The organism is Photobacterium alginatilyticum (assembly GCF_009910675.1).
Lineage (GTDB): Bacteria > Pseudomonadota > Gammaproteobacteria > Enterobacterales > Vibrionaceae > Photobacterium > Photobacterium alginatilyticum.
Window position 1 is genome coordinate 1 of sequence record NZ_RSEJ01000015.1, and the last position, 57,671, is coordinate 57,671.

A 57,671-nucleotide genomic window follows, 5' to 3' on the forward strand; every position below is an offset into this window, starting at 1 on the left:
CTACCTCAAGATGCTCGTTTCAGCGAGAATTACTTGGCTTGTAGGCTAGGCGCCGATTTGAAGATCTAGTGGCTCTAAATCAATAATCGGTAACAACGCATGGAAGCCAAGTAAACTCGCCCTTTGGGAGTGAGCCAGCGAACTCATTTCTGTGTCAAATAACGTTGAAAGGGGCTACCATTCCTACCGTTATTTTCCTTGAACTGAGCCCGCTGGCCTCACTCTGAATCCTGCATCTTGAGGTAGCTTGGGTATATGACATGTTCATGAGCGAGTGTGCCTATTTTAATGATTGCATTGAATTTATTGCAAAACCGTACGTAGTGTGTGCCACCTTATTCCGCAGCCAACAGCATACGAAACTGCTTTTTCACCGCCTCCATGGCGGCTGTTTTAACCGGCCCTGTCTTACCTTGCTCGCAATACAGCAATGCATATCCCCAGCGCCCGACATGATTAAGGAAGTCCACCTCAAGCCGCTTGAGCCTGCCACAATATTCTTCCGACTCTGCAATATGCAGGGGTAACAGCGCCCAGCCAGAGTCTTGCAACAACCCCAGCAACACGTCCATATTACTGATCATGCTGTTGCGAGCTGACATCCGCAGTGTTTCACCCAGGCCGGCATTGGCGTAATTCTCCAGCATGTATTGCTGTTCGCTTTGCAGCTCGTTAAGAGTCACTATCGGCAGGCTCTGCAAGGGAGAGTCACAGGCTGTATAAAAATGAAATGCCATGAATCCCAAATTGGTAAACGCGATCCCTTTAGGCGGTACCATGGCTCTTGCCGAGTTCATGACGATAGACAGATCAACCTTGCCACTGAGCAAAGCCTCGACCCCTTCTTGCTTACCGCGATGCAGCCAATGGATTTGCGTATCAGGAAACTGCTGTCTCAGCGCCGCATCGACGCTTCGGATCACGGCCACAGGCAGCGTAATATCATGGTATATCGTTAGCTCGGGCTCCTGGCGGCTATACAAGCTTTCACTCACGCTTTGCAGTTGCTCGGCCTGACGGATCACCAACAGCGCATGGCGAAATAGCGGTTGGGCCGCCTCTGTCATCACCGGAAACTTACCGCTGCGATTAAACAGTGTCAGCCCCAAGTCGATTTCCAGGTTGCCCACCTGCTGATGGATAGTGGAGCGATCCTTTTTCAGCTCTCTCGCAGCCTTGCTAAACGAGCCCTGCTCGGCGACAGCGATAAATGCCTGCAACTGATCAAATGAGAATCGGAGCATATCAAAAGCATCTTTGTTGGGTTTTTACCAACATAACTGAGATTACATGTGTGGTGAAGTCACTAATATAGGAACCGTGATTTGGCTATGGGATCCATGCATAGCCCCATTAACTCCATAACGTTTAACAGAGGCCGCTCATGAAAAGAAATAAGACTGTTCTCGCAACTGCCGTTGCCCTAGGTGTCGTATTCACAGCCACTGCCGCAGAAGCTTGCTCCCGCCTGATTTGGGAAACCGAAAACCATGGGGTCTTTGTTTCTCGTACTATGGACTGGATGGTCGAAACCCATCCGACTATCGATGTTCGCGCCAAAGGGCAGTCCTACCTAGGTGCCGATTCAGGCACTGACAGCAAGCAATGGACTTCTAAGTATGCCTCCATTATGGCTACCTTCTATGGTAAAGCCGGTGTTGATGGCTTTAACGAAGCAGGGCTGGCAGCCAATGCCCTTTACTTCAACGAAGAATCGCCGGGAGATTACACAGCCGAGCGTCCTCAGTTGGAAAACTCACGAATTGTGCCCTATATCCTGGATAACTACGCAACCGTCGAAGAGGCCGTAGCTGGCCTGAAAAAAATCCAGATCCAGCAGTTTTCCCATAACGGCGAGGCACTCAAAGGCCACTATGCTATCCAGGATGCCAGCGGCGACTCTGCCATCCTGGAGTTCATCGACGGGCAATGGGAGGTTTATCACGGCAAACAATATGATGTGCTAACCAACAGCCCTGAATACCACCAGCATCTCAAGAGCTGGGAGGAACAACAGCCCAAATCCCAGAGCGTAATAAGTGGCTCTTTCACCCTGCCCGGAAACGTGGCATCAGAGCAACGCTTCATCTGGAACAAATATATGCTAGAGCAACTCGAAGAGCCTACCAGCTACCTGAACGGACTGGCCAAGATCAACAGCTCGACCTATCACGTCCCACTGGATGCTGCCAACCGGGAGATTGACGGGGTGATGACAAGTTATGCCACCCAGTATTCACTGGCCTACAACCTCGACCAGAAAATAATGCATGTTCGTTATCAGTTCGGTGATGTCTACACGCAATATGCGGTCGACTTCAACAAGCTCAATAACGGCAAAAATTACACCCTGAAAGCCGATAGCCAGGACAATGTCGGTGAAGTCAGCCATCTGTTCATAGATAAAGAAGGCGTAATGGCACAATACAGAATCTAAATCCGCACCATTAACTGACTGACACCTCGTCAATTCTGCAAGTGGGCCTGAACAACGCGTCAGGCTCACTTTGACTCTCTCCATCATTTATACAATTCAGTATCATGAAATAATGATACTGAGTATTTTTCATTATCACTCTTTTTTTCTTATGGTATTCCTCAATGAGATGAGCGATGACCCTCAGCTATTTTTCTCTCAACGTAATTCATACTGTTATGTTAAGGAAAATGGATATAGCCTCATGAGGTTGACTGCTCTGTTACTCGCAACTATGAAGAAGTTAGGATCGTTATAATGAAAAAAGTCCAACAAGCCGTATTGCTAGGCATGGCAATAATGTCAGCACAACACGCGGCAGCCGCCGAGCTGGCCGATACCATTTTCAAGAATGCCAAGGTGTATTCCGACAAACCTGCCGAGGCTGTTGCAATTGCAGACGGGAAAATCCTCTATGTGGGGAGCAATCAGATGGCCGAACGTTTGCGGCAACCAGATACCAAAGTCATCGATTTAGAAGGAGCTATGTTGCTACCGGGCTTTGTCGATAACCATAACCATATCTTCGAGGCGGCTTCAGAAGCTGGCGGGAACTGCGAGCTGAACACAGACGCGACCCTAAGCGAGCAAATTCCCTACCTCGAGGAGTGCCGCAAGAATGCCAAAAAAGGCGAATGGCTAATGGGGTATGGCTTCAGGCTGGATCTAACCCTGAATGAAGACAACGCAGAGACACCACTGGCCGTACTGGACCGCATCTTCCCGGATCAGCCCGTTGTTATTATGGAGCAGACCTCACACTCAATGTGGGTCAACTCACAAGCGCTAAAACAGGCAGGCATAAACAAAACCTCTCCTGAGCCACAAGGCGGTAAAATCCTCAAAGATCGTGATACCGGTGAGCTAAACGGGATTTTATTTGATAACGCTGGCGACATTGTGATGGAGTTGGCCTGGAACAGCATGAGCAACCCGTTTAAACAAAGTTACACTGGCCTGATGAACGGACTCGAAGAAGCGGCCGCTCACGGGATCACGACCATCGGCGACGGCCGACTTTACTGGAAGCGGGGGTGGTATGAGGTATGGAAAGAAGTACAGGCCAACGGCGATCTGACCGCCAGGGTATCACTTCGCCCATGGATTTATCCTGAAGACGACCAAGCTTCGCAGCTTAAGTACCTTCAGACTATCCAAAGCCGCGATCCAGAGTCATTACTGATCGTCGACCAGGTCAAAATGTACAGTGACGGCATCCTGATCAACGGTACCGCCAAGACACTCGCACCTTACCTGAATACCTATATCGAAGATGAACCGTACGGGATTAACTACATTCCGCCGTCACAAATGAAAAGCTGGCTAACAGAGCTGGATAAAATCGGATACGGTGCCCATATCCATGCTATTGGTGACGGAGCAATTCGGGAGTCACTCAATGCCGTCGAATTTGCACGGCAACAAAGTGTAGACAGGGATTACACCCTGACCCATGTCGAAATGGTCAACAGCAAGGACATCAAGCGCTTCAAGCCATTACAGGTCACTGCTGATTTTCAGGTAGGATCAGATTATGTCGTCGAACATGATCATAGCTGGGCTGAAGCTTTCATCGGAGCAAAACGTGCCCGCTCATTGATGCAGGTTCGCCGCCTGTATGATTCCGGGGCTAATGTCAGCCTGAGCAGCGACTGGAATGTTAATGACATCAACCCGCTAGTCGGTATTGGCAACAGCTTATTAATGGGCAAAACTGGCATGCCGAACATTGATGCTGCCATTGATGCCTATACAATCAACGCAGCTATCAGCTTAGGGCTTGATGACATCACAGGCTCAATCGAAGAAGGCAAGTCTGCTGATCTGGTGGTTCTCGACCACGATATCACTGAAATCAGCCCCGAGAGCATTGCCGACACCAACATCTTAATGACGGTACTTAAGGGTGACATCGTGTTCGACAGCCAGGACTAGCAGCTCATCATGATCTATGTGGCCCCTCTATTTCAAAAGATGTAGAGGGGCCAAATGGTGATAGAGAGGCCACATGGTGTAGAAGGACTCACTGTTAGCGGGTAAAGGTGTGGCAAGCCTTCATACTGTCGATTAGGCGCTTTCCTTGTTCTGTCAGCTCCAAACCTTGCTGCCAGATCAGTTCGACCCGGCGTATCATTTCAGCTTGTTCAAAGTCGGGCAGCAGCCGCTTCAGCTTGCCGCTCTCAAGCTCAATGCTAATCATATCGATTGGCAGGAACGCAAACCCCACCCCGTTTGTTAGCAGGTTCACCACGGTGCCAATTTCCGAAAAGGCTGCATAACTGGGACTATAACCAGCCTCCGTTTCGGAAGAGATACTTTCTCTGGTCCAGATCAGCTCACGGTACTGAGCAAGTTGATCTGCCGATATTGTCGTTTTAGTAGATGTCGTTTCAGCCGCCAGCGGATGGGTACTACCAACAACCAAGACATCACAGTAGCTTCCCAGGCGACAATACTGAAAGTCGCTGTAGTGCAGAACGGAAGATTCCGAGAGCAAGGCGACATCCAACTCTTCGTTATTAAGCTGTTCGAGCAGCACTTCTCTGTCGTCGGAATAGAGCTCAAGATTCAGTGTCTGCTGCTGCAAAACCTCCGAAAGTGCCCTGTTCAGACACGACTGGGGAATATAGTTATCGACGCCCAGGCGTAGGATCATCGGCTCGTCCCTTGCCAGTGCCGACGCACAAACTGCCAGTTTATCTGCCTGACTAACGGTATGGATAACACGGGGCAGCAAGATTTCACCAGCCTCGCTAAGACGGGTACTGTTACCGGTGCGAACAAACAACTCGACACCAAAATCAATTTCGAGATCGGCTATCCACTGGCTAACCTGAGACTGCCGCTTTCCCATTTCACGGGCGGCAGCGGAAATCGACCCTAACTGCGCAGCCAGTACAAATGCTTTCAGGTACTGAACATTCATCGACACTTCCTATCCAACTCTTATACCCAAACGACCTCAAATGGCTGATACTTAACCTTAAGAGACTGACATACAGCCACTATACCAAGCTAAACGGAATTAGAAGGTAACTATTTTTGAAGGGGCTATTTTTGAAAAACACTATGGTAGAACTGAGTATTGCCAACTCCGATGATATGGACGCCATTGCGGCATTGCATGCTACTAGCTGGCAGGCGATTTATCGTGGACTGCTATCGGAAAACTATCTTAATCACGATATTTTCCAGGACCGGCAAAATATCTGGCAGCAACGCTTTGCTGCACCAGAGCCCCACCAGAGAATTTTGGTTGCCCGTGAAGGAGAAAACCTCTGCGGGTTCATCTGTATTTATCTGGACAATCATTCACAATGGGGGACGTTGGTAGAAAACCTGCATATCAACAGGGCCTATCAGGGGGTAGGACTTGGTAAGCAGCTTTTACAATCGGCCGCCAAGCTATCCCACCAGCAAACAGCTGATAAAGGGATGTATCTTGAAGTATTGGCTGGCAATCAAGCCGCCCAAACCTTTTATCAAAAACTCGGGGCATTCAATGCCAGAGCCCAGCAATGGCAGGCTCCGGACGGCAGCATAGTTGAGGAGTTTGTGTATCGCTGGCAATCCGTAGCTCCACTTTTCGTTAAGTGAGCACTAACGACAATCAGCACTGATAATCAATGGTTCTCAGCTGGAATATAGCCATTTCGTTGTCATTCCAGTTTCAGCAACTGGATATCACAGGGCATTTGCCGGACCAGAGGCTCGCTGAGCGATAACATCAGCTGACGAAAAATGTTTGACTGATGATGACCCAGAATTAATAAATCAACCTCGTACTGCTGTATCGCTTTGGCCATCTGATCTTCAATATAGCCGGTGTAAAACAGGTGCTTATACAACGGATAATTAGTCCCCTTAAGCAGCCGCTTCATGGCCGCTACAGACTCGTAATGCTCGCTTTCATCAATATTCACCGCATCAAACTCCCTGACACCTTGCTCTAAATGACCAAGATCAGGATCGATATGGATCACGCTGAACAGGGCATGGTGAACACGGGCTATCTCCGCCGCCTTGCTCACCAAATATTCGGCATTCTCGTCCAGGTTAAGTGCCAACAACACATGCTTATATCCCATGACATTCTCCTCCGAATTTGCCTGACCCCGTTAACCCAATCAGATACCGCGATATCAATCAATTTACGGCACTACACAAACCATAGAAGAGAATACCCAAATGAAATAGGCCAGACGGCCACTTTAAGCAATGTAAACTCTAGATTGACACAGTTACGACTACACTTAGCCACCTGACTTAGCGTTTGCCGCTATACTTTTGACTAACCAAAAGCGTTTAAACGCTACCAATAAAAACAAAGGTTCAGGCTATTTATGTATCAAGAGACCTACATTGACTCGCTGTCTATCTTTCTCATTCTGGCTTTGGTTTTTTGTTCAATTAGCATCATGTTTGAGTTTGGCTTTCGCATTACGCGACGCTTTGCCTCCAGTCAGATCAGCAAGGCCATCAGCCCGATGGCAACCGGGCTTGCCAGCCTGCTCGCCTTTATTCTGGCCATCTCTTTTAGCATGGCGGCATCAAAAAACGACATCAGAAAGCAGCTGGTTTTAAAGGAAGCTAATGCGGTGGGAACCGCAATACTACGAGCCGGACTGCTTGATGAACCTTATCGGAGCCAGAGCCGTGAGCTGCTCACCAAGTATGTCAATATTCGAGTTGTCGAAGAACAAAGTCAGGTAAAAAAGCTGGTAAACAAGGTCATTAGCGAGAGTGAGCAAATTCAGCGAGATTTATGGCGAATCGTCGTCGAGGCCCACCATAACTCACCGCCTGTCCAAAGCATGATGTACATAGATTCATTGAATAATGTCTTTGATATCCATAGCGAGCGAGTTAATTACAGCCTCAGAGGAAGGATCCCTATCAGTATCTGGATCACACTTGCCCTTCTGACCTTCCTGACAATTGCACTCAACGGCGTTCAAGTAGGAGCACAAGGAGAGAGCCGCCTGCTGGTGGCCGCTCTTCCCTTCGCAATGTCCTTCTCACTGGTACTCACTCTGATCATCGAACTCGACAGGCCTGCACGTAGCATTATCGAAGTCAGCCAACAACCCCTGATTGATTTGCGCGACAGCCTGAATAATAAGCCAACAACCAGCGATACTTCTCAATAGAGAGAAAGGATATTCCCCTGTAGCCAGTTCAATCTTCGCCATTGAAACCGATACCACTCATATGAATTGATTCACTGTTACTGAGTAATAATTCCAACCAGATCCATTTCAAACACTTATCAAACATCGCTTTTTGACAGCTCGAAATATGGAATGCACATCACCCTTGCAAGGCAAAATTCGCATGTAATGCCCCCCTAATGCTGCTATTAATAACCATCACAGTTAGGCAAGCGTACAAGGAGTGTATTGAACAATAACCATGAACAAGGACACAACACAGGTTAGACGAAAATTAAAACAACAGTCCCAATCCGTCCTGAGAAAAACACGGAGTTCATTTTTAAAGCGATACGGTCAAGACACCTAGATCTTATCTGCATCAACACAAGTCCCCGCGAACGATTCGCGGGGATTTTTCTTACAAAATGCCAGAGAAAGCCTCTTACTGGCCGACATACACAGCGCCCAAAACGACACCACGAGGTGGCAACTCAATCTTGAGTGGCTCTTGCTCGACATTCAGCTCAGATGAACCAGTATCATTGACATATTGCAGCTGCGGCTCGCTATTCAGGTCATCCCGATTGGCTATATAATCAAAGGCAACCGCCGCCAGTGCCAGACACAATACCGTTACGTTAATCGACATCCGATGTCTCCTCTTGTCCCTGCATCCTAAATCCAAACAACTCTGCATAATTATCTAAGACACAAGCAATTTTAGAGCCATATCACTCAGTAAGCCCTGATCACGAGGGAAGTAATGACACCCTGTTTACGCCAAGTCGCTCCAGAGCTGAACTGGCGACGGATCGATGTACTATCGCCAACATTGAGGTTAAGAACAGGCTCAAGCTTTTTCTTACTCCATAAAAAAACAGCCGTTGCATCTTGCGATGCAAAAGCTGTTTACACAGGGAGTCTTTTTAATTTAGGAATACTTATTCCAGTACCCGTTCAATCTCTTGCAGGCTGGATGGGTCATCGATGGTAGACGGCACGACGTATTGCTCACCATCAGCAATCTGACGGATCACCCGGCGCAAGATCTTACCGGATCGTGTTTTAGGCAGACGATCAACAATCAATGCCCGTTTGAAGCAGGCAACGGCACCAATTTCCTGCCGCACCTTTTGCAACAGTTCGTTTTCTATCACCCCGCCTTCCGAGACATAACCATCTTTGAGTACCACCAGCCCCAGTGGCAACTGACCCTTGAGATCGTCATGAATACCAATCACTGCACACTCGGCAACAGCTTCGTGGCCGCCGACAACCTCTTCCATCTCACCCGTCGATAGGCGATGTCCGGCCACGTTGATCACATCATCAATACGCCCCATCACGAACAGGTAACCGTCTTCATCGATATAGCCACCGTCACCGGAAATGTAATAGCCCGGGAACTGGCTAAGATAGCCTGATTCAAAGCGGTCATGGTTACGCCAGACAGTTGGCAGGCAACCCGGTGGCAACGGACGCCTGATAGCGATATAGCCTTGCTCGCTGGCTTTCTGCGGTTCACCGACCTCGTTAAGCACCTCGACCAGATACCCAGGAATAGGCTTGGTTGCCGAACCCGGCTTGACGGCGAAGTTCTCCAACCCAATCGGGTTACCGGCAATGGCCCACCCGGTTTCAGTCTGCCACCAGTGATCGACCACCGGACGCCCGGTCTTGCTCTGCACCCATTCCAGTGTCGGCGGATCCAGACGCTCACCCGCCATGAAGATCGTTTTCAATGACGGCATCGGATACTGCTTAAGGTGCTCGCCTTCAGGATCTTCTTTCTTAATCGCCCTAAAAGCGGTTGGCGCCGAGAACAGCGCTTTCACACCATATTCCTGGCAAACCCGCCAAAACGCGCCCGGATCAGGAGTTCGAACCGGCTTGCCTTCGTACATGATGGTGGTACAGCCATAAATTAGCGGCGCATAGACAATATAGGAATGACCAACTACCCAACCGACATCCGAAGCCGCCCAGTACACATCGCCAGGTTCAACATCATAGATGGTGCTCATGCTGTAATTCATCGCCACGGCATGCCCACCGTTATCACGTACTACACCTTTGGGTTTCCCCGTGGTACCGGAGGTATAAAGAATATAGAGCGGGTCGGTTGCCAACACAGGTACACAATCGTGAGGTGTGGCCGTACGCAACAATGCTGACCAGTCTTTGTCGCGCTCCTGATTCAGATCGGCCAGACATTGCTTACGCTGGTGTACCACCACATGATCGGGCTTCCAGCGGCTGTCCATAATGGCTTGATCAACCAGAGGCTTGTAGGGAAGCACCTTGTTGATTTCGACTCCGCAGCTGGCCGTCATGATCACCTTCGGCTCAGCATCTTCAATACGCACTGCCAGCTCGTTCGGAGCAAAGCCACCAAAGACGACAGAGTGAATCGCACCAAGGCGAGCACAGGCCAGCATTGCCATCGCCGCTTCCGGGATCATCGGCATATAAATCACTACACGATCCCCTTTGCTCACACCGAGATCTGCCAGCATACCGGCAGTCTTGGCCACTTGATCGCGCAGAACTCGATAGGTATAACGGGCTTTCTGGCCAGTCACCGGGGAGTCATAGATCAGTGCGGTTTGATCGCCCCTTCCCTGCTCGACATGATGATCCAGCGCTAGATAGGCCGTGTTGAGCTCACCATCGGCAAACCAGCGGTCGATCCCCTGCTCATCCTGGCTGAGGATAGTTTGAGGAAACTTAAACCAGGCAATCTTGTCGGCTTGCTGTTTCCAAAATACTTCCGGCGCGGTTTGAGCCAACTGATATTCTTTCTGATATGCAGACATATTGCTTCCTCCAGTATGTCCTGACATTGCTTATTCAAAGACGCTTGCGATAATCTTTACGCACAGACTTTATTCAAAGACTGTTAATCGAAAACAGTGGATGGAACACGGACAAAACCCTCCATCAAAATGCGCGCGCTGCGGCTCATAATGGCTTTCTCGACTACCCAGCCCTGTTCTGCCTGTTTTGCCTTGGCGCCCACTTTTAACGTCCCGGACGGATGCCCGAACGTCACCGATTCTTTCTCACCGCCACCCGCCGCCAGATTAACCAGCGTTCCCGGCACACAGGCCGCAGATGCAATCGCAACGGCCGCAGTCCCCATCATGGCATGATGCAACTTGCCCATCGACAGGGCGCGGACCAACACATCGACCTCACTATCTGTAACGACTTTGCCACTCGAAGACTGGTAGGTTTTCGGTTTGGAGACAAAGGCAACTTTCGGTGTGTGCTGACGAGTCTCGGCTTCTTCCAGGCGGCTGATCAGTCCCATCTTCAATGCGCCATAGGCCCGAATGCGCTCGAACATTGCCAGCGCCTTTTCATCATTGTTGATGTCATCTTGCAGCTCGGTACCGGTATAACCAATCGCCTCGGCATCGACAAAAATGGTCGGGATACCCGCATTGATCAAGGTGGCGTTGAAGGTGCCGATATCCGGCACTTCCAGATCATCAACCAAGTTGCCAGTCGGAAACATCGAACCGTCGCCATCCGCCGGATCCATAAAGTCCACCTGAATTTCCGCAGCCGGGAAGGTCACCCCATCAAGCTCAAACTCACCAGTTTCCTGGACAAATCCGTTCACGACAGGCACATGTATTACGATGGTTTTCTCGATATTGACCTGCCAGACACGAACCGTGACGATACCGTTGGCAGGAATACGCTCCTTGGGGAGCAAACCGGCATGAATCGCAAAAGGGCCAACTGCCGCGGACAGGTTCCCGCAGTTTCCGCTCCAGTCGACAAAGGGTTTATCAATTGAGACCTGACCAAACAGATAATCGACATCGTGATCAGGCTTACTGCTCTTGGATACAATCACTGTTTTGCTGGTACTCGACGTCGCACCCCCCATGCCATCGATTTGCTTGGCATAGGGATCCGGGCTGCCAATCACCCGCAACAGAAGCTTATCTCGGGCTTCGCCTGCAACCTGAGCCTCGGGGGGTAAATCGGCCAGATTAAAGAACACCCCTTTGCTGGTACCACCCCGCATATAGGTGGCGGGCACCCTAATTTGTGACTGAAGTTGCGACTGGGGCTGTGCTTTAGGTTCCGAGCAGGAAGTTGAATTTGTCATTGTCATCTCCCCCTACTGAGCCAAGAAGTCTTGGGCAAAGCGCTGCAGAACACCACCGGCCTCATAGACGGCGACTTCATCAGCAGTATCAAGGCGACAGGTAACCGGCACATCAACCTTTTCACCGTTAGCACGAGTGATCACCAAGGCCAAATCTGCACCGGGCTCAATCACACCAACAACGTCGTATAACTCGGTACCATCCAGCTCCAGGGTATTGCGGTTAACGCCCTGCTTAAACTGCAGCGGTAATACTCCCATCCCCACTAGGTTTGTGCGGTGAATACGCTCAAAACCCTCGGCAACAATGGCTTCTACACCGGCCAGGCGCACCCCTTTTGCCGCCCAGTCTCGGGATGAGCCCTGACCGTAATCCGCACCGGCCACGACAATCAGAGGCTGCTTGCGGTTCATATAGGTTTCAATCGCCTCCCACATGCGAGTCACCTTGCCTTCCGGCTCGATGCGCGCCAAGGAGCCCTGCACAACCTCGTCATCCTCTTTGACCATTTCGTTGAACAGTTTCGGGTTGGCAAACGTGGCACGCTGCGCCGTCAGGTGATCACCGCGGTGGGTGGCGTATGAATTAAAGTCTTCTTCCGGCACGCCCATCTTGGCCAAGTATTCCCCAGCAGCACTGGAGGCCATAATCGCATTGGACGGTGACAGGTGGTCGGTCGTAATATTGTCGCCCAGCACTGCCAGCGGCCGCATGCCCGACAGCGTTCGCTCACCGGCTAATGCGCCTTCCCAATAAGGCGGACGGCGAATATAGGTACTCATCGGACGCCAGTCGTAAAGCGGGTTGCTGTTACGTACATCGTCATCAAGCTTGAACATCTGAATGTAGACCTGATTGAACTGCTCCGGCTTAACGTACTTGCCAACAACCGCATCGATCTCTTCATCAGTAGGCCACAAATCATTAAGGTAAATAGGGTTACCCTGCTTATCCGTGCCCAGTGCATCGCGCTCGATATCAAAGCGAATAGAACCCGCCAACGCATAAGCAACAACCAGTGGCGGTGAAGCCAGGAACGCCTGCTTGGCATAAGGATGGATACGGCCGTCAAAGTTCCGGTTACCGGACAATACTGCCGTAGCGTATAGATCACGGTCGATGATCTCTTGCTGAATTTTAGGATCCAGCGCACCGCTCATGCCATTACAGGTGGTACAAGCGTAGGCCACAATACCGAAGCCCAGCTTTTCCATCTCCGGCAACAGTCCGGCTTCTTCCAGATACAACTTGGCCACTTTGGAACCCGGCGCAAACGAGGATTTCACCCAGGGTTTACGGACCAAGCCCAGCTCATTGGCTTTCTTGGCCAACAGACCGGCAGCTACCACGTTGCGCGGATTACTGGTATTGGTACAAGAGGTAATGGCCGCGATAATGACTGCACCATCTGGCAGCTCGCCCTCTTTCTCCTCCCACTCACCGGAGATCCCGCGGGAAGCAAGCTCTGAAGTCGGCAGGCGACGGTGAGGGTTCGACGGTCCCGCCATATTGCGAGACACTGTCGACAAATCAAACTCCAGCACTCGCTCGTATTTGGCGCTCTCCAAGTCGTCAGCCCACAGCCCGGTTTGCTTGGCATACTGTTCCACCAGCTCAACCTGCTGATCGTCTCGACCTGTTAGCTTGAGGTAATTAATGGTCTGCTCATCGATATAGAACATACCTGCCGTGGCACCATATTCCGGTGTCATATTGGAGATGGTGGCACGGTCACCAATAGTAAGATCTTTGGCCCCTTCGCCAAAAAACTCCAGATAGGATGAAACCACACGCTCGTTACGAAGGAACTCAGTAATCGCGAGGACAATATCGGTGGCAGTAATGCCCGGCTGGCGTTTACCTGTCAGGTTGACCCCGACAATATCCGGCAGACGCATCATCGAAGGGCGGCCCAGCATGACGGTTTCTGCTTCAAGGCCACCGACCCCAATTGCGATCACACCCAATGCATCGACATGCGGAGTATGGCTGTCGGTACCGACACAGGTATCCGGGTAGGCAATGCCGTTCTTGGCCTGAACTACTGGCGACATCTTCTCCAGATTAATCTGGTGCATGATACCGTTACCCGCCGGGATCACGTTGACGTTTTCAAAGGCCGTTTTACACCATTCGATAAAGTGGAAACGATCCTCGTTGCGGCGCTCTTCAATTGCACGGTTTTTATCAAATGCCTCGGGATCAAAACCGGCATGCTCAACCGCCAGTGAATGGTCGACGATTAACTGGGTTTCCACCACCGGATTGACTTTCGCCGGATCGCCTCCCTGATCGGCAATGGCATCTCGCAGACCTGCCAAATCAACTAAGGCCGTTTGGCCCAGAATGTCGTGACACACGACTCGCGCCGGATACCATGGAAAATCGAGGTCACGCTTACGGTCGATGATCTGCTTCAGGCAGTCTGTCAGTGAGTCGGGGTCACAGCGTCTGACCAGCTGTTCGGCCAATACGCGCGAGGTGTAGGGAAGGGTCTCGTACGCGCCGGGGGATATCTCGTTGACGGCTTCTCGGGTATCAAAGAAATCCAATCCGCTGCCTGCAAGAGGCTTACGGTATTTTGTATTAATATTCATAGCTTACATCCGTGAATTTACTGCTCGCAGACCTATCTGGCGATGGGACCTCCCCTGTAACGTCAGGGGAGGGAGTTTGAAGGGCTACGCCTTCACTCAAAGTCTGTCTTTGAGAGTTAGCTGCGCTCTTCAATTGGCAGCCAATCCTGATGCTCCGGTCCTTCGTAGTCGGCACTCGGACGGATAATCCGGTTATTGGCTCGCTGCTCATACACGTGGGCAGCCCAGCCAGTGACACGGCTCATCACGAAAATAGGGGTAAACAGCTTGGTCGGTATCCCCATGAAGTGATAGGCCGAGGCATGGAAGAAGTCAGCATTACAAAATAGCCCTTTCTCCCGTTTCATCACCTGCTCGACACGCTCGGAGACTGCATACAAATGGGTATCGCCAACATCGGCAGAGAGTTTTTCCGACCATGCTTTAATTAAAGCATTACGGGGGTCGGATTCACGGTAAATTGCATGGCCAAAGCCCATTATTTTGTCTTTGTTGGCCAGCATCTCCATGATGCCAGCTTCGGCTTCATCGGCCGTCTGCCACTGCTCAATCATCGCCATCGCCGCCTCGTTGGCACCGCCGTGCAACGGACCACGCAAGCTACCGATAGCCGCCGTGATACAGGAATGAAGATCTGACAATGTCGAGGCACAAACACGGGCTGTAAACGTCGAGGCATTAAACTCGTGCTCGGCGTACAACACCAGCGAACAATGCATCACCTGCTTGTGAAGCTCTGACGGCGCTTTGCCTGTCAGCATCTCAAGGAAATAACCACCAATGCTGTCCTCACTGCTATTGGCTGTGTCGATACGAACACCGTCATGACTGTAGCGATACCAGTAACAAATAATCGCCGGTAACATGGCAAGCAAGGTGTCGGTTTTCTCATCCTGTTCGGCAAAATCCAACTCCTGATCGAGATTGCCCAGCATAGAACAACCGGTGCGCATCACATCCATCGGGTGAGCGTCGGCAGGGATCGCTTCCAGCACCTGGCACAATGCAGGAGGCAAACCGCGGGCAGTTTTCAATACCTGCTTATAGCTCTCCAGTTCGGCCTGAGTCGGTAACTTACCTTTGAGTAGCAAATAAGCGACTTCCTCAAACTCGGCATGATTGGCCAGATCCGTAATGTCATAGCCTCGGTAGGTCAACCCGGTACCGGTTTTGCCGACAGTACATAGTGATGTTGTTCCGGCACTCTGGCCTCGCAGGCCCGCACCACTCAATGCTTTTTTGTCTTCGCTCTTGTTGTCCTTATTCGTATCAGCTACGGCTATCGCAGTCATAGCAGACTCCTTATTTGCTTCACGTTAATCCATTGCCATTTGATGAAATACAGGTGATAAAACACCTTGTGCCCATCAAAATGGCAGCGACTGAATCAGTACTAAATAAATAGTTAATTATTGGTAATATTAAAAATATAATTTTCTTGGGCTTCCCGCTTATTAGCGTTCTGGCTTCCTTGCCTAGTTCTTATTATTTATGTTGTTATCTATATTTTTTATTATTTAGGGTTATCTTGTTGCTTATGTATTTATTATTAAAATAAGCGACATCTACTACACACTTTGCTTTACATTCAGTAATTTAATTGCGGCTTACTTTTCTTTGAACAGTTTATCGAGCTTCTGCTCATAATCGTGGTAACCCAGATAATGGTAAAGCTGTTCACGGGTTTGCATCTGATCCACCACATTACGCTGATGGCCGTCTTTTCTAATATGCTGATAGACATTCAGCGCCGCCTGGTTCATTGCCCTGAATGCTGACAATGGGTACAGCACCATGTCGACACCGCACTCTGCCAGCTCTTCACCACTGAACAACGGCGTTTGACCGAACTCGGTAATATTGGCAAGGATCGGCACCTTCACGGCATCAGCAAATTGCTGGTACTGCTCAAGCGTATTGATCGCCTCGGGGAAAATCATGTCTGCACCGGCCTCGACACAGGCTATCGCCCGCTCAATCGCCACATCCATCCCTTCCACCGCCAGTGCATCGGTACGTGCCATGATGACAAAGTCTTCATCCACACGGGCATCGACTGCGGCCTTAATTCTGTCGACCATTTCCTCCTGGCTCACAATGGCCTTGTTCGGGCGGTGACCGCAGCGTTTCTGCGCCACCTGATCTTCCATGTGCACCGCTGCCGCACCTGCTCGCTCCATCTCCTTGACGGTACGGGCAATATTGAATGCACCACCAAAACCGGTATCAATGTCGACCAACAACGGCAACGTTGTTGCTGCGGTAATACGGCGAACATCTTCCAGTACATCGTTCAGGGTTGTGATCCCCAGATCCGGCAGACCATATGAGGCATTGGCAATCCCCCCGCCCGACAGATATATGGCCTGATGTCCTACCTGCTCTGCCATCATGGCGCAGTAAGGGTTAACGGTGCCGACAATCTGCAGCGGATGGTTGGCAGCAACAGCATGCCGGAAGCTTTTCCCTGGACTCATGAGGCTATCTCCTTGTCATCTTTCAGTTGTTGTTCAATCAGCAGGCGGCTGCGCATGATATGGCGTCGCATCAACATTTCCGCCAGCTCTCCATCTCTTTCCCGCAAGGCGGCAAGCAAATGGAAGTGTTCTTTCAAAGCTTGTTGTGGGCGTGAATGCGAACGCTGAGACTGGTAGCGGTACATTCGGAGCAAGTGATAAAGCTCATCACACAACAAGCTGATTAATTTACTATTTCGACTGGCCTTGATGATCCGGTAGTGAAAATCAAAATCGCCCTGTTGATGGAAATAGGAGGCGCCATCAACCTGTTCGATATGCTGCTGATGAGTTTCCAGCAACTGCTGCAGGGCATTAATTTCTTTATCGGTAATATGGATACACGCCAGACGGGCGGCCATGCCTTCCAAAGCTTCTCGTACCGAGTAAATTTCAATCAGTTTCTCTTGCGTCAGGGCGACGACTCTCGCCCCGACATGGGGAACACGCTCTACCAGCCCCAGAGACTCAACACGCATCATGGCTTCACGAAGCGGCCCTCGGCTAACACCGAAGCGGCGGGCTAATTCAGGCTCAGAAATCTTGCTGCCTGCCGGATAGTCACCGTTCACGATTAAGTCAATCAGCTGCTCAGTCAGGTTCTCTGATTTGGTCAGCTCTTTTGCGTCAGCTCCCTTTAGTGCTGAATCCTTACTAACTGGATTATTAGCAATCCCGTTCTCATCAGGATTGTCGACAGTTTCAAATGCTACTTCTTGTTTGCTCATCGTTATTGTCAACAATTGGTTAACTTACGAACAAATTTAGCCCTAAAAATGGCTTCGATCAAGCCAATTGTTAACAATATGTATTAGACCTTAGTCTAGATTGTTGACAGTCAGGCCAATTAGAGGCCTAAGTCAAGCCTGTTTTTCAACTAGCTACGCAGCTCGTAGAACGGATACCGGACACAGTCTAAATATTGACCAAAGAGATCCGACCAGATAGAGTTGATTAACAGCATGTTAACAAGGACACGTTATGCATATTGATACCCTGCTTCAGACGGCCAAAGAGCTGACAAACAGTCAGGCAACGATGACACTCCCGGAGGACTGGGCTCAGGGCAGAACCGCTTTTGGGGGGATATCCGCGGCACTGCTCTATACGGTTATGAAGGAAAAAGTCGCCGACGATCGGCCTTTGCGTTCGCTAACAACCAACTTTGTTGGCCCTCTGTTTGCCGATATTCCGTTTTCATTCGACGTCGAAGTGCTACGGGAAGGGAAAAACGCCTCTCAACTAACGGCAAGAATTATTCAGGATGGCCAAATTGCGGTGATCCAGCAAGCCTGTTTTGGCACCGACCGCTTTTCTGAGATCGAGGTTGGCAACTCTGACACGCACCAGCTAAAAGACCCGCAGAACCTAACGCGTATCCCCATGATCCCCGGCCAGACACCTAATTTCATCCAGCATCTTGATCTTGCAGTTTCAGAAGGAGCGATGCCTTTTAGCGGCTCGCCGCTATCGACTCTCAATGGTTGGATGCGCTTTAAACAAGCTCCGGAACAAATAACAGATGCCCATCTCATCAGCCTGATTGACGCCTGGCCACCAGCAGTACTTCAAATGATGAAACAACCGGCCCCTGCCAGTACCATGATGTGGAACCTGGAGTTTATTCACCCTCATCAGCCAGTTCAGCCTGACGAATGGTTTGCGTACAAAGCCCATACCCGACAGGCTGCCGGTGGCTATGCTCACCTTGAAGCCAATATCTGGGACAGCGCCGGAGAGTTAATCGCGATCAGCCGACAGAGCGTTGCGGTATTTAGCTAACAGTCTGATATTTTAAGGTTGCTGGATCAGCATGATATTACCGATCCAGCACTTCGGTGTGATAAGAATTAAGAGTCTAAGACTTTAAAAAGTTCACCGCTTGCAAAGTTTCGGATAGAAACAGGTGAGTCATTGTTGCTGTAATCCACTTTAAGCTCATCATACAAGTCAAGGAAAATAATAGTTACGTAAGCTATATCATCATTTCCAAGCCCTTCTAAGCCATCAACATATATAGGGTTTCCAAAATAATCACCGATGTAGAAATCCATCGTTATTGTCGCTTCCGTTGAGAATCGTTCTGAGGATGTTTTTCTAAAATTACCCCATACATGACTCATTCCGATTGACTTACTTTGGGTTCTCATACGTAAGCTTTTCAGACCAACCTTATCAAATTCAAGGTCATTAAAAGCACCAAGGATAAACCCTCTGATACCTTTAGGGATGATAGTATTGTTTACTTGACTTAGTTCAGAAGCATTAAATGTTATTTTTTTGATAGTAGATATTTTATTTTCAAACAAGACATCGTTTATATCATCGCGAGTGATAGTCGACGCTTGAGACTTCAATAGCTTTAACTCATTTTTCAGATTTTCATGTTCGTCTCTATCTACGGTGTTCATTTTCTCAGCAATAGCAGCATCAACCTTAGCCGCATTCAACGTTTTGTTAATAGATAAATCTTCGACAAAGTTCATAACAGCATCAAATATTGGTAGCTCACGGCCCAAGTCACGGCCGACCTGCTTCGAGATATAGTTGGATGCTAACTCTAGAGATACTTCATTTCTTGGCGTTTCAGGAGCATACTGCATAATAGTATCAACTATATGTATGTCATCATTATCCAAGGTGTTTATTTTTTCAAACGCAAGCAGAGTCGGAGTAAGTTCATTGCTATCTGATAGCTGGGGAGTATCGTCAATGCCTTTGAATAACTTTGCGAGCAAATCGCTGTCTTGCTGATAACTTTGGTAGACTTCTTTCAATGTTACCTTTTCGTCAGGGTTATGCCCTACCTGAACCAAAACAGATTTAAGGAATGCTAAATCTCTCGGGCTCCACTGTTGCTGTGAGTAATGATAGAAATCGTTGGCGATACAGATGATTTTTTCAGGACGACTTAGTTCAGCATATGTTCTGCCTTTGTATACAGCCTCAAACATCATTGTTTCTTTCCAGAAGAGCAATTCATCATTGCGTTCTAAAACTGAAAACTTCTGTTCTAATTTTTGTCTCATACCAGAGAAGAAAGTGGCTAATGTTTGGTTGATTTGCGCCAACTCTAATCGAGTATGATTAACATCATCAACAACACGGCTTACTTTGTCACCTAATGCAACTACCATTTGGTAAGTCATCAGATTATTTTCCGCAAGCTTATTGAGTATCTGTTGACCAATATATTGACTCTTAGCCAGATCAAGATCATTTCTAGCCGCAATCTTCTGATTCTTACTGGTTGCTTCACTCCATGCACGAACTAACCAACTCTGGCTTTCTAAATGCCGACTGCGAGATTCTACCGATGTAATTAGTGATGTTGCCTCTAATACCATCAAGTTTGTCATTTCTGAGTTATTGCTATGTTTTTCAATTAAGTTGTCAACAAACGCATCAGCAGATTGAAAATCATCGCATTCCATATTTTCATATATAGGAAGACTAATTTTGTTACTTACCACTTGTTTAGTTCCTCTAGGAGATCCAGTTTTGATTTTTCTAAGGCTAAATCAACACGTTTGCTTTCTTCATTTTTCTGCTCAAGTACCTGCTGCTGTTTTTTGTACTTAAGCTGTTCAATACTGTATTGGTAGTTCGTTTCAACCAAATCGAATACAGGCACTAATACCCGCATTGCATCGTCATATCCCTTCTGCATCTTATCTGCGCTATTGTTAAAATTAAGAGCAGCTCCAGGGTCTTCCTGTGGATAGATAGGAATGATTTTACAGTTAGGGTATTGCTCAACGGGTAGCAAATCCGAGCGACTCAACATCACGGCAATGATGATGTTACACCCTTCCTCGACAACTGGCTTTATAGGCGTATTATCTTTTATAAAGCCATCCCAGTAGTCACTACCTTCAACTTCCTGGATAGGAAAGACTCCAGGAATAGCTGATGATGCCAGCAAAATATCTTCAATGTTTTTTTGCTGATACTCCTGCATCGAGAAGTATTCTGCTTTAAAGAAAGGTAACTGGGTCGCACAAGCATAATATGGCATGCCCCGTTGTTTTACCTTGTCGACATCAAGATAGTCCCGAATAATTCGCAATAACCCTTTCCGAGAGAAAACACCATGCATTGCAATTGCGGTGATCGTTGCAATTGCCATCGGTGAAGGTTTGAAACCGCGCTTTGCCAGCAAGATAAGTATGTGTTTAAGGTCGATACTCAACACATCACTTGGTGACATATTCAACCATGCTTCTTCAGCCTTAGCGAGATCACCTTGGGCGAACAGTGCGGCGTTCAGTGCACCAACAGACGTGCCCGAAACTGCCACAATATCTTTTGCCAGACCTAGCTGCTCCATTGCACGCCAGACACCAATCTCATAGGGGCCCTTGCCTCCCCCGCCCGAAAGAACTAAGCCAATTTTTTGCATTTCAGATCTACTTATTGTTATGAATTCTTCCCCCCTGATAGGGGGATTATTCATTCTAAATCAATAAATAAGGCTTATGAAATACTATGTTACACAAAGCACTATTACTTTGATCAAAACCTCGGAATGTTTTCTTTGCTAAGGCCGAGCTCCTCCCGTACTTTCCGCCTCAGAAATAATCGGAAGCCTTTAATGCTTTAAATGATCTAGATGCTCAGGCCTGCCCATATCACCAAGCGAGTAATCACAAACCCCACCCGGGAAGGTTTGTTTTAGCTCGTCGACCTTTGCCGACAAATCTAAATCGCCATACATACCCTTCTTGATAGCAGCTTCTATAGAGATGGTATGGCACTTAAAGATGCTGCCCTGCCAGGGCGCGCCTGCTTGTATACGACTATTGGTATAGATGGGCATAAGCCTGGTACAGGCCCCGTCAGGGTAGTGGTTCCAGTTTCCGTTAAAGACCCCCTTGCCTGAAGCAATGACACTGCCGTCTTCGGCAAAACAGGTATCCTTAGCCAGAGCAGGCTTGGCCATTCGTACTCGTTGCTGGAAAGTAAATTGATCAGGCAATTGTTTTAAGGCCATCAGCCATTTATCCATCACCTCGTAGGCCTGTTCTGCGGGGTTGTGCTCCTTATCAGAAATCCATATTACATGGTTATGCGTCTGTTTTTGCGCATTGAGGATCCGCAACCGACTGACAAACGAAGCCGAGGTATGGTGCATATTCAGATCGTCTTCAAGATAATGGCGACTATCAATTGTGGGTAAATCAATACGGCCAATAAAAACCTGACCGTACTCATAAGCCTTGTTGATGGCAGCTATCGAGGCCGAATGGCGTTTCGCCGGCCTCATGTCGGCATTGGTAATATTGTGCTCGCCCCATAGCGATAGCCAAACAGCAGGCAGTATTCCGCTGGCCCCCATAATACGTTCTGCCTTCATTTCATGAAATGGCTTCCATGAACCCACCTTGCGGTTCAAATCAATAAACTCATCAAAAGTGATCTGTCCATTTCTCAACGCCTGCAAGCCATATTGGACCCCGACATTATCCCAAGTCGACAAACCGAAACCATATTCATCATGACCATAGATATGCACCATATCTTGCCAGTAGCTCCAGTTCACCTGCTCAGCAACCGACTCATGGAAATAGGGTTTGATAAAGCCTTGCTTCGGATTGTTAAGGTAACTGCTCAGTCCGAAATACCCATTGATGCACTCGCTGTTTCCCTGCGGAAATTCTGGTTTTTGCCAACGCAGCAACTGATTTAACGGCTGCAGCCAGGCGGCCTTTTGTTTGGCACCATTGATGGCCCGCAGGCCTTCCACATACTGCCTTTTTTGCCAGTCTTGCCAGTCTTCTCTATCGCGGGCCTGAAAACTGAAATAATTATTAAGCAGATCGCAGTCTAAAGCGTAGGTGGCAACGCTTACCATATCCGGATACGAGTACAACGGCAGAATACCATCGAGTATCCCCTGACTATTCTGGCCGATGAGATATTGCGCGAGGCCGCCACCGGAGCCCCCGATGCCAACGGTATACAAGGGATCACCAAACAAGCTGACAAACTGCCTCTTCACCCTTCTGGCCGTATCTTCCGCCAACAACATGTTGTAGCCATAACTGGTTTTATTGCCGCTAGAAGCGATGACTGCATAGCCCTTTTCTAATTGGGAGAGATGCTTATCAAGTAATTTCGACACCTTCACCCGGCCTTGCCGGTAGCCGATGCCAGAGCCACCATCAAAACGATAAATTAACTTCTGGTTCCAGATATTGGCACTGGTTTGGCTACCGATTTCATCAACATGAATAGGCATTAGAATGGTGTATATGTAGCGGTTGATAGTGCCCTGCTCCACCCGAATGAGAAGCTCATTGTCCTCTGGCGGTGACTGTTCTAACTCAAGTGCCGTTTTGCTGTGAAACTCATTCTTGTTGTCGACCTCGTTAGCGACAATGACATATGAAAGCCGCGTTCTTATCGCACAGTCTTTAGAGTAGCCAATAATATCTGAGTCATTTTCCTCATCGTAAACGGGAACACCTAACCCGATTTGATTGTCGATAAGAGGCTGGCCCAAACCAGAATCGACTGTCATGCAATAAAAAGGATATTGATTGGGACCAGAATAAAGAGACTGAACAGGGCCAACGCCTCCCACCTTGATGGGAAAAGGAAAAACCTCTTCAGGTCGCTGGGTATCACGGATGTGATGCTCAACCTGAAGCAGGTAGTTCGCTTCCGGAATAGCGATCGCCTTGACTTGTCTGACAGACACACTGTCCTTACTCGCCAGATAATCAATGATGATAAAGATAAGTAAGACGCCAACCAACACAAACAGTTTCTTTGTCATAACAGCGTTTCATTCTCTGTATCCTACCTACGAGTTTAGCTGTACCACATCTTTCTGTTGATTCATCTACAAATGAAAGGGGCTGGTATAGGTATATACCCAAGCTCTAAAAGGTGTACTGCTTACTCTTTTTTCGACCGGGTTATTCATAACCACCGGAACGATTAGGCATATATATCGTTGTTATAATGGTTAAGCGCAAAGTTACTCTCAGTAAGGAATTGCTTAGGGGTTAAGCCAGTAAAGTGCTTACAGTCCTTAATAAAATGAGGCTGATCGTAATAGCCATGGTCTAAAACAATAGCAGTGTACTGCTGATGGCATCCGCTTAACAACGTCCTTAGGGTTGATTGAAAACGCGATGTTCTTTCAAAGTATTTGGCATCGACCCCGGTATAGGCCTTAAACTTGCGCTGGAATGTTCGCTCACTGATATTCAAGCTTCGCTTAATGTCAGCAATAACATCAGGGCTGTTTTGGTAATAAATTTTATCTACTGCCCATCCCAATTCAGATGTACTGGCACTTACAGGCCGAACAAGCTGCATTAACCAGCCTTCCAATAACGCTATCGCCGCAAGAGTCGAGTCTGACTCGATAATCCTCAGCAATAATCCCTTTGGCATTAATTGGCTGATCTCTACAACTTGATCAGCAATAGTGGTCAAAGGGATACCAAACAACGGAAAGAAAGCCGCAGAACGAAAACGGATAGACAATAGTTTGGTCGCCCCCATCGACGTCATCTTATAAGCAGACTTACGCGGACATATCACTAGCCCATCTCCAAATTTAAGCTGCGCCGATTTCGGAGAATCAATGACCAGTGGCGCACCGAGATTAAGCATTATCTCAACCCCAGTACCCGGCAATATGTCTGGTATCATCAAGGGAGTGTTTTGCTCCCACATCCAATACTGCGTTATATATCTGCCAAGCGGTAAACTTGGTCTAATTAGTTGTGTTTGCATAGAACGACTTTAACACACCGCTCCTAGTGCTAATAGAAGCGGTTATTCGCAATCAGGACGAAAACAACTCATCACCACTGACAAAATCCAGGCAAGGATGTTTATCAAAGCGAACAACACCAACGTGCAAGCGGTCACCGGCAGCCTTCACGACTTCAGCGACACCCTGATGGCCAAACCCACCACAGAGCTCTACAGCCTTAACCCCTTCTTCAACCAAAGAATCTATCAGTTCACATGCTTCTCTATAACCGGAGACTGCAATATTCTTTACATGTACTTCCTTGGTGCGGACCCACGAGTAGTCGGTTGACGGGTTTGCTTCTGGTGCGACAAAAATGAACGCGGCTTTGAATACGTTTGACATGTTTTGGCTTCCTCTTTGTGTTGATGGCAGCCATCGTACCTAGCGTTTGAAAGTAGGTATTGTAGAAATACGCCAACCTAATAATTTAAGGCATTAGACAGTTCTCAACATCAAGCCTAGATTGATCTTCAGAAACACTCAGGCATCCGTTCATGGCCGAACAGCTGAAAACTCTGATGAGCTAAGCGCCACGGGCATCGGCTGTTATTTCGATGATCCCGTCCATGAGGTCTTTGGGTTAAAGACAGGAGCTATCAGAGCCTCTATCACTTCCTGACAGAGAATAAAGAATAGGCATACTATTGATAGGAAAGCATCTGAACCTCCCCGTCAGCAGTTTTTACACCGTTTATTTTTTGCCTGAAAGTCCACGATATTGCCGTGCTTATCAAGCGAAAGCTCACAGCATTCTCTAAACAGCATGTTCATCTTGTCGCGGCTTTTTTGTACCCTCGACTTGAGCGTCGTGTACTTTATGCCGTTTTTCTCGGCATACTCTTTCTGCGACTGACCATGAATATCAATGGCTGTCAGCATTTCTGCCTCATCCTCCGGCAGGGCCTGGATAAATGGCAGTACACATTGGGACAGTTGTTGATGAACCGTCACATCCCCTTCGGTGTACCACAATTCATCTTGGGTAAGTTCTTTCCCCTTCGCCCTATTGCGGTAAAAATCGATTATCGTGTTATTGGCTACCTGAAAAAGCCAGGGCTTAACCTTATTGGTCTCTTTCACATCACCAAGATTGTGATAGGTCTTGATCAGGATTTCCTGAAGAAGGTCATCGACATCATCAGGGTTGGCTACATTGGAGTGCAAAAATGCCTTCAAACTCGCTCGATATTCGTTCCAAATCGCATCCAGGTTCATTGTTCTCTCTTGGTGTCCGGGGTGAGGGGCTAAAAACTAAGGTTTAGACACTTATCAATATTAAGCAAACATCTGATCGTTGTTCTATACCACAATCAGTAAAACTCAATAACTGCAAAAAGGCCATGAACTGATAGTCCATAGCCTTGTTCTATTCATGTGAGCGTTTGTGCGTAATCGTATTATCGCCGCAGATTAACCACAGCAGTTGCTTGACGCGCAGGCGCTGCTTTGCTGAACATCGTTACCGGTCCCCAGGTAAGTATTGGACAGGTAGAAATCAGTAAATAATTCTTCAAAATCTGCCGATACCGTTTTGTCCGCAAGACCCGTATCCAATAGGGCCGACTGCCAAGCCTGAGTTTTTGGCAAACCGCACAGGAAGTCAAAGTCAGTATGCTTCTTGATAATGGCCGCGCGGTACAACAATGGCAGCCAGGCCAAGTCAACATTACTCAGCGCATCTGATTTAAAGAACTTTGTCTCACCTGACAGATGCGCTTCAACTTTGGCCAACGCCTTTGTGAACCTCCCGACGCGCTCTTCGAATGTCGCCTTGTCTTTGCTGCTCATCGTTCCGCACTGAACCAGGTAGTTTTTCGAGCCAAGGTAGCTCCAGGCACGATCAAGCGCCCGCTGCTCATTGGTCACACTATCTTCGATTGGACCAAACTCGTCTTCGATATACTCGATGATGGCATCTGATTCAAAAAGCGCGGTGCCCGATTCAGTGACCAACACTGGCACCTGACCGTTCGGTGCCAGATCCAAGAACCACTGAGGCTTGTCTTTCAGGCTGATGTATTCAATCTCGTATGGAATGTGTTTGGCTTCCAGTGCTGCAGTAACACGCTGAACAAACGGACAGATTTTAAAACTAATGACTTTGGTCATCTTGAACTCTAACTCTCATCTTGTGCTAAGTACCTATAAGACGAGCAGCCGACAAAAAAGACGAAAAAAAATTAAAATTTTCCTGCCAGGATTCAGTAGTCGCCGGCCATACCGTAAAACGGCTAGAGTTTGCTTCTGATATTGGCACTGATACTTTCTGAATCACTGGCGTAAAGACTGCATTTCTTCAGCGCTTTGAGTACATCAATATTCTTTCCTAAATACTCGAAGACAACCTTGGTCGACATCGGCGTTCTCGCCCCCGATGCAGCCACACCAATTTTCATTCCTTCCAGAAGTGAAACCCGGTGCTGAAAGCTAGGAAAGAGGATCGTTTCCACAATTTCGTTCTGTGTTAATGACTCATAATCAACCAGGAAGATCCTGTCATTGAGGAAAAAAGACATACCCTGGTATTTACAATAACTGGTTTGACCAAATTCACCCTCAGCCGTGAGTCGCTCTGTGCGCTGGTGGTAGATCCCACCTTGCTTGCGCTCAATACAAACCAAACCTTTCAGAATGTTGCCCGGTGAGGACATCGAATAATAATACTCATAGTAATACCCCATATAGGGTTCGAACATTTCGATATTTTGTTCACTCAACTTACTAATATGTGATGAGAAAGGGTGATGCAGTGCTTGGGTATGCCCGTCTGCCCTGCTATTTACCAATGAAACAAATTGATCATGAGGCAGTAAAAATTCTGCTTTGCTCAAGCCAAAATAATCACAAATCTGGCGCATATTGTAACTTCGAGGACAATTGTCACCATTTAAATATCGGTTAAATTGCTGCCGGTTAATGCCGATCCCGCGACATATTTCAGCGATAGACGGATAGAAACTACAGAGATATTTCAAATTGTGATGTAGGCTCATTTTAAAAACCTTGTTTTTTTAGATATTAATCAACAACTTAAAAGCAGATATTCGTAAAGTGAAGCATACCTAACGTCACTATACGTCAGTTAAGTCAACATTACGGAATTATCTTGATTCATTTTTATTGTTGTAATCATTCCCGCAGTAACTCAACACCCAGTAAAACCGAACTTTCAAATTATTAAGCGGAAGCAAATATATATCACTGAGGGAAAAATTATGAAAGATCAGCAATTACGTTTTTATGGTGGGCCGTGGGTTTCTTTTACCCCGATACTCATCTTTGTTGTTATTGCTATTTACGTAGCAACCACAGTTGCAGGCGGTTCCATTCAAGGCATGTGGGTCGGTGCCATCATTGGTTTGCTTGTTTCTTTCCTGCTCGCAAAAGATAAAGCCATTTTTGGAAAAACTGTGTTAAAAGGTATGAGATCCGAAACAGCAATCGCACCCGTTGCCTGCTGGATATTTGCCGGTATTTTTGCAACCGTGTTACGTGATTCCGGCTTGGTAAACGGTATTTTATGGGCGGCCTACCATACTGGCACCAGTGGCACGATGTTTATTGTTATTACCTTCTTTGCCAGTGCCCTTTTTGCCACTGCCGCCGGTACCGGATTTGGCACCATCACCGCAGGCATGGGGATGCTCTATCCGGCGGGCGTACTGCTAGGTGCCGACCCGGCAATCTTAGCCGGGGCCATTATTGGCGGCGGTGCCTTTGGTGACAACCTAGCGCCGATCTCCGACACGACAATCTCTGCTGCCACTTCACAAAATACCGATATAGGCGGCGTGGTAAAGCACCGTATTCGCTATGTCATTCCTGCAGCAGCAATGACGATTATTGCCATGGTTGCATTGAGCGCATTCCAGTCGACATCTGCAGGTGCCGTTCCTCTCGAGAAGATTCAGGATGTAATGGATCCGAGAGGTTTATGGATGCTACTACCTGCCGCTGCAACCATTTACACCGCGATTAAAAAGGGCGACATTGTCTTTGCCACTATCATAGGTATTTTACTCGGCTCGGTCGTTTCAATCCTTACTGGCCTCAACACCCTTGGCAATATTATTGCGGTCGACGGCGGCTTACTGCTACGCGGGGTCTCTGGCTGGATGGCTGATCTGTGTATCTTGGTTATTCTGTTATCTGCCGGTATTCAGATGATGCTAGACGGTGGCGGAAGCCAACGCCTGCTTGAGGCATTTGGCAATGTCAAAAATGCGCGGGCCTATGAGATCATTTCGGGCTTCCTGGCACTAGTGATGTCCTCGCTAATGAGTATTAACGCTCCTGCAATTCTGGCTGTCGGGCTATCATTTGCAAAGCCGATGGGAGAAAAGTTTGGCGTCTCTCCTTACCGTCGTGCCAATGTGATCGGTAACCTTGCCTGCACCCTGGTGTATTCCCTGCCCTGGTCTGCGGCACTGCTTCTGGCGGCGAGCTTATCGCAACAAGCAAGCGAAAGCTTCGTAGGTGTTCCTGCCCTATCGCCTTTAGAGCTGACCCCTATGGTTTTATATGCCTGGTTTATGCTGGCTACGATGATTTTCGCTATTTTCACTGGTTGGGGGCGTGGCAAACTTGAAACCCCTGAACTAAAAGTGAATGAAGCGGTTTGACCTTATTAGCACCTTCTATCGTTGGAGAAACACATGAGCAACCTTAATAATGCGCACAAAATACAGCTTGTCGTTACCGGAGGCACGATTGATTCATTTTACGATACCGACAAATGCACCACGGTATGTCATGATGAAACGGCCATCCCTGACTTCCTTGCTAAGTTTGCAGGGGTTACCGAACAAGAGTGCGAACTGTTCGAGGTTTGCATGAAAGATAGCCGGGAGATCACCGACAAAGACATACAAGCCGTAAGTAATGCCATTATTAGTAGCAACTGCACTCGCCATATCGTCACCCATGGCACCTTTACGCTGTTCGACAGCGCTCGAAAACTCATGGCAATGTTGCCGGAAGATCATGGGCAAACTATCGTTTTCACAGGTGCTATGTGGCCTTTGGTTGGTTTCTCCCCCAACGATGCCGGATTTAACTTAGGTTCGGCCTTTGTTGCTGCTCGCTTGGCAGCGCCGGGGATCTACATCGCCTTTAACGGCAAACTCTATCTGCCAACGGATCAGGAAGGTCTGCACTAAGTATCCATCCGCATACATCAAAGCCCATTGACGACATCGCAATGGGCTCTATTTCATAAAATACTCCCGTGGCGAACAGGCGAAATACTGTTGGAAGGCATGAGCAAAAGCCGACGGTGAGCTATAGCCGACATCCAAAGCAACCTGAGTCACGGGCCTACCTTGTTCAAGCAATGTCAGCGAGTGCAGCAACCTTAGCCTTTGTCGCCATTCTCTGAACCCTAGCCCGGTTTCTGATAGAAAAATCCGGGTCAAAGTGCGGCTCGACATACCCAGCCTGTTGGCCCATTGCTGCATACTCAGATCGTTGTCCGGGCTGAGTTGCAGCGTTTCTACCATTTCCCCGAGACGGGCATCTTTCGGCATCAATAGCGATAGCGCCGTCTGGGGCTGGGCACTCAGCTGCTCCAGCAGCACCGTCAATAAGTTGTAGTCAGGCTGTTGCCACTCAGAGTCAACGTCACAGCGGGCAACAATGGCCAATATCAGCTCTCGGATCAGGTTGGTGATATTGACGACCTTGCACACATGTCCAACACCTTCGACTTGATCCGGGCGAAAGTAAAGGCTTCGAAATTTAGCGCCGCTTGGTGCAAACGTCCGATGAACACAACCGGGCGGGAGCCAAACCGCCCGTTGCGGTGGCACCACCATCGCCTGGTCGCTCACATCGACATTTAGCACCCCTTCAGAGGCATACATCAGCTGATACCAGGTATGGCTATGAAAGGAGCCCTTGTGTCCCAAAAGCATATCGACTTGCCGTGCCAGCACCCGTTTATCGCCGGCCTCAGCGATTTGCTCGTTGGAGCCTCGGAAAGACAGCCCGATTTTTTCTTCGTTTTGTCCGTTTAGCGACATAAGTTGGCCCATCGTCGAAAGTCAGCCACCAACATACTTGATAACCTATTCAGCATCAAATCCCATGCGATCAGGACCGCCAATGAAAACCACATCGCACAACAAACCATGGCAAACGCCACAAACCTTTTTAATTCTCATCTCTATCGTTGTGCCTATCGCCTTTGCCAGCTGGCAGGCGCTGCTCAACAACTTTGTTATTGAGAAAGCTGCTTTTACCGGTGCTGACATCGGTATATTGCAAAGCGTACGCGAAATCCCGGGCTTTCTGGCCTTTACCGCCGTCTTTATGCTGCTGTTTATCAAAGAGCAAAAGTTCATTGTTCTCTCTTTGGCCATGCTAGCCACAGGTGTCGCAATTACCGGGTTCTTTCCATCCTTTGCCGGGCTACTGTGTACAACACTGCTGATGTCCGTCGGCTTTCATTATTTTGAAACCCTGAAACAGTCGCTGTCCCTGCAGTGGTTGTCCAAAGACCAGGCACCCGAGGTACTGGGGAAGCTCATCTCGATCGGTGCGCTGGCATCGCTTATCACCTATGCCTGCCTGTGGGTATTGCTTGAGCAACTGGCCCTGGACTTTAAATGGGTATACCTCATTGCCGGTGCCGTATCCCTTAGCCTTGTCATCTTTATCTGGTTAGGATTCCCCACCTTTGAGTCCAAAACCGCTCAGCATAAGAAACTCATCTTGCGTAAACGATACTGGCTCTATTACGCCCTCACCTTTATGAGCGGTGCCAGAAGGCAGATTTTTACCGTTTTCGCCGGCTTCCTAATGGTCGAGAAATTCGGCTACTCTGCCGCCGACATCGCACTGCTGTTTTTGATTAATCACTTATTCAATTGGCTTTTTGCTAAAAAGATCGGTCAAATCATAGGTAAAGTTGGCGAAAGAAAAGCGCTGATATTCGAATACATCGGCCTGATACTGGTCTTTGTCAGCTATGCCTTTGTCGAGTCTGCCCAATGGGCTGCAGGGCTGTATGTCATCGACCACCTGTTCTTTGCACTAGCGCTCGCTATCAAGACTTATTTCCAGAAAATTGCCGATCCGGCTGATATTGCCTCAACCGCAGGTGTCGCCTTTACCATCAACCACATTGCGGCTGTTGTCATACCGGTAGGCTTCGGTTTGCTGTGGTTAGTCTCGCCGGCTAGCGTCTTCATTGCCGGCGCCTTGATGGCAGGTCTGTCGCTGATACTGGCATTCAACATTCCGTCTCAGCCGGAGCAAGGCAACGAGGTGGTAAGACTAAAAACTATCTGACATTATCCGCCGCCTTAACCCGGTTAAGGTGGCACTAACCTCGCCTCGCACACCCATTACTCCTCTGATTTTTAAAAGCTTTGGTATTGATTCCATCAATCTACTTTGCGCGCTGAGGTTCTTATGTATAATGCACCTGAGAATAATTTTCATTAACATTGATAGATACAAGGATACTCATGTCACAAGTAGGTGCGCCTTCCCCCCGTCGACCTATTCGCCCCTTTCTGGTCTCAGTCAAAGACATAACCAATGTGTCACCGCAATTTATTCCGTGCCATATTAGCGTTCGGCAAAAATGAGGAGGCCTACCATCAAAACCGCCATGCGGTAATGGATAGCAAATAACCTGAAAGGTATTAAACAGGATTGAAACACAAAAGAGTCGCAAAACAATAAAAACAGCGATTAGGAAGTACGGTACATAGCGAGAGAGTGATGTCATTTCATAATGACAAAGAAGGAATTTAACATGGCTATTCACCCGTCAGTGATGAGAACGACGTCTTGGCGTCAGCTTCCTTCACCGGCAGAACTGCTCAGTGATTACCCGTGCACGGTCGACACTGCACACCACATCATGGAATCGCGCAAGCATGTAAGAGAGATTTTACGGGGCAATGATGATCGCTTGCTGGTGATCATTGGGCCTTGTTCGATCCATGATCCCAAGGCTGCATATGCATACGCCGAGAAATTGAAGCCACTTATCGATCAATTCAGTGGGCACCTGCATATCGTGATGCGGACTTATTTCGAAAAACCGCGTACCACCACGGGCTGGAAAGGACTCATTTTCGATCCGCACCTAGACGGCAGCAATGATCTTCTGGCCGGTATCACCCAGGCTCGAAAGCTGGTTCTAGATATCAATGAGTTAGGCATTCCAACGTCTACAGAGTTTCTCGACAACACCAGTTTCTTATATCTGGCCGATCTCATGAGCTGGGGAGCCATTGGCGCACGAACGACCGAATCCCAGGTACACCGGCAATTTACCTCGGGCCTGCCCTGTCCCGTTGGCTTCAAAAATGGCACTGACGGCAATGTTCGTATTGCAACCGATGCCATTCTATCAAGCCGCTCCCCTCACCTATTCACAGTAGCAGGTCATGATGGTCAGCTATATGCGGTAGAGAGTACAGGCAATGCTGATTGTCACATCATTATGCGCGGCGGAAGGCAGCCCAATTACAGCCCAAGTGATATACAGGCTGCCAGCGAGGCTCTGGAGAAGGCCGGGCTGCCCGCCAGCCTGATGGTTGACTGCAGCCATGGCAACAGTCAAAAACAACATAAGAATCAGCTGGTCGTCGCTCAGTCACTGTGCGAACAAATCTCACAAGGCAAGCAAGCTATCACCGCCATCATGGCTGAGAGCTTCCTTGAAGAAGGACGCCAGGACATCAGCGACAACATGACCTATGGTCAGTCCGTCACCGATGCCTGTCTTAACTGGCATGATACCGAACATTTGTTGGTGCAATTTGCCGAGGCTGTCGCAGCCCGCCGAGACAACTTTCAATCATCAGTGCCATTGGCAATAAACGCTTAGGCCACTGCTTAACACAAAATATTAAGACAAGCGCTTAAAACCAACAGGGGAGCATTATCGCCCCCCTGTTTCATCTGTTTATTTAAGCCACACTTGTTACTGCACTGTGCGGGTATCCCCTACCGCTCGGCATGAGCCTGCCTGCGAGGCACGATAACCGGCGCCTGATCATACGGGGCATACAAGATATCGACATTGGTATCGTACAGCTCATCAATCAGGCTTTTTGTCACTACCTCGCCCACATCACCTGCTGCCACCACAGTGTTATTGCCAATAGCAATCAGCTCAACATCGGCTGTTGCAATATCGCGCCCAGCCGCTTCAACTCAATGGCCTGATTAACCTGCTCAGCACCTTTGTCATCCCGCTGGCTAAGGGGGTGCTGCGGAAGACTGCATGGGGATCACGATATTCTTCACTGATGGTTAACACGGCACACCCGCCAACTCCTACATCTCAAAAAAGCTAATAACAAGCATTATCAACAATTAACTTTGAGTAAAGGCTTGCACCATCTCCTCTTGTTGCTGCAGGTGCACCGTAAAGGCACTGCCAGCCGATAAATTTGCTGTTAAGCGCTTTCTTAGCACTAGCGTCAGGTTTTCCCGCCCCATCGCAACAACTTCGGCATCCAGGAAATCAAAATAGGCCTTTACCTGCGGGTACAAAGCCTTAAACAAGCTCTCTTTTGCCGAGAACACAGCGGTTAGCCCTTCGGCGAAACTCACATAATGGTTCATGATGAGATTATATTCGGCATCATTAATAATCGTACTCTTAACTGAGTTAGCCGTGCTGTCTGTCATGCGCTGCTCAATATCAATACCGATACCTTGCTCTGCTATCTCAAGCGGTTGAACAATACAAACCGCACGATTGTTACTATGGCTGATCGATCCCGTCATTCCCACAGGCCACAACGGAGCCCGATGCTGGCTGATCCTGACCTGGGTTTCGCTACAGCCTAAAGCAACCAAACAACGCTTTGCCAAATACCGTCCTGCTATAAACTCGGCCTGGCGCTTCGTCACCGCTCTATGCAAACTCTCCGGAAATTCGATGCCCAGTTGTTCCGCCGATTGTGCTGTAAACAACTCAGGGTCAAAACGACACTGATAACCAACACCGACAAAATCAGGAATGACGACAGGCGATATATGGGAAATAAAAGGCGTTTGCATAATAAAAAGTGCTTCCTTGACTTAGAAGCGGACATCATAACAAGGGGATTGCAGAAACCGCTATAGTGTTGAATTGATGCTGGGCTTTAAATGCGACGGAGTGCTTTGAATTTATTTCACCCTATCTCGAATCACAAAATTTAGACGAAAAAAAACCGCTGATAGTTCAGCGGTTTTTTTGAATGTGGCGGGCTACATGGGACGATTATGGGCACTGGGAAATCGACTTGCAAGTGTAACGTCAATCTAATGATATATAATAATTTATTGATCGCAAAGTTTTAATGCGTCCATCAATCAAACTTCACTGGTAACCAGATAGATTTCATAACGGCAAGACAGAACACATCCTATATTACCACATACTATTACATGTAAAAGCATGTGGTAATATCCCAGTCCTTATAGTGTTTGTGTTAATAGCTTCTAATTTTTTGAAAGCCTCTTGTTATATTACTATCCCCCCCTAAATTCAGATAAACGTAAGCGTTCACTTAAAGTCAGAAATGTAATTAAAGTTCTACTCTACGGCTGCATGATCAGCAACAATAACCCCGCCGAATTCGGTATATTGAGAAAATCGTTTAGCATATAGTTCTTCATTCAGAAGTGTCACATCATCGCATTCATCTGCATTAGTTTCTTGGAGGCCATAAGGCAAAGAAACTGCTCCTAATTCAGTTATTAAATATCTGTTATGAATAGCCTCGTTACCATTTTCCCGAATGTCGTAAAAATCTATCTTTAAGTATTGTTCAGCTAATTCTGGCTTTTCATCTAATAACGCTTTTTTTAAATGCTCACACGACCTGCCATTTTTATGCTCACTATTGAACATAATTGAGAAAGACTTTTCTGATACGGGGGTATCTGTCACAGCATGCTCTATAAATGCAATTAGTGTTTTCCAGACACCGGGAAGCATACAAATATACGGGTCTACAACTGTAATGTGTTTAGATAACCTCAATAATTCTCCTAAAGTCTCACACATAATCTCGGTGACTTTAGGCATGGCAATTTGATTTGGCAAAGGCTCAATACCTTGCTCAAATTGATCTACACATAAAACATTAGCCTGAAACTCACACTCTTTTACATTGTTATGAAGTAAGTGAAATCCACTAAAGAAGTCTTGCTCAACCTTTTTTAAGTTTTCTATAAAAGTTATCGCACCATCAAATTTTGAGTTTCTCTCTACACGTTGTTTTTCACTCAAAAATCTAAGTAGCTCTTCTAACCGAGCTTTTTCTATTTCTGAAGCATCAACCGATTGAGACTGAAGAGCGAGCCGTCTAAATTTTTTAAGCTTTGGGTACTCTCCAATAACTCGCGGAGATGGCTTTGAAAACTCTCGTTCAAATTCTCGGCAATTCCTTGCGGATTTAGCTAGCTCTACTAGAGCAGAAGGCTCAATGATATGCTCAACTAACATTAGAAAAGTTCCTCTCTGCGCTCTGAAAAGAAACCTTGCGGCCAACGAGACTTAAATTCACCATCTTCGTCTATTTCAATCTTCTTGACAGCAACACCTTCACTCGATGGCTCTATGTACATAATAGAAACATCTGATGAACGAACTGGCTTAATGCCTTCAGGTAATTCGCCATCCGTTGTCTCGCGAATACGGCGGAGAAGCCTTAAAATTAGATGTTCACTATGTGTTTCAATGAGATAAGATACTTTATCATTAGCTTGAGTAAGTAAATCCCCTATCGCAACCTGAATTCGAGGATGCACATGTAGCTCAGGCTGTTCACAAGCTATTATTCCCTTTTTCTGTGTAAATGTAGCCACTACCAAAGGCATCAATTGCGAAACACCTACTCCCACCTCTGCTGGTGTAACCTCTATTTTATTATTCAAATCCCAGAGAATATTTTTATTAATTACATTTACTTCATCTACTTCCTTTATTTGCTCTGTATTATTTGTATTCCTCGGGATCAAGTGTTCTACTTGGTCTTTAAGAACGTCATATGAGAATTCTTTTGAGATCACTTTAACTTCAGCGTATTTTTTTTCAGTTTTTAATGCTATTCCATAACCTAAATCCAATTTATCCTTTCTTGCTATCCATTCATTAATAATAATGAGGTTTTTTGTATTTGAAAAAGAAAGAGAATCCCATGCAGCTCGCCCATTATACCAGTCGCCAGCTTCAGGATGAGGATTTGGTTGAAATAAAACATCTGGAATATCCCTTAATGGACCGATACAAAGACTATCATTAAGTAGATTCAATAAATCATCTAGCGGTCTTACAAAACACTCACTTAGCAACTCGTTAACATATCGCTCATCATCTATTTCTAGATGTAAAAAGTCCTTTTTATCTTCATCTATTGACCAATCTGTTTTCATTTTCGCTTGGAGTTTAGGTAATGCACCAGTAGAACCATGAAATCCAATAGGCACATGAGCAAGCCTATAACCATCACAAAAAATGCTATATTTCTCAATATTAGAAAAACCAACACGTAAATGATTCATGAGTTGATGAAGAGAACTCACAGAGTTATTATCATCTGTTTTGAAGTTAAGGTGTTCTTTTTCAAAGTTAGAACTCATCATTTCCTTTTCATATACTGCACTGTGCATACAGTCTGCAATAGAGGAGCATCCTTCTAACCATTCAGAATTTGATAGTGGTATAAGAGCTGGATGAAGGTAATTCAGCATTGAAATGGATGCATTTCGAAGTGATGAGCTACAATCCAACTCACCCAGAAATGTATCACTTATCCAATAGCGGCACTTCCTAACATAAGCAGTGTGCTCAAAATCAGACCAAGCAATTTCAAGTTCAATAGTACGCTTACCATATTCAACAATCTCTGTATCAAGCGCAAAACGAACATCTAAATCAAGGTCTTCCACATAATCAAAATAGCCAGAACCAAATGTTTCGCCCACTTCATACTCAATCTTTATTACTATTGGCTTTGATAAATTTCTACCATGAACAAGATTCTTAAAACCACCAACAAACTTATTACCCAAGGCTTCCAAACGCAACGGGTTACATTGACCTTTTTCGAGGACCTGTTGCAAATAAAACAGCGCCATCAGCACTGTGCTTTTGCCAACACTGTTTGGTCCAAAAAGTAGAGTCACTGGCGCAAACTCAATCGTTTGCGTTTCTTTAAACGAACGGAAATTGGTAAGAGATAACTTGGTGATTCTCATAATTTATTATTCTACTTTTTCGAGTTTATTTGATTCTGCAAGGGCTGAAGTGCTCAGGTATGGTACTTTCCCTGATGGAACAAGGTTAGCTGCTGAATTCAAGTGTACATCTTGGTCATCAAAGAAAATGTGTGGTCTAAACGCTTTTAATACTTTGGTTTTCTCTACGCCACCTAAAAAAAAGGCTTCATCAACGTAAACACCCCAATGGCGTAATGTCTTTATTACACGCATTTCTGATGGGCTATTACGCGCAGTGACTAGAGCAATACGAACTGGTGAATACTCAACACGAATTGGAAGCCGATCTTGCAACTTAGATAGTTTCTTCAGAAAGCTGGCATATGGCCCTTCTTCCATAGGAATGTCTTGCTTTGCATCCTCTTGAGCATGAAACTCTGCCATTCCTTGTGTTTTGTATACAAGCTCACTCTCATCTGAAAAAAGAACAGCATCTCCATCAAAGGCGATTCTAACTTGTCCTTCTGGAATTTCAGGCGCGTCGGCAGGCGGCTCTTTGAGTATTGCCGCTGCACAGAGTTTGGAGTCGATAACCTGTTGTGCATCTTCAACGTTAGTAGTGAGAAACAGATCTACTTCAAAGGCATCTAAATAGTCGGCTACAGACTCTCCAGCAGTAAATGCTGAACGAGTCATATTGAGCTTATCGTAACGAATGGTATTGAGTATGCGCAATCCAGTATCTGGACTATTGCGTGACATGACTACCACTTCAACCAATGGACCGTCATCTCGTTGATACTGGTTGAGATCTAGTAAAGCCTTTACTAGATGCCAACCTGTACCGGGGTCAAGCGGCGTGTTCTCATGCTCAAGCATAAAATCACGATAGGCTTCAATGGCTGTATCAGGATCTGATTTACGTGTTTCACGGAAGATCTTGTCAGACTCAGCCATGTCATAGAGGGCGGTTGCGCTAATTCCAATCACTAATGTATTTATTAAATCCAATGGCATAAACTAGCGCTCCTTGTTGGTTAATTTTTATAGCTCACCTGCGAAAGCTTTTTGGGATAAAGACCCAAATAATACATTGAGTTCCTGTGAATTCATCTTTTGTTTGGTCGATGCAAATTTTTCTGATGCTGCAACAAATCGGTTAACCACACCATCACTTGGAATGGGAACTTCTATATTCCCGACGATAGTTTTGTTCAAATTCGGCATTGTCGCACCTTGTGACTCAGAAATAAGGTGATCCTTTACCGCCTGACTTGTTAACACGCTATATAAGTAATCAGAAAAAAATCCATTCTTTTTCGGACGAATATATAAACTTCCTGTTCCACAAAACAGGTCACCATGATGTGCTCTAATAACAGCGCATCGCCCCATTTCACCACGTCTTCCCATCACAATATCCCCATCCTGTAAATGATATTGTGACAAAGATAAAAATTTATCTTTCGATAGCGTCAAATCATCATTGGGTCTAAGTTTTCCATCCACAATGTGAGTTGGGTTAATTAGAGGAATACCTCCAGTTATATAATCCTCTTTGTGCAGTTGAGAGCCAAAAGGGCCAATTTGAATTTTGGCTAAATCTTTTAAAGCTCTAACTTCCCAGCCCTTCGGATTCGTCACCGGATCACCAAACATATCCAAAAACACGCTACGCAAAAATTCATCTGCTAGATCAATAGCTTGCTTGCGTTTTTGGCGAATCGCATCAGCTTTGTCCAAAATCGCTACAACACGTTTTTGTTCTTCTAATGGAGGAAGTGGGATTTCATGCTCCCAAAATACCTTCATCGATACACGGGGCATTTTCGCCCCAGCAACTTGATCACTAATCCAACTAACAAAGCGATTTGAACGTAAATAATAAGTCAGATATTTACGATCTAACCTCTTTTGATCAGGAAGCATAGGAACGAGTTCAGTTGTAGCGACTCCTTGTTCGTCAGGTAATACGACCTTATTTAGGTATGGACGAAGTTTTGAATACAATACATGACGTTCATCAAACCAATGCGTAGAAGAACCAGCTTCTTCTACAGGAGCATATAGCTTGTCTATAACTTTACCCGACTGCGATTCCACTTTGTCTAGATTCAATTGCCAAACTGTTGAGCTATCTTTAATTATGGGCGACTTGATTGGCTTAGACGGTGCTACATCCCCTAGTTTCACTAAAGGCCAACTCATAGCATCTCCTCCAGCTCTTTAAGCTCAGATTGCATGGCATTTTCTAAATCCATCAACTGCTTGAGGAGTACTTTAGGGTCTTCGTATTGTTCTGCTTCATACACGACTTCTTTATAGCGATTGATAGATAAGTCGTATTTATTGGCTTTAATGTCCGATGCATCAACCAAGAAAGCTTTTCTGGTTTTGTCTGCCCATTCTTCAGTTGAAGCGTTGTTGAGCACTGCATCTTGGTACGCTTTGTACTGCTGTACTAAATCTGGTAAGTCATTATCTTTAATTGGGGTACGTTTATCGTCTAGCGAATAGCCATCAGCCTGCACATTGTAAAACCATACTTTGTCGGTGCTGCCGCCTTTTGTGAAAATCAAAATAGCAGTAGATACCCCAGCATAAGGCTTAAACACTCCACTCGGAAGTGAAATCACCGCTTCTAATTGATTATTCTCGACAAGGTATTTACGCAGGGTTTGGTGCGCTTTGGATGAACCAAATAACACACCATCAGGCACAATTGTCGCACTGCGGCCACCGACTTTGAGCATGCGCTGAATCAGTGCTACAAACAACAATTCAGTCTTTTTGGTTTTCACTACTTTTAGAATCGCAGGGTCAACATCTTCTTCGTCTAAACTGCCTTTAAATGGCGGGTTGGCTAGGATAATGTCAAAGCCTTCTTTCGCCTCGCTTGGGAACTTATCAACAAAGCTTTGGCTTAGGGTGTCTTGGTAGTGAATGTCTGGCTCTTTTACACCGTGCATCACTAAATTCATAGCGGCAACACGTAGCATCGTGGAGTCGAAATCAAAGCCGTGGAACATATCGTGGTCGATGTGGGCACGGTTCTCGATTAAGTCACCCGAATAGAGGGTATTGAACATTGACTTGCCTTCACTATCTAGCATTGGCTTACCTTCTGTATCAAATAGCTGCTCTTGCTCAATCCCTTCAGGGGAAGAGTATTTCTCTAGCAGATATTCGTAAGTGGTAGAAAGGAAGCCACCTGTTCCACACGCAGGATCACAGATGCGGTGGGTTTCTTCAACATCCAACATTTCTACCATGGCACGGATAATATGGCGTGGTGTACGGAATTGGCCGTTAATACCAGCAGTGGTCAATTTGGAAAGCAGGTATTCGTACAGGTCACCTTTTACATCTTTGTTTTCTAGAGGTAAACCACTGACCAGCTCAACCGCTTTCACCAGTAACGACTGTTTTTGGATCATAAGCTGAGCGTCTTTCATGAACTCAGCAAACAGCGTGCCTTCACCCGCTAGTGTGGTAAAGTGTGGGAATAGATCATCTTTTACTAATGGGTAAAGCTGCTCTGCCCCTAGGTGGCGGAAGTTCTCCCAACGAATGTGTTGCTCATCATCTTTAAAGCGGCGATTAAAAGGTTTACCTGTCCGGGCGCTACGCTTTTCATCGCTTCGCTCGTTCATATCCAGCATTCGGGCATACATTAGGAAGGTGATCTGTTCAACGACGGTAAGCGGGTTAGTGATGCCGCCTGTCCAAAATTCTTCCCAAAGTTTGTCGATTTTGCTTTTCAATGCACCTGTGATCATGTTGTTCTCTTTAGTCGTTGGTACTGCATATACAGTGATATTAAATCTTTTCTTCCCCCGCCTTATACGTATAAGGCGAAGTTAAGTGTAATGTTTCTAGAGTGTATGGAGTAGCATTAGTTTACTGCTTTCTCAACACTTGCTTGTTTCTCACCCAGCCCAACACTAAAGCGTTTGACAAACTCCGCCACCACATCGGCTTGGGCTTCGTTGAATACGCCATCTAAACCATCATCATGAATTTGGGTAAATGGTGCTTCATAGAGCTGCTCAATGTCGACTGAGCCGTAACGGCACAGGTGGTTTTTCAGTAAGCCAATAAAACGCTGCTGCTTAGCGTTAATGTGAGTATGAATTTGCTGTATGAACACGGTAAATTCTTGCTCTATTGCTTTAGCATCCATTCCTACGATTGTACGTAAAATAAGATCCAATCCTGCGGTCGATTCCGGGAAAAACTCTTTCAATGTAGCCAAGTCCACATTTGGATTTTGAGTATGAACAAGCGCATTTAAGGTTTCTAAATCGGTTTCAGACACACTTTTTCCGCTGCGGATCTTTTGCAGTACATTGTTGCTTTCAAATAGCGGCACTAGGGTTTTTTCTACCTCTTGGCGATAGATTTGGTAATCCACCGTCACAATATCGGTTTTCACCTCAGTAGATTGGTATTCCGCTTCATCCTCTTTGATATCAAAGATTGGCGTTTGTGGCGGCAGTGGTGCAACCCCTTTATCACGTAAATGGATCACACTACGAAGTTGGCTTCTGCAATATTCCAAAGTTTGATGGTCCGCATCCTGCCAAAAGTTTTGCTGCTGAACCTGATTAATGGTTTTCGCTTTACTTCGTACTTCATTTAAGTGCATGGAAAGATGAGTCACTTTTTCCATAATTGGCGCAGCCACCATCTCGACTTTGCTTGGCTGTAATAGCTTGGTGAGCTGCACTTCAGTAAATTGAAGATCCAGCCTTAACGCTTCGCTTTCACCAGTAATATTACGCCACTGCATCAACGGAGCCATTTCAGTATAAAGTAACTGTTTAGTATCTGGTGCCATTTGATGTAGGCGCTTTTCATCACTCAGCTGAGCTTTGACCTGCCACTTATCGCGCACCGCTATGGTTTGGTCATTCAAAGTGTCAATATCAGCTTTGATCTCTGGAATAACAGCATCAAAAATATCTATTTCCGCTTTTTTCAACGCTTCTTCAGCTAGCTTCACTTTTGCTTCAAACACCTTTTGTGCCAGCGATTTACCTTGAGTAACATCTTCTTCATCAGGGTTTAGTTTGAAGAATTCAAAGTTATCCCAATGGTCGAAAATCAAGAAATGAGTTTTGTGTTGGCCATGTCCGTAAAGGTTTTCACAAAGACGAGTGCCACGCCCAACCATCTGCCAGAACTTCACTTTTGATTTAATTGGCTTTGCGAACACGAGATTAACGCACTCTGGTACATCGATACCTGTATCCAGCATATCAACCGATACCGCAATGGTGACCTCATCTTTGTTATTTTCAGCACTCTTGAAGTTGTCAATTAACTCTTCAGCTCGTTCATACTTAGAGTGTATCACTCGGCAAAAATCCCCCCCCAAGTCTGGATACATCTCTTGAAATAGTTCTGCAATCAATTCCGCATGAGCGATATTTCGAGCAAATATAATCGATTTACCCGGCAATTGTTCATCTACATCACGCAGCCCTTTTTCCATCAGATTGCGGATAATGGCACGGTTAGTATCTTTGTTAAATACGGCTTTATCCACCAACTTAGGATCAAAATCTAAAGTATTTGGATCAATACCTTGTTCCTCTAGCTGACTGATTTGCTCATCGGTTAAGTCGTTACCTTTGATACCATCACGTAGGAACTTTGTGGTGTGTGACACAACTCTGAATGGAACAAGATTGCCTTCTTCAATCGCTTGCTCTAACGGATAGTTTGCCGTAGGCATTTTGTAGTCACAGCCAAACAATTGGCTGGTTGAGCGAGAAATCATCTCAACAGGCGTTGCCGTTAAGCCCACTTGCAGTGCATCGAAGTACTTAAACAAATCACCGTATTTGTTATAGATAGAACGGTGTGATTCATCGGCAATGATAAGGTCAAAGTAACCAACATCATACTCTTCGTAATGTTTAATCATACCCGGATAGGTTGCAATCACTATGCGTGCGTTTTTCGCTACTTCTTTCTTACTTTTTCCTTTGATATACAAAGGCTCTTTGGTGAATTCGTTAAAAGCATTTCCCGCTTGTTTTCGCAGCTCTTTACGGTCACATAGGAATAGCACGCGCTTCGCCCAACCAGCTTCAAGTAAGCGTTTGGATAATGCAATAGACACACGGGTTTTACCCGTACCTGTTGCCTGAACAATCAATGCCTTGCGATGCTTATCACTGAAACGCTCACAAACGCGGGAGATGGTTTCGATTTGATACATACGACCAGCAACGTCGATATCAATTGGCGTTTGGTTTAGATCTTTTCGCAAGGTGCGCTGTTGAATCAGATATTGCAGGCTGTCTTTAGAGTAGTAACCATATAGCTTACGCGGTACATACCCTTGAGCATCGTCCCACATCCAAATATCATAGCCATTGGTGTAGAAAATCACCGGGCGCTGGTCTGTCACTTTTTCTAGCGCGTCAGCGTAAAGTTTGGCTTGCTGTTGGCCTTCCCTTGCATCGCGGCGGGTTCGCTTAGCTTCAATTACAGCAAGCGGTTTGCCATTATCGTCCCAAAGTACATAGTCGCAGTAGCCCTTACCTGTTAAAGTCGGCTGACCGTCTACTTCATATTCTTTTGCAACTTGCTCGGTGCTTTCTTCATCGAGAGCAACATCCCAGCCTTCACTGCGAAGCTCTGAATCAATCAAGCGCTTGCGTGTTTCCGCTTCATTGAGATCAAAAGTATTTTTCAGCTTCGCGGTATTGGTTTTTAGCCTATCTGCACGTACTTGGTCTACTTCTTGTTTCAGCTTAGCTGCTGTTTGTTGTGCTTCGAGCTGTGCCTGTTGAGCAACTTCCAACTCTTCAAGTGCTTTTTGTAGTTGCTCACTATTCTCGACCAGTTTTTGCTGTAGCTGTTTATTCTTACGCTTAAATTCAACTTTACTTTCATCTTCACGCGGCGCATTTTCTGGTGCTTGATAGGCAGGGCAATCTTCAAGCTTACCGTCACCGTAAGCCATAAATAACCAACAGCCAATATAGTAAGATTCTTTAAGCAACCACAGAGCATCATGCTGATTCACATACCCTTCATGAGCGGCTTTGTTACCGCCACGACGCACTGCATGAAACTTATCCAAAATGGCTTTATCCACCACTGAGGTAAATGCACCACTAGTGAGCTTGTCGTAAATATTTGCATTAGGTAGTACAGGTAAGCGAAGCTCGTGGTAGAGATAACCAACAACTTTCTCAACGTAACAGCGTAGCTTCACCATAGAGCTTTGCGGATCACTTACTGCATATGCTTCAGCGTAAGCACCAAGTTCAGCAAGGTTAGGCCATTGACTGCGTAAATGTTCAAAGTTCATCGATCTTTTCACTCTTTCTGCTTCCTTACTTGGTTTTAACGCAACAGATATGCCAACTTGAGAAAAACAATCTACCTTAAGGTTCTAGATTTACCGATTTTATCCAATTGTTGAGCGTCTGATGGTTGTTCAGCCCCAACAATCTGGCCGCCATCGATTTATTGCCAGCGCTCTTTTCCAGCGCACTCTCAATTGCAGATTTTTTAATACTATCAATAAATTGAGATAAATCACCCGGAATTTCAAAACTATTCTTTTCAGCATTAGCTTCATTCGAGCCAGAACGACTAAGAATGGCTGATTTTATATCATTTCCATCCAGAACTTCTTGCTCAGACCAAAGAACAGCACGATGTAAAGTGTTCCAAAGTTCTCGAATATTTCCCGGCCAGTCGTATGAGGCTGTAAATTTAATTGCAGAGCTGGAAATTTTTTTACAGCCAAATTGTGGGTGAGTCGTAGCCTGCTGGTTTATGTCATTCAACAGAGACTCAACAAGATCAGGAATATCATCTATTCGCTCCCTTAAAGGTGGTATGTGTATTACCCCTACAGCTAAGCGATAAAAAAGGTCTTCCCGGAAATCACCACTTGAAATCATAGTGAATAAGTCTCGGTGAGTTGCGGCAATAATTCGCACATCAATATCTCTAATGGCTGTGTCTCCAACCCGAGTGATTTCTTTCTGTTGCAAAGCCCTGAGTAGCTTAACTTGAATATTTAAAGGGAGTTCACCTACTTCATCAAGAAATAAGGTGCCGCCATTCGCTTGCTCAAATAGCCCAGCATGATCTCGCTGCGCACCTGTGAAAGCGCCTTTAACATGTCCGAACAAAATAGAATCAACAAGGCTTTCGGGCAAAGCTCCACAGTTTACTGCTCTAAACGGTTTACCTGAACGAGGACTTGCTTTATGTATGGCGTTAGCCATCACCTCTTTGCCTGTTCCTGTTTCACCTAGTATCAAAGCAGGAAGATCTGAAGATGCTAAACGCTGAGCTTTCTTGATTACATCCCTCATGATTTGCGAAGTTGCGTTGATTTTCTCGAATGCAGATTCACTCTTAGGTAAGTTTGCAATTGATGCATAAATACCAGAACCTGAAGCTCGCCCATACTCAGCTGCAAAATCGACAGGGATCTCGACTTCATCAATGTCACCATGTGGAGATGACTGGAGAAACATGCAATTACCCACCCCCTTGCCGAGAAGAACAGAGATAGTTGTCATCGCAGGTGTGCCAGAAGTAAGGTTGATATATATCATGTCACTTACTTCACCTACTTCATTCAGTTTTTTTTGCATCACTTTAGTGATACTTGAGTAGTCAATAGGGCTAACAATTCTGGCTCTGATTACGGAGATATCGCTGTGTGGCCGTCCTGAGACAGCAAGTTTCTTTTTTAGCCAGTCTTTGTAATCGAACCAGTCGTCTTCCCAGCTGCTCGCTAGGATCACTATTTTGTCAAAAACAGGGCCACGAAGAGCAATGGCAGATATTGAAGCATTTTTATCTTGCTTCATGTTGTCTACGTCTGTTTTACCGAGCCAAGTAAGGAGTGTTGCCATGACAGCCCTCAGATTATGCACTTGATTTCAACTATTATTACATAATGGTAAAGCTAATTACATGATATGCATATAAAAGAGTGTCGATTCAGAAAACGTACACAGTCACTCTGGATAATGGTGTGAAATATGCTCACACATAAAGGTGTAACCACAGCGACAAAAGTTGATACCTATTTTGCTAAACCCTATGCAATCAGGGCGAACGCACGAAGAATTTGATTTCATTTTAAATCAATACGTTACGACATCAGACTGATTTTCAGTGAAAGCGTAACTATTTGAACCTAATATGTTTTATGATGTTCATGCGTTTGCCCTGCCTATGCAATGAATCTAAATACCAATGATATTATTCATCGAAGTTGACCGAATAAGTGACGCAGGAAGCATTAAAAGCTCAAGATATCAGAGACATGGAGTTGTTGATAAATCCAATGTCACACAAGATACTTGGCAGAGTAACTCCGCTAATAACATATACAGGGAGCGAGTTGCACTTATTATCTGAATTCAAGACGCAACAATAACCTTTATATACCATTTTGTCATAACAATATGATTATTATTATCAGGAGCTATATAAAGAGTATCTTAAACTTATAATATCGAAGGGAATATTGCTATATTACCACAGTTAATATATTGATAGTAAACATATAAAAATCATCAAACCTACAAAAGTGAGCTAGAGTGAATGTTATCAGGTTCTAACATCAATCCTATAAGGTATTCAAATGAAATATGAACCAGAAACATGTCACATCATTGAGTTTAAAACAAATAATAACTTTGCTGAAGCACTTAAAAAATTGCTCAACAACATAGGGAAAGACAACATTATAAAAATCCTCTCTAAGGAAAAAGACAAACTGTCAGAAAGTTAATACTTCTGAATCTATAGTTATATTCAAAAAAATATTTAGCCTATAACTTCATGGCCAAATGAAATATCCAGTTTCATTTTAACATTACAGTCAATATAGTGGTTATAATATGCGATTATATGGTTATATAAGGACATGCACTACCAATCGTAGTGGAAGTTATAACTCCATAGAAAATCAAAGGGATCGTATCTGCGAATGGGTTAATAAAAATGGGCATGAATTAGTTTGTTTTTTTACTGATGAAGCTGTAAGCAATTACAAAAATTTGAATGGTACGGAGTTTGTAAATATGCTGAATATGATTGAGCAATGTATTATTAGCCCCAAAATAGATGGGGTAATAGTATCCTCTATTTCTCGTATATCTAGAAATATAGACTTATGTTACAGCTTTTCAGATAATCTCGATACATACGGGGTGAAACTAATCTCGGCAACTGAAGATTTATCCTATTTTTACAATTCACGCGACTTCCTTTTAACACAAAAAATATTATCTAACCATCTAAAGACAAATAAACACCAGCGATGACTCATTGTTACATAATGAAAATACATTTAATCAAAGTGGTAACTCAATTTTCATGAGTATCTTTTAATAATTTATAATAGGTAAGCAATAATGAAATGTTACGCATATCTAAGAATATCTTCATATGGTCAAGCAGAAAAAGGGGACTCAATTGATGGGCAAAAAAGATTTATCAATAAATGGGCAACTGATAACGGCCACGAAATAGTTAGGTGGTTTATAGATGAATCTGCAAGCGCTTTTAAGATAAAGCCACGCAAAGAATTTGATCTCATGATCAACAAGATTGAGACACGAGACTTTGAAGGTGATGCGGTCAATGCAGTTGTCGTCTATAACCTCTCTCGAATTTTCAGAAATTTAACAGTCCAATGCGCTGTGATGGATAAGTTAGAGGCTTCAGGTATACGATTAATCTCAGCAACTGAAGGACTGCCTGAAAATTATCCTGATTCAAGGTTATTTGCTTCAATGCTAGGAATGGTTAATGAACATCAAAGTGCCAAAAATGCAGAAACAGTTCGGGACCGCCTCTACGATACTGCTGAAAAAGGCTATTTTACAGGCGGAACTCTTCCATTTGGATATAAATCTGTTGAGGTTGAAGGTGAAACATCCAAGCGTCGAAAATCATTAGTTATTGATAAAGAGGAATTAATAACAGTACAAATGATTTTTGACCTCGCGCATAGAGGTACGAATGGAAAGCCAATGGGTGTTAAGTCAATAGCCAAACATTTAAACGACAACAATCTACTAAAAAGAGGAAGAAAGTGGACAAAAAACGCAATAAGTAACATGTTGCAAAATACAATTTATATTGGGGAAAGAGTTTTTGGAAAGAATAGTAAAGAATATAATAAAAGGGCTCCTATTACAACCAAATGCCCAGCAATCATTTCTAAAGAACTGTTTAACAATGTAAGAACAGGGGTTAAATCACGTAATTTAAAAAACAGAAATAACTCTTCAATTAGGTCAAAGCATAAATTAACTGGAATTTTAAAGTGCGGACTTTGTGGTTCTAACATGGTAATAATGAAAGGGAAAAGCGGTAAGTACTCATATTATGATTGTGGCAAAAAGATACGCTATGGTAAGGGGACTTGTAAATGTACTCCAGTGAGAAAGGAAGTTGTTGAAAAACATGTAACAGATTATATTTTAAACAATGTAATTACCGTCCAGTCTATTATTAAAAATTACCATGAAATAAAATTAGTACTAAATAGTATAAATCTTGTTTCAACACAAAAGATGACAGCAATATCAAAAAGTATTGAAACAAACAAAGAGAAGGTTCATCGAATTCTGGGAAAAGTTGCAGATGGCACGCTAGACCCAACAGAAATAACAAACAAATTTATTAATACAACTACAGCAACAATTAATAAATTAGAAATCGAGCTTGAGACGTTAAAAAGATCCCCAACACTACCGATTAAGCGATTTGGTGAGACACAAGCAAAATTGTTGCAAATTGGACTGACTAAGTTATTTCGTGAAGGTACTGATGAGGAAGTCAAAGTTGCGTTGCTGGAGTTGTTAAAGGAAGTACGTGTTTACCCCAAAAAAAAACTTTTCCTAAAAGGCCACAAGATCGCACCTGTATTCATGGCCTCAAAAACAAAAATGGGAACTGATTTCTCAGTTCCCATTCCCGTATCAAATTGGCGGAGAGATAGGGATTTGAACCCTAGATACGCTACAAACGTATGCCGGTTTTCAAGACCGGTGCTTTCAACCACTCAGCCATCTCTCCGTAAGTGCGGCGAATGATACGGTAGCTTTCTGGTTATGTAAACCCTTCAACCAACCAACCGCGCAGCTTTTGATCAACCATTCCTTTGCGTGCGCAAAACTCACTCTGCCACAGTAAAAAAGACAGAAAAAAGCCCTCAGTAAATAACTCACTGAGGGCATAGCTATAGTGAGATCTTTACTACAAGCTCATGATCTTTTTGAATTCTTCTTCAGAGTATTTCTTCTCGGTACTCTTGGTCAGATCTGTCATCATCTTGTAGCGAATTTCTGTCGCCATCGTCAAGGTACGCTGCAACTGGCCGTAAGAATAGTCAGACGCCATGTTCAGTGCTGCTTGCTTATCTGATTGGTACAAAGATTTCAGCGTCATATCCAAACTGCTCACCTGCTGGTACAGTTTAGTTTCTTCCTTGTCCCAGGTAGCTTTGAGCATCGGCAGGTACTTATCCGGTGCCGCAGAGGCTAGCGCTGTCAGGCTGCGGAACTGCCAGTAAGCCGACTGATCCGAGTAGGTATCGCTTCCTGTCTGATACGGTGTCGGATAGTCCTTCAGGCTGGAGTACAGCGGAACAAGTACCGACTCAGGTAAGACCCCAAAACTCTGCCAAATCAAGCCTTGTAGCTCCTTCGGCATATCCTGGCGTAACTGGATAATATGCGATTCCAGCTGGCGCTCGACGCGCATCGGACGCTCGCCATTCGCCTCTAGTTGGGTGCCTTTATAGGTAGCACCCAGTACATTTGCTACATCCTGAACCGAAATTTTCTGATCCGGCGTCATAAACAGCGGATACTGATCCTGGCGGGTTGGCTGCTCGTTGGATGCCGACAGCATATTTTGTCCCAGCCACTCACGGTCGATGTTATACACATCCCCGATTACCCCGAAGGCTTTGGCGAAGTTAAATGATGCTGTATCAGGCTGCTCCAGCAATTGATGCTCTTTGACGAACTCAACAAGACCGGCAGAATGGAGCACATCCTCGCTCCCAAGATCAACGCCATGGACGCGCAGCCCGTTGGCAATCATAGCGTAGCTGTCATCAGGTACTTTGACCGCAATCCAATGGTGTCCAGAACCAATTTCAACCAACCACGCCTCGTCGACATCAGCGATATACAGGCTGTTGCCTTCACCGGCACCATACTGCTCGATGTATTTACCTAGCAGCTCGACTCCCTCCTTCGCGGTTTTCACCTGAGGCAGAATGAGCGTCGGTATAATGGCCTCAATCACGCCGTCTTCAACCAGAGGATCGGCCGCTTGCGCCTTGTCGTTCACCTCGGCACTGGTCGTTGCGGAAATAGCAACGTTATATTCGTTTATCCCGCGCTCTTCATAAAACTTTCCGTCACCATCGACCGTGTTGGCGTCCCAGTCAGGAATGGCAGAGTAGCCATAGAATTTCGCTGGCATTGGCACAACCAGACCATTTCCTAACGTCCAGTCACCGGCTTCATTCTCTTGTGCCGGGCGATAAGCTAAATATTTATTCCAGTTGTTGATACCAAAATCTTCGTTACGGGCAATCATGATGCTGCCATCAACAGATGCCCCCTTGCCCACGATAAGGCCAGTACACGCGTTGGCACTCAAGCTGAGCGCAGATAAAACGGCAGCGGATAACAGAGTCACAGACATTTTTTTCATCGTACATCTCCATGTAGGAACGAATCTCAAGATGAATATATATTCACGATTGGGATGATATTTATCTCTTTTATGCTAATTATGTCAATAAATACCACCAGCGCAGTGTATATCTCTGGCCTTTTGTTTATTGTTTAGCCGATCACGCTATTAAAAATATAAAGGTTGGAATAATAAAAGTGAGAGCAGACGAAACCTCGATACGTAATTCGCCAGCATCAAGGTTGATATAAACAAGAAGACATAACGCCCAACCGGAAAAACAGAAGGCACTATAGAAAAAGAATGGAATTGTTACGTAAGTTTAGCTGACGGCTTAAGAGAGTACTAAACCGCCAGTTTACAGTGTAAAGCTTACCTGATTGCTCAGGCAGCGAGAGGAAGATACATGATATGCTGAGGCCCTGCTGGTCCTCCCAGATACAGTGATTCAGAATCCAGAAAACCGCAAGAAAGATAGAGTGCCCGAGCTGGCGTATTCCGTTGATTCACAGTCAGAACTAGATTTGAAACCGAAGGATAGTGAGTCGCCACATAGTCGCCCATTAGTTGGCACGACTGACGCCCAAAGCCTTTACCCTGATAACGGGCATCAATAAAGTAAGCCCGCAAGCCCAACTCACCAAATTGGCTAAACTCAGGGTGGTTTGCAAAAGAGTTATCAAGAATAAAGAAGCCGAGGATAGTGCTATCAGCCTCGTTATCCCCAAGACAAATAACATGGAAATCTTCATTTGACGTCTTGTTTTCCAGCGTATCCGCAACCGGCAGAACAAAATCAGACTGATGCTCGGAAACCGCCAGCTCACACAGAAGACGGCGATCATTCTCTTCCATCTTTCTGAGTGTTAGCCCACTGGCAAGGCTCACACGCTGAGTCCCTTTGTGCTTGGCATACCCGCCGACTTTAACGGCCTGAATAGTTCCGGCTTTCTGCTGGATCGATGCCGAGATTAACGAGGTGCGCTTCATCTTGCGACCTTGCTCGAACTCATACTGATACCCCAGGAACGGACGGTGCTGGGCAAGATAACAAGCCAATGCGCCACTGGCACTGCCTGTCGCAGACTCTTCGGGGATCCCGAACAGCGGAGCAAAGTTCCGACACCGGGCAGTAAATTCAGACCATGAACTTAACTCGAATAAATGAACACCCACCAGTTGCCTTTCACGGCAAAAATCAGCCAGCGCTTCGTTATCAGGAACAATGTCATCCAACGTGCCCGGCATTACCGGAATAATCGCATCAGCAAGCCCAGTGGAAATCACTTCAACCGGCAGCCCGGTATTGGTGATCACTTCCGCCGGAATACCCAATGTTTCAGCAACCTCGAGCACATCCAGTTCACCACCAAATACGGGTAATTGCTGTTCCATCTCGACATGACTGTCAGCAGAGACCACAACAGTCAGTATGCCAGCTTTAGTCCGCTGGCTATACTGCCCAGCCTCAATCTTGCCTTGACCAAACAGTTCCGAAAACGTAGCCAGCGTTGCATGACCGCAATAGTCAACTTCCGAGGTCGGAGTAAAAAAGCGCACGTGAAAGTCACACTCAGGATCTGGCAAGACAAACGCTGTTTCCGAATAGCCAACCTGCGCCGCTATTTGTTGCATCTGTAATTCGGTCAACTCTTCCGTGTCGAATACTACACCCGCCGGATTTCCGCCCTTTCCGTTGAAAGTAAACGAGTCAACAAGATATACATCTCTTTCCAAATCTTCACCCTCTACCTTACATGGCTGTAGTTTTTTTAGTTATACCCAAGTTACCTCTAAACCCTGCCTCGTAAGGTAACTTGGGTATATCCACTTATCCTGCCTCAGCCGCAGCAAAAATAAAACCACTTTGGCATGCTACTTCATCAGGGACTCATCAGAAATTAATAACTTTCTCGACCAATATCAAAATGCGTTGATGTTCAAACAACGCAACACTATCTGACTCACGGATATTCATCAGGGATTTCGTGACGACAAAGCCAGAAAGCAACGTTAAATTTGTCCGCAAAAAAAGCCCGCCCAGGATAGCCAAGGCGGGCTTTTCAATATGTGGTTCTAGCTCTGATTCTTAGCGTTAGGCGCGGATCTGGCGCACCCGGAACGAACGGCCTTTCATTTTGCCGTTTTCCAATTTTTTCAATGCGGCGCGAGCCACTTCGCGATTGACGGCAACATAGGCACACATATCAAACACGTTGATCTTGCCAACCTGGTTGCCGGCAATACCATTGTCACCGGTCAACGCACCCAGAATATCGCCCGGGCGGACTTTCTGCTTCTTGCCGCCGCCAATTTGCAGGGTAACCATGGCCGGACGGTGAGTCGGCTGATCAAGCAGGTGCAGCGGAGGCAACTCCTCGCCTTCAATCGTCTTGTCCAGATAGTCTTCCAGCAAGGCAATCTTGTAATGCTCTTTGTCGCTGAAGAACGAGCAGGCAATCCCCTTGCTGCCGGCACGCCCCGTACGACCAATGCGGTGCACGTGCACTTCGGTATCACGGGCGACATGGTAGTTGATCACGGCATCCAGCGCATCGATATCCAGGCCACGGGCCGCCACGTCAGTGGCCACCAGCACAGAGGCACTCTTGTTGGCAAAACGAACCAGAGTCTGGTCACGTTCACGCTGCTCGAGATCACCGTGCAGGGCAATAGCACTGAAACCATAATGCTCCAGATCGTCTGCTACTTCCTGCGCTTCACGTTTGGTATTACAGAACACCACTGCTGATTCAGGTCGATGCTGCGACAGTAGCAGACGAAGGCCTGTCATTCTGTCCTCGTTGCTGTCTACCTTGTAAAAATGCTGCTGGATACTGCTGCTATCGTGGGTAGATTCCACCTTCGCCATTACCGGCTTATACATAATGCGCTTGGCAATCGACTCGATCTGCTTCGGATACGTTGCGCTGAACAGCAAAGTCTGGCGACGCTCCGGGGCAGCATCGATAATCGCATCCAGGGCATCCTGGAAACCCATTTCCAGCATGCGATCGGCTTCATCGAGGATCAGCATATTCAGGTCGTCAAGGTTCAGAAAACCTTTGCGTACATGCTCTTCTACCCGGCCAGGTGTACCAACAATAATATGCGCGCCATGCTCCAGCGAACCAATTTGCGGGCCAAACGGCATACCGCCGCACAGGGTCAGCACCTTAATATTATGGATAGCACGGGCCAGTTTACGGATCTCTTTGGCTACCTGATCTGCCAGCTCACGTGTCGGACACAGTACCAGTGACTGAACACGAAAACGCTTCACATTCAAATGGTCAAGCAGCCCCAAGCCAAACGCTGCCGTTTTACCCGAGCCAGTTTTTCCCTGCGCGATCACATCCTTGCCCGCAAGAATATGCGGCAGACTCTGCGCCTGAATTGGCGTCATCGCTTCATAGCCAAGCGAAGACAGGTTTGAAAGTAAATCTGGTTTCAGATTCAGGGTAGAAAAGGCAGTCTGGCTCAAGGGAAATATCCTATGTGGTGCTGGAACGTCTGGCAGCAGTAAACAGTTAGCGTACAAGACGCCGTTTTAAGGGCTGCGACACTACCAGCCTTTGGCGGTAAAAGAAACAATTTACTGGGATAAAAAACACCAAGGCATAAAGACTTTGTAATATCTTATCTGAACCTTGGTGTTTGTTCATGCAGCTAATACGCAGCGTATAGTGGTTGTTAGTCGTTGAGAGTCTGATACATCACTTCAGTCATTTCACCATCAACATCACCTGACAATTCCCAGGTAAATACGCCAGCCAGCCCTTTTTCCTTCGCCCATTGTGTTTTGGCTTTCACCGAGCGCTTATCCTCAAACGAAATATAGACCTGCTTCTGAGGGTTCCATAGGAAAGGCGCTTCGGAAGCTTCATCATAGCCGTACTGATAGCCTTGCTCGGCGGTGTAATTACGCTTCAGATCCCAGTACATAAAGTAGCCCGGCTCCTCGATATCGGTCCCAAAGGATGCCCCTTTCTCAGACACCAGGTTGCTGGTCGGCAGCTTGCCGTCAAAGTCTTGCGTTCCTTCCCAGCCCCGCCCATAAAATGCGGCGCCCAGCACCAGCTTCTCGGCCGGTACGCCAAGATCAATCATCTGCTCGATAAAAACATCGGCACCCTGTCCCCACCAGCTACGCTTGGTTGCATGCAGGTTGGTCAGGTGACCGGTTTGCGTCCCCCAGCCACCAAGGAAATCATAGGTCATCGCAAACATGTTATCCATATAGGGAGCGGCTGATTTCCAGTCGATCTGGGCCGCCTTGTTGCCGACACCGATGGCGGACGACAACTCATAATAGCGATCAGTTTTGGCCGCCAGTTTGTTCAGCTCAATACGCAGTGTTTTAACCAAATAAGAGAAAGCCTCGCGCTCAGCCGCCTGCTCCTCGACACTCAGCTTGGTATCAGGATTCCATGGCGACGTTGTCAAGCCTCCACCGCCCGGATACTCCCAGTCAAGATCAATGCCATCAAAGAAATCATACTTGGCAATCAGCTCCACTGCTGTTTTGGCGAAGTGATCAATGTGAGCGGTATCTTTCGCCATCGCATGAAAGGCTTCTGACATTGTCCAGCCACCGAACGACGGGAGAATTTTCAAACCCGGGTGCTGTTTTTTCAATTCAGTGAGCTGGGCAAAATGTCCTTTGTAGGGTACACCTGTGCTCACCTCGCCAAAATCAATCTCCAAAGCCGCCTTCTGATCAACCACGACTGCAGTAAAAGGGGCCTGCCCCTGACAAGCCCCGGCAACCTGTTTCTGTACTTTTTCGCTCGCCCCTTCATGCGGACCGCACATACTCAGAAAAGCATAAATCACATGGGTTAGCTTATCAGCAGGAATATCATCCACCGTGTAGGGATTGGCTTCGTTATCATACTGCCAGTCAGCAAAGTAACCCGCTACCACAGGTTGTTCGGCAGCAGCAGGGACAGCCCAGAGACTACAGGCCAGCAGCCCGCATAGTGTCCTTTTCATAAACACTCCTTATTCACGTCAATAAAGGGAACAAACGTAAAAAATAAATAACATTACAAGGTGCGGGCATTTGCAAAGGTCACCCGACCTCTTGGTTTTTATCAAATTCACCCTCTATCATTTGCGAAAACTATTAACTAATCAGAAAGTTATTAAAACTGATTGGCTGATTTTCGAGTCACTTCATGAATACCTTGTTGTTCGCTGTATCGCGCTGCGAAAAAGTCTTACAGCCTCCACGTACTCTAATCAGGCGGTGGTATTCTTAAAATGGAAAAAGCCTCCATTCTTGTTAGCCGTAGCTAATCAAAAATGGAGGCTTTTCGATCCCAACAGGTTTAGGAAATACAGTTACTCGTTCAAGAATCTGGCTATCTGCTGATACACCTGCTCACACTCTTCTTTGACCAGATCTTCCATATTCAAAAACGTATGAATCATGTCGTCGAAGTGAACATGCTCTACCTTTACCCCTTCTGCGCTGACTTTCTCGCAGTAACTTATTCCTTCATCACGTAGCGGACAAAACTCAGCCGTAAACAGTAAGGTCTCTGGCAGCTTCAACGTAAAGCGTCCGTATAGCGGGGAGATCTCCAGCCGGTCTTCACCATGCTGAAAATAGCTGTCGAAGTACCAGGCGATTTTGCCTTTTTGCAGTAAATACCCCGTTGCATTTTGCTCCATCGAGCCTGAATCCATGGTGTAGTCCAGGCTGGGATAAATCATCACCTGTTTGCGGATCACGACATCATCGTCATACTGTGCCTGCCCGCTAACCGTCGCGACCAGGGCACCACCTGCCGAGTCACCGGCAATCGACAAGTCACGCCGGTAGTTAAGTGCACGTTCATCCAGCGTTGCCCAGAGGTTGTTAACGACACCATAGGCATCGTTGACACCAGCCGGATAAGGGCACTCGGGAGCCAAACGATAATCAACCGAAACAACAATATGCCCGGTAGCATTGGCTAACTTACGACAAATCGGATCATATACCGTGACACTCCCCCCCATATGGCCGCCGCCATGATAATAAACCAGTACCGGCAACGCCTGTTCGGGAGCAGGATGATAGATTCGTACAGGAACTGAATAGTGCTCACTCAATACCAAATCATCTTGTATCCAGGCA

The 57,671-nt window shown here is 46.2% G+C and carries 43 protein-coding genes, 1 tRNA gene and 1 pseudogene (1 of these 45 running past the window's edge); 12 read left to right on the forward strand and 33 right to left on the reverse strand.

From position 1 onward, the window contains the following. Nucleotides 1-335 precede the first annotated feature (335 nt). Nucleotides 336-1,244 carry a LysR family transcriptional regulator gene (locus tag EIZ48_RS14590; RefSeq protein WP_160652762.1) on the reverse strand — a complete coding sequence of 303 codons (909 nt, stop codon included), beginning with the start codon at nt 1,242-1,244 and terminating at the stop codon, nt 336-338. A 140-nt stretch (nt 1,245-1,384) separates the two neighbouring features. Between EIZ48_RS14590 and EIZ48_RS14595 the strand changes: the two genes are divergently transcribed. After that, nucleotides 1,385-2,437, forward strand: coding sequence for a linear amide C-N hydrolase (locus tag EIZ48_RS14595; RefSeq protein ID WP_160652765.1), 1,053 nt, complete (start codon nt 1,385-1,387; stop codon nt 2,435-2,437). A gap of 297 nt (nt 2,438-2,734) precedes the next feature. Then, the gene (locus EIZ48_RS14600; RefSeq protein ID WP_160652768.1) at nt 2,735-4,411 is read left to right on the forward strand and encodes an amidohydrolase; all 1,677 of its coding nucleotides are present in this window, start codon (nt 2,735-2,737) and stop codon (nt 4,409-4,411) included. A 94-nt stretch (nt 4,412-4,505) separates the two neighbouring features. On the opposite strand, the gene EIZ48_RS14605 is transcribed toward EIZ48_RS14600, so the two are convergent. Next, a complete protein-coding gene (locus EIZ48_RS14605) occupies nt 4,506-5,402 on the reverse strand; it encodes a LysR family transcriptional regulator (RefSeq protein WP_160652771.1) in 897 nt (298 codons plus the stop codon). 131 nt (nt 5,403-5,533) lie between these two features. On the opposite strand from EIZ48_RS14605, the gene EIZ48_RS14610 reads away from it, so the two are divergent. Further along, the gene (locus EIZ48_RS14610) at nt 5,534-6,073 is read left to right on the forward strand and encodes a GNAT family N-acetyltransferase (RefSeq protein WP_160652774.1); all 540 of its coding nucleotides are present in this window, start codon (nt 5,534-5,536) and stop codon (nt 6,071-6,073) included. 62 nt (nt 6,074-6,135) lie between these two features. Here the strand turns inward: EIZ48_RS14610 and EIZ48_RS14615 are convergent, their stop codons facing one another. Then, nucleotides 6,136-6,564, reverse strand: a complete 429-nt coding sequence (locus tag EIZ48_RS14615) for a universal stress protein (RefSeq protein WP_160652776.1) — start codon at nt 6,562-6,564, stop codon at nt 6,136-6,138. A 255-nt stretch (nt 6,565-6,819) separates the two neighbouring features. On the opposite strand from EIZ48_RS14615, the gene EIZ48_RS14620 reads away from it, so the two are divergent. Beyond that, nucleotides 6,820-7,626, forward strand: coding sequence for a bestrophin-like domain (locus EIZ48_RS14620; RefSeq protein WP_160652779.1), 807 nt, complete (start codon nt 6,820-6,822; stop codon nt 7,624-7,626). Between the two features lie 445 nt (nt 7,627-8,071). On the opposite strand, the gene EIZ48_RS14625 is transcribed toward EIZ48_RS14620, so the two are convergent. The 7 genes from EIZ48_RS14625 to EIZ48_RS14655 all read right to left on the reverse strand — a co-directional run bounded on the left by EIZ48_RS14625 (nt 8,072) and on the right by EIZ48_RS14655 (nt 17,597). Then, complete coding sequence (locus EIZ48_RS14625) at nt 8,072-8,278, reverse strand: hypothetical protein (protein ID WP_160652782.1); 207 nt, start codon at nt 8,276-8,278, stop codon at nt 8,072-8,074. 292 nt (nt 8,279-8,570) lie between these two features. Next, nucleotides 8,571-10,445: a propionyl-CoA synthetase gene (locus EIZ48_RS14630; RefSeq protein WP_192928582.1), complete on the reverse strand. Its 1,875-nt coding sequence runs from the start codon at nt 10,443-10,445 to the stop codon at nt 8,571-8,573. A gap of 83 nt (nt 10,446-10,528) precedes the next feature. Next, the gene (prpF, locus tag EIZ48_RS14635) at nt 10,529-11,755 is read right to left on the reverse strand and encodes a 2-methylaconitate cis-trans isomerase PrpF (protein ID WP_240152977.1); all 1,227 of its coding nucleotides are present in this window, start codon (nt 11,753-11,755) and stop codon (nt 10,529-10,531) included. A gap of 12 nt (nt 11,756-11,767) precedes the next feature. Next, entirely contained in the window at nt 11,768-14,353 is a 2,586-nt protein-coding gene (gene acnD / locus EIZ48_RS14640; protein WP_160652791.1) for a Fe/S-dependent 2-methylisocitrate dehydratase AcnD, read from the reverse strand. Between the two features lie 116 nt (nt 14,354-14,469). Beyond that, nucleotides 14,470-15,645 carry a bifunctional 2-methylcitrate synthase/citrate synthase gene (gene prpC, locus EIZ48_RS14645; protein WP_192928583.1) on the reverse strand — a complete coding sequence of 392 codons (1,176 nt, stop codon included), beginning with the start codon at nt 15,643-15,645 and terminating at the stop codon, nt 14,470-14,472. 315 nt (nt 15,646-15,960) lie between these two features. Continuing rightward, a complete protein-coding gene (gene prpB, locus EIZ48_RS14650; protein ID WP_160652794.1) occupies nt 15,961-16,830 on the reverse strand; it encodes a methylisocitrate lyase in 870 nt (289 codons plus the stop codon). Further along, nucleotides 16,827-17,597 carry a GntR family transcriptional regulator gene (locus EIZ48_RS14655; protein ID WP_160652796.1) on the reverse strand — a complete coding sequence of 257 codons (771 nt, stop codon included), beginning with the start codon at nt 17,595-17,597 and terminating at the stop codon, nt 16,827-16,829. Before EIZ48_RS14655 ends, prpB begins: the two co-directional genes overlap by 4 nt. 253 nt (nt 17,598-17,850) lie before the next feature. Here EIZ48_RS14655 and EIZ48_RS14660 point away from each other — a divergent pair, with 253 nt between their 5' ends. Further along, the gene (locus EIZ48_RS14660; protein ID WP_160652797.1) at nt 17,851-18,651 is read left to right on the forward strand and encodes an acyl-CoA thioesterase; all 801 of its coding nucleotides are present in this window, start codon (nt 17,851-17,853) and stop codon (nt 18,649-18,651) included. Between the two features lie 68 nt (nt 18,652-18,719). Here EIZ48_RS14660 and EIZ48_RS14665 read toward each other — a convergent pair whose 3' ends face one another. The 8 genes from EIZ48_RS14665 to EIZ48_RS14700 form a co-directional block, all read right to left on the reverse strand. Next, nucleotides 18,720-20,342 (reverse strand): hypothetical protein, encoded by a 1,623-nt coding sequence (locus EIZ48_RS14665; protein WP_160652800.1) that lies wholly within the window; start codon nt 20,340-20,342, stop codon nt 18,720-18,722. Then, entirely contained in the window at nt 20,336-21,271 is a 936-nt protein-coding gene (locus EIZ48_RS14670; protein WP_160652803.1) for a patatin-like phospholipase family protein, read from the reverse strand. The genes EIZ48_RS14665 and EIZ48_RS14670 overlap by 7 nt, the downstream gene beginning before the upstream one ends. A 189-nt stretch (nt 21,272-21,460) precedes the next feature. Beyond that, nucleotides 21,461-23,650 carry a DUF6351 family protein gene (locus tag EIZ48_RS14675; RefSeq protein WP_160652805.1) on the reverse strand — a complete coding sequence of 730 codons (2,190 nt, stop codon included), beginning with the start codon at nt 23,648-23,650 and terminating at the stop codon, nt 21,461-21,463. Between the two features lie 164 nt (nt 23,651-23,814). Then, complete coding sequence (locus EIZ48_RS14680; protein WP_160652808.1) at nt 23,815-24,621, reverse strand: helix-turn-helix domain-containing protein; 807 nt, start codon at nt 24,619-24,621, stop codon at nt 23,815-23,817. A gap of 52 nt (nt 24,622-24,673) precedes the next feature. After that, nucleotides 24,674-24,988 (reverse strand): DUF6506 family protein, encoded by a 315-nt coding sequence (locus tag EIZ48_RS14685; protein ID WP_160652811.1) that lies wholly within the window; start codon nt 24,986-24,988, stop codon nt 24,674-24,676. Between the two features lie 330 nt (nt 24,989-25,318). After that, complete coding sequence (gene sigZ, locus EIZ48_RS14690) at nt 25,319-25,861, reverse strand: RNA polymerase sigma factor SigZ (protein WP_160652813.1); 543 nt, start codon at nt 25,859-25,861, stop codon at nt 25,319-25,321. Between the two features lie 195 nt (nt 25,862-26,056). Next, nucleotides 26,057-26,755: a glutathione S-transferase family protein gene (locus tag EIZ48_RS14695; protein WP_160652816.1), complete on the reverse strand. Its 699-nt coding sequence runs from the start codon at nt 26,753-26,755 to the stop codon at nt 26,057-26,059. A 122-nt stretch (nt 26,756-26,877) separates the two neighbouring features. After that, complete coding sequence (locus EIZ48_RS14700) at nt 26,878-27,504, reverse strand: XRE family transcriptional regulator (protein WP_160652819.1); 627 nt, start codon at nt 27,502-27,504, stop codon at nt 26,878-26,880. A gap of 357 nt (nt 27,505-27,861) precedes the next feature. On the opposite strand from EIZ48_RS14700, the gene EIZ48_RS14705 reads away from it, so the two are divergent. Both EIZ48_RS14705 and EIZ48_RS14710 read left to right on the forward strand, forming a co-directional pair. After that, complete coding sequence (locus EIZ48_RS14705) at nt 27,862-29,268, forward strand: Na+/H+ antiporter NhaC family protein (RefSeq protein WP_160652822.1); 1,407 nt, start codon at nt 27,862-27,864, stop codon at nt 29,266-29,268. A gap of 33 nt (nt 29,269-29,301) precedes the next feature. Then, nucleotides 29,302-29,805, forward strand: a complete 504-nt coding sequence (locus EIZ48_RS14710; protein ID WP_160652824.1) for an asparaginase domain-containing protein — start codon at nt 29,302-29,304, stop codon at nt 29,803-29,805. 48 nt (nt 29,806-29,853) lie between these two features. Here EIZ48_RS14710 and EIZ48_RS14715 read toward each other — a convergent pair whose 3' ends face one another. After that, entirely contained in the window at nt 29,854-30,666 is an 813-nt protein-coding gene (locus EIZ48_RS14715; RefSeq protein WP_160652826.1) for an AraC family transcriptional regulator, read from the reverse strand. Nucleotides 30,667-30,748: 82 nt separating this feature from the next. Between EIZ48_RS14715 and EIZ48_RS14720 the strand changes: the two genes are divergently transcribed. Further along, nucleotides 30,749-31,936 (forward strand): MFS transporter, encoded by a 1,188-nt coding sequence (locus tag EIZ48_RS14720; RefSeq protein ID WP_160652829.1) that lies wholly within the window; start codon nt 30,749-30,751, stop codon nt 31,934-31,936. Between the two features lie 472 nt (nt 31,937-32,408). Then, nucleotides 32,409-33,491 carry a 3-deoxy-7-phosphoheptulonate synthase gene (locus EIZ48_RS14725; RefSeq protein ID WP_160652832.1) on the forward strand — a complete coding sequence of 361 codons (1,083 nt, stop codon included), beginning with the start codon at nt 32,409-32,411 and terminating at the stop codon, nt 33,489-33,491. A gap of 491 nt (nt 33,492-33,982) precedes the next feature. Here EIZ48_RS14725 and EIZ48_RS14735 read toward each other — a convergent pair whose 3' ends face one another. The 8 genes from EIZ48_RS14735 to EIZ48_RS14770 form a co-directional block, all read right to left on the reverse strand. Beyond that, nucleotides 33,983-34,675 carry a 4'-phosphopantetheinyl transferase family protein gene (locus EIZ48_RS14735; protein WP_160652834.1) on the reverse strand — a complete coding sequence of 231 codons (693 nt, stop codon included), beginning with the start codon at nt 34,673-34,675 and terminating at the stop codon, nt 33,983-33,985. Between the two features lie 520 nt (nt 34,676-35,195). Then, the gene (locus EIZ48_RS14740) at nt 35,196-36,110 is read right to left on the reverse strand and encodes a hypothetical protein (protein ID WP_160652838.1); all 915 of its coding nucleotides are present in this window, start codon (nt 36,108-36,110) and stop codon (nt 35,196-35,198) included. Continuing rightward, the gene (locus EIZ48_RS29075) at nt 36,110-37,864 is read right to left on the reverse strand and encodes a DUF3696 domain-containing protein (protein WP_192928584.1); all 1,755 of its coding nucleotides are present in this window, start codon (nt 37,862-37,864) and stop codon (nt 36,110-36,112) included. The genes EIZ48_RS14740 and EIZ48_RS29075 overlap by 1 nt, the downstream gene beginning before the upstream one ends. A 6-nt stretch (nt 37,865-37,870) precedes the next feature. Next, nucleotides 37,871-38,842 carry a 5'-nucleotidase gene (locus EIZ48_RS14750; RefSeq protein ID WP_160652840.1) on the reverse strand — a complete coding sequence of 324 codons (972 nt, stop codon included), beginning with the start codon at nt 38,840-38,842 and terminating at the stop codon, nt 37,871-37,873. 27 nt (nt 38,843-38,869) lie between these two features. Beyond that, nucleotides 38,870-40,033, reverse strand: a complete 1,164-nt coding sequence (locus EIZ48_RS14755; protein ID WP_160652843.1) for a restriction endonuclease subunit S — start codon at nt 40,031-40,033, stop codon at nt 38,870-38,872. Then, complete coding sequence (locus EIZ48_RS14760) at nt 40,030-41,604, reverse strand: type I restriction-modification system subunit M (RefSeq protein ID WP_160652846.1); 1,575 nt, start codon at nt 41,602-41,604, stop codon at nt 40,030-40,032. The genes EIZ48_RS14755 and EIZ48_RS14760 overlap by 4 nt, the downstream gene beginning before the upstream one ends. Nucleotides 41,605-41,720: 116 nt before the next feature. Then, complete coding sequence (locus tag EIZ48_RS14765) at nt 41,721-45,155, reverse strand: DEAD/DEAH box helicase family protein (RefSeq protein ID WP_192928585.1); 3,435 nt, start codon at nt 45,153-45,155, stop codon at nt 41,721-41,723. 76 nt (nt 45,156-45,231) lie between these two features. Further along, nucleotides 45,232-46,680, reverse strand: a complete 1,449-nt coding sequence (locus EIZ48_RS14770) for a sigma-54 interaction domain-containing protein (protein ID WP_240152978.1) — start codon at nt 46,678-46,680, stop codon at nt 45,232-45,234. A 782-nt stretch (nt 46,681-47,462) separates the two neighbouring features. Between EIZ48_RS14770 and EIZ48_RS14775 the strand changes: the two genes are divergently transcribed. The 3 genes and pseudogenes from EIZ48_RS14775 to EIZ48_RS30080 form a co-directional block, all read left to right on the forward strand. Next, complete coding sequence (locus tag EIZ48_RS14775; protein WP_160652855.1) at nt 47,463-47,612, forward strand: hypothetical protein; 150 nt, start codon at nt 47,463-47,465, stop codon at nt 47,610-47,612. 109 nt (nt 47,613-47,721) lie between these two features. Continuing rightward, nucleotides 47,722-48,147, forward strand: coding sequence for a recombinase family protein (locus tag EIZ48_RS30075; protein WP_160652858.1), 426 nt, complete (start codon nt 47,722-47,724; stop codon nt 48,145-48,147). A 90-nt stretch (nt 48,148-48,237) separates the two neighbouring features. After that, a pseudogene (locus tag EIZ48_RS30080) lies at nt 48,238-49,299 on the forward strand (recombinase family protein); the annotation flags it as partial. A gap of 519 nt (nt 49,300-49,818) precedes the next feature. Here the strand turns inward: EIZ48_RS30080 and EIZ48_RS14795 are convergent. The 6 genes from EIZ48_RS14795 to EIZ48_RS14820 form a co-directional block, all read right to left on the reverse strand. Further along, nucleotides 49,819-49,909: transfer RNA gene (locus tag EIZ48_RS14795), tRNA-Ser, on the reverse strand. A 180-nt stretch (nt 49,910-50,089) separates the two neighbouring features. Further along, a complete protein-coding gene (locus tag EIZ48_RS14800) occupies nt 50,090-51,562 on the reverse strand; it encodes a C69 family dipeptidase (protein WP_160652860.1) in 1,473 nt (490 codons plus the stop codon). A gap of 366 nt (nt 51,563-51,928) precedes the next feature. Next, nucleotides 51,929-53,281 carry a PhzF family phenazine biosynthesis isomerase gene (locus tag EIZ48_RS29745; protein ID WP_160652863.1) on the reverse strand — a complete coding sequence of 451 codons (1,353 nt, stop codon included), beginning with the start codon at nt 53,279-53,281 and terminating at the stop codon, nt 51,929-51,931. Between the two features lie 358 nt (nt 53,282-53,639). After that, the gene (dbpA, locus tag EIZ48_RS14810) at nt 53,640-55,028 is read right to left on the reverse strand and encodes an ATP-dependent RNA helicase DbpA (protein WP_160652866.1); all 1,389 of its coding nucleotides are present in this window, start codon (nt 55,026-55,028) and stop codon (nt 53,640-53,642) included. A gap of 209 nt (nt 55,029-55,237) precedes the next feature. Further along, nucleotides 55,238-56,539 carry a glycoside hydrolase family 18 protein gene (locus EIZ48_RS14815; protein ID WP_160652869.1) on the reverse strand — a complete coding sequence of 434 codons (1,302 nt, stop codon included), beginning with the start codon at nt 56,537-56,539 and terminating at the stop codon, nt 55,238-55,240. Nucleotides 56,540-56,890: 351 nt separating this feature from the next. Then, nucleotides 56,891-57,671: the 3' portion of an alpha/beta hydrolase gene (locus tag EIZ48_RS14820; RefSeq protein ID WP_160652872.1), read on the reverse strand. Its footprint extends 155 nt past the window's final position; 781 of the gene's 936 nt are visible here — the last part of the coding sequence; its start codon lies off the right edge, out of view; its stop codon occupies nt 56,891-56,893.

Excerpts from the sequence above, each read along its gene's own strand:
- EIZ48_RS14770 (WP_240152978.1), bottom strand. The coding sequence starts at position 46,680 with ATGAAGCAAGATAAAAATGCTTCAATATCTGCCATTGCTCTTCGTGGC.
- EIZ48_RS14765 (WP_192928585.1), bottom strand. The coding sequence starts at position 45,155 with ATGAACTTTGAACATTTACGCAGTCAATGGCCTAACCTTGCTGAACTT.
- EIZ48_RS14605 (WP_160652771.1), bottom strand. The coding sequence starts at position 5,402 with ATGAATGTTCAGTACCTGAAAGCATTTGTACTGGCTGCGCAGTTAGGG.
- EIZ48_RS14625 (WP_160652782.1), bottom strand. The coding sequence starts at position 8,278 with ATGTCGATTAACGTAACGGTATTGTGTCTGGCACTGGCGGCGGTTGCC.
- EIZ48_RS14595 (WP_160652765.1), top strand. The coding sequence starts at position 1,385 with ATGAAAAGAAATAAGACTGTTCTCGCAACTGCCGTTGCCCTAGGTGTC.
- EIZ48_RS14685 (WP_160652811.1), bottom strand. The coding sequence starts at position 24,988 with ATGTCAAACGTATTCAAAGCCGCGTTCATTTTTGTCGCACCAGAAGCA.
- EIZ48_RS14670 (WP_160652803.1), bottom strand. The coding sequence starts at position 21,271 with ATGCAAAAAATTGGCTTAGTTCTTTCGGGCGGGGGAGGCAAGGGCCCC.
- prpF (WP_240152977.1), bottom strand. The coding sequence starts at position 11,755 with ATGACAAATTCAACTTCCTGCTCGGAACCTAAAGCACAGCCCCAGTCG.
- EIZ48_RS14590 (WP_160652762.1), bottom strand. The coding sequence starts at position 1,244 with ATGCTCCGATTCTCATTTGATCAGTTGCAGGCATTTATCGCTGTCGCC.
- EIZ48_RS14695 (WP_160652816.1), bottom strand. The coding sequence starts at position 26,755 with ATGACCAAAGTCATTAGTTTTAAAATCTGTCCGTTTGTTCAGCGTGTT.
- EIZ48_RS14710 (WP_160652824.1), top strand. The coding sequence starts at position 29,302 with ATGAGCAACCTTAATAATGCGCACAAAATACAGCTTGTCGTTACCGGA.
- sigZ (WP_160652813.1), bottom strand. The coding sequence starts at position 25,861 with ATGAACCTGGATGCGATTTGGAACGAATATCGAGCGAGTTTGAAGGCA.
- EIZ48_RS14655 (WP_160652796.1), bottom strand. The coding sequence starts at position 17,597 with ATGAGCAAACAAGAAGTAGCATTTGAAACTGTCGACAATCCTGATGAG.
- EIZ48_RS14615 (WP_160652776.1), bottom strand. The coding sequence starts at position 6,564 with ATGGGATATAAGCATGTGTTGTTGGCACTTAACCTGGACGAGAATGCC.
- EIZ48_RS14720 (WP_160652829.1), top strand. The coding sequence starts at position 30,749 with ATGAAAACCACATCGCACAACAAACCATGGCAAACGCCACAAACCTTT.
- EIZ48_RS14675 (WP_160652805.1), bottom strand. The coding sequence starts at position 23,650 with ATGACAAAGAAACTGTTTGTGTTGGTTGGCGTCTTACTTATCTTTATC.
- EIZ48_RS14705 (WP_160652822.1), top strand. The coding sequence starts at position 27,862 with ATGAAAGATCAGCAATTACGTTTTTATGGTGGGCCGTGGGTTTCTTTT.
- EIZ48_RS14715 (WP_160652826.1), bottom strand. The coding sequence starts at position 30,666 with ATGTCGCTAAACGGACAAAACGAAGAAAAAATCGGGCTGTCTTTCCGA.
- EIZ48_RS14735 (WP_160652834.1), bottom strand. The coding sequence starts at position 34,675 with ATGCAAACGCCTTTTATTTCCCATATATCGCCTGTCGTCATTCCTGAT.
- EIZ48_RS14700 (WP_160652819.1), bottom strand. The coding sequence starts at position 27,504 with ATGCGCCAGATTTGTGATTATTTTGGCTTGAGCAAAGCAGAATTTTTA.
- prpC (WP_192928583.1), bottom strand. The coding sequence starts at position 15,645 with ATGACTGCGATAGCCGTAGCTGATACGAATAAGGACAACAAGAGCGAA.
- EIZ48_RS14760 (WP_160652846.1), bottom strand. The coding sequence starts at position 41,604 with ATGATCACAGGTGCATTGAAAAGCAAAATCGACAAACTTTGGGAAGAA.
- EIZ48_RS14800 (WP_160652860.1), bottom strand. The coding sequence starts at position 51,562 with ATGAAAAAAATGTCTGTGACTCTGTTATCCGCTGCCGTTTTATCTGCG.
- EIZ48_RS14660 (WP_160652797.1), top strand. The coding sequence starts at position 17,851 with ATGCATATTGATACCCTGCTTCAGACGGCCAAAGAGCTGACAAACAGT.
- EIZ48_RS14750 (WP_160652840.1), bottom strand. The coding sequence starts at position 38,842 with ATGCCATTGGATTTAATAAATACATTAGTGATTGGAATTAGCGCAACC.
- prpB (WP_160652794.1), bottom strand. The coding sequence starts at position 16,830 with ATGAGTCCAGGGAAAAGCTTCCGGCATGCTGTTGCTGCCAACCATCCG.
- EIZ48_RS30075 (WP_160652858.1), top strand. The coding sequence starts at position 47,722 with ATGCGATTATATGGTTATATAAGGACATGCACTACCAATCGTAGTGGA.
- EIZ48_RS14740 (WP_160652838.1), bottom strand. The coding sequence starts at position 36,110 with ATGTTAGTTGAGCATATCATTGAGCCTTCTGCTCTAGTAGAGCTAGCT.
- EIZ48_RS14755 (WP_160652843.1), bottom strand. The coding sequence starts at position 40,033 with ATGAGTTGGCCTTTAGTGAAACTAGGGGATGTAGCACCGTCTAAGCCA.
- EIZ48_RS14815 (WP_160652869.1), bottom strand. The coding sequence starts at position 56,539 with ATGAAAAGGACACTATGCGGGCTGCTGGCCTGTAGTCTCTGGGCTGTC.
- acnD (WP_160652791.1), bottom strand. The coding sequence starts at position 14,353 with ATGAATATTAATACAAAATACCGTAAGCCTCTTGCAGGCAGCGGATTG.
- EIZ48_RS14600 (WP_160652768.1), top strand. The coding sequence starts at position 2,735 with ATGAAAAAAGTCCAACAAGCCGTATTGCTAGGCATGGCAATAATGTCA.
- EIZ48_RS14775 (WP_160652855.1), top strand. The coding sequence starts at position 47,463 with ATGAAATATGAACCAGAAACATGTCACATCATTGAGTTTAAAACAAAT.
- EIZ48_RS14620 (WP_160652779.1), top strand. The coding sequence starts at position 6,820 with ATGTATCAAGAGACCTACATTGACTCGCTGTCTATCTTTCTCATTCTG.
- EIZ48_RS14630 (WP_192928582.1), bottom strand. The coding sequence starts at position 10,445 with ATGTCTGCATATCAGAAAGAATATCAGTTGGCTCAAACCGCGCCGGAA.
- EIZ48_RS14725 (WP_160652832.1), top strand. The coding sequence starts at position 32,409 with ATGGCTATTCACCCGTCAGTGATGAGAACGACGTCTTGGCGTCAGCTT.
- EIZ48_RS29075 (WP_192928584.1), bottom strand. The coding sequence starts at position 37,864 with ATGAGAATCACCAAGTTATCTCTTACCAATTTCCGTTCGTTTAAAGAA.
- EIZ48_RS14680 (WP_160652808.1), bottom strand. The coding sequence starts at position 24,621 with ATGCAAACACAACTAATTAGACCAAGTTTACCGCTTGGCAGATATATA.